This window comes from Rhizobium sp. 01N424 (assembly GCF_056399485.1).
This window is the reverse complement of the sequence record NZ_JBFTRK010000004.1, coordinates 286352-343803: the sequence shown is the minus strand read 5'-3', so window position 1 is coordinate 343803 and position 57452 is coordinate 286352. Positions and strand designations below refer to the sequence as shown.

At 62.2% G+C, this 57452-nt stretch carries 53 protein-coding genes and 1 pseudogene (2 of these 54 running past the window's edge); 25 read left to right on the top strand and 29 right to left on the bottom strand.

Annotation, left to right across the window (positions count from 1 at the left end):
* The 3 genes in view from amaB to ydiJ are tightly spaced (at most 33 nt apart) and all read left to right on the top strand, a layout consistent with a single transcriptional unit that may run on beyond the window.
* On the top strand, positions 1 to 636 hold the end of the coding sequence (amaB, locus tag AC1DNK_RS14290; RefSeq protein WP_477941720.1) for an L-piperidine-6-carboxylate dehydrogenase. The gene continues 897 nt to the left of window position 1, outside the view; only the last 636 of its 1533 coding nucleotides appear in the window; its start codon lies beyond the left edge, outside the window; its stop codon occupies positions 634 to 636.
* 12 nt (positions 637 to 648) lie between these two features.
* Positions 649 to 1884, top strand: coding sequence for a pyridoxal phosphate-dependent aminotransferase (locus AC1DNK_RS14285; protein ID WP_477941718.1), 1236 nt, complete (start codon positions 649 to 651; stop codon positions 1882 to 1884).
* A 33-nt stretch (positions 1885 to 1917) separates the two neighbouring features.
* Positions 1918 to 4947: a D-2-hydroxyglutarate dehydrogenase YdiJ gene (gene ydiJ / locus AC1DNK_RS14280; protein WP_477941717.1), complete on the top strand. Its 3030-nt coding sequence runs from the start codon at positions 1918 to 1920 to the stop codon at positions 4945 to 4947.
* A gap of 46 nt (positions 4948 to 4993) precedes the next feature.
* On the opposite strand, the gene AC1DNK_RS14275 is transcribed toward ydiJ, so the two are convergent.
* From AC1DNK_RS14275 to AC1DNK_RS14265, 3 genes are all read right to left on the bottom strand, one after another.
* Positions 4994 to 5728: an SDR family oxidoreductase gene (locus tag AC1DNK_RS14275; protein WP_112388547.1), complete on the bottom strand. Its 735-nt coding sequence runs from the start codon at positions 5726 to 5728 to the stop codon at positions 4994 to 4996.
* 51 nt (positions 5729 to 5779) lie between these two features.
* A complete protein-coding gene (locus tag AC1DNK_RS14270) occupies positions 5780 to 6550 on the bottom strand; it encodes a 2-keto-4-pentenoate hydratase (protein ID WP_477941715.1) in 771 nt (256 codons plus the stop codon).
* Positions 6551 to 6776: 226 nt separating this feature from the next.
* Positions 6777 to 7013: a hypothetical protein gene (locus tag AC1DNK_RS14265; protein ID WP_112388549.1), complete on the bottom strand. Its 237-nt coding sequence runs from the start codon at positions 7011 to 7013 to the stop codon at positions 6777 to 6779.
* Positions 7014 to 7389: 376 nt separating this feature from the next.
* Here AC1DNK_RS14265 and eglC point away from each other — a divergent pair, with 376 nt between their 5' ends.
* Positions 7390 to 8820: an endo-1,3-1,4-beta-glycanase EglC gene (gene eglC, locus AC1DNK_RS14260; protein WP_112389013.1), complete on the top strand. Its 1431-nt coding sequence runs from the start codon at positions 7390 to 7392 to the stop codon at positions 8818 to 8820.
* Positions 8821 to 8822: 2 nt separating this feature from the next.
* Here eglC and AC1DNK_RS14255 read toward each other — a convergent pair whose 3' ends face one another.
* The 5 genes from AC1DNK_RS14255 to AC1DNK_RS14235 form a co-directional block, all read right to left on the bottom strand.
* Positions 8823 to 9584, bottom strand: a complete 762-nt coding sequence (locus AC1DNK_RS14255; RefSeq protein ID WP_112388550.1) for an SDR family NAD(P)-dependent oxidoreductase — start codon at positions 9582 to 9584, stop codon at positions 8823 to 8825.
* Positions 9585 to 9597: 13 nt separating this feature from the next.
* On the bottom strand, positions 9598 to 10410 hold the full coding sequence (locus AC1DNK_RS14250; protein WP_112388551.1) for an ABC transporter permease: 813 nt from the start codon (positions 10408 to 10410) through the stop codon (positions 9598 to 9600).
* Positions 10410 to 11276, bottom strand: coding sequence for an ABC transporter permease (locus tag AC1DNK_RS14245; protein ID WP_112388552.1), 867 nt, complete (start codon positions 11274 to 11276; stop codon positions 10410 to 10412). Before AC1DNK_RS14245 ends, AC1DNK_RS14250 begins: the two co-directional genes overlap by 1 nt.
* Before the next feature lie 86 nt (positions 11277 to 11362).
* On the bottom strand, positions 11363 to 12526 hold the full coding sequence (locus tag AC1DNK_RS14240; protein WP_112388553.1) for a polyamine ABC transporter substrate-binding protein: 1164 nt from the start codon (positions 12524 to 12526) through the stop codon (positions 11363 to 11365).
* A gap of 22 nt (positions 12527 to 12548) precedes the next feature.
* Entirely contained in the window at positions 12549 to 13640 is a 1092-nt protein-coding gene (locus AC1DNK_RS14235) for an ABC transporter ATP-binding protein (protein WP_112597003.1), read from the bottom strand.
* Between the two features lie 192 nt (positions 13641 to 13832).
* Between AC1DNK_RS14235 and AC1DNK_RS14230 the strand changes: the two genes are divergently transcribed.
* From AC1DNK_RS14230 to AC1DNK_RS14220, 3 genes are all read left to right on the top strand, one after another.
* Positions 13833 to 14654: a helix-turn-helix domain-containing protein gene (locus tag AC1DNK_RS14230; RefSeq protein ID WP_477941713.1), complete on the top strand. Its 822-nt coding sequence runs from the start codon at positions 13833 to 13835 to the stop codon at positions 14652 to 14654.
* A gap of 150 nt (positions 14655 to 14804) precedes the next feature.
* Entirely contained in the window at positions 14805 to 15977 is a 1173-nt protein-coding gene (locus AC1DNK_RS14225) for an MFS transporter (RefSeq protein ID WP_477941711.1), read from the top strand.
* A 176-nt stretch (positions 15978 to 16153) separates the two neighbouring features.
* Positions 16154 to 18244, top strand: coding sequence for a putative bifunctional diguanylate cyclase/phosphodiesterase (locus AC1DNK_RS14220; protein WP_477941709.1), 2091 nt, complete (start codon positions 16154 to 16156; stop codon positions 18242 to 18244).
* A 10-nt stretch (positions 18245 to 18254) separates the two neighbouring features.
* Here AC1DNK_RS14220 and AC1DNK_RS14215 read toward each other — a convergent pair whose 3' ends face one another.
* On the bottom strand, positions 18255 to 19043 hold the full coding sequence (locus AC1DNK_RS14215; RefSeq protein ID WP_477941708.1) for a phosphodiester glycosidase family protein: 789 nt from the start codon (positions 19041 to 19043) through the stop codon (positions 18255 to 18257).
* A gap of 272 nt (positions 19044 to 19315) precedes the next feature.
* On the bottom strand, positions 19316 to 20239 hold the full coding sequence (locus tag AC1DNK_RS14210) for an MYG1 family protein (RefSeq protein ID WP_477941707.1): 924 nt from the start codon (positions 20237 to 20239) through the stop codon (positions 19316 to 19318).
* A gap of 160 nt (positions 20240 to 20399) precedes the next feature.
* Between AC1DNK_RS14210 and AC1DNK_RS14205 the strand changes: the two genes are divergently transcribed.
* Complete coding sequence (locus tag AC1DNK_RS14205; protein ID WP_477941706.1) at positions 20400 to 20750, top strand: hypothetical protein; 351 nt, start codon at positions 20400 to 20402, stop codon at positions 20748 to 20750.
* 11 nt (positions 20751 to 20761) lie between these two features.
* Here AC1DNK_RS14205 and hydA read toward each other — a convergent pair whose 3' ends face one another.
* The 5 genes from hydA to AC1DNK_RS14180 form a co-directional block, all read right to left on the bottom strand.
* Positions 20762 to 22156 (bottom strand): dihydropyrimidinase, encoded by a 1395-nt coding sequence (hydA, locus tag AC1DNK_RS14200; protein WP_477941705.1) that lies wholly within the window; start codon positions 22154 to 22156, stop codon positions 20762 to 20764.
* Complete coding sequence (locus AC1DNK_RS14195) at positions 22157 to 23428, bottom strand: cysteine desulfurase-like protein (RefSeq protein ID WP_477941703.1); 1272 nt, start codon at positions 23426 to 23428, stop codon at positions 22157 to 22159.
* Between the two features lie 28 nt (positions 23429 to 23456).
* Complete coding sequence (locus tag AC1DNK_RS14190; protein WP_477941702.1) at positions 23457 to 24194, bottom strand: amino acid ABC transporter ATP-binding protein; 738 nt, start codon at positions 24192 to 24194, stop codon at positions 23457 to 23459.
* Positions 24191 to 24865: an amino acid ABC transporter permease gene (locus tag AC1DNK_RS14185; protein WP_477941701.1), complete on the bottom strand. Its 675-nt coding sequence runs from the start codon at positions 24863 to 24865 to the stop codon at positions 24191 to 24193. The genes AC1DNK_RS14190 and AC1DNK_RS14185 overlap by 4 nt, the downstream gene beginning before the upstream one ends.
* Before the next feature lie 71 nt (positions 24866 to 24936).
* Positions 24937 to 25731, bottom strand: a complete 795-nt coding sequence (locus AC1DNK_RS14180; RefSeq protein WP_477941699.1) for a transporter substrate-binding domain-containing protein — start codon at positions 25729 to 25731, stop codon at positions 24937 to 24939.
* 164 nt (positions 25732 to 25895) lie between these two features.
* Here AC1DNK_RS14180 and AC1DNK_RS14175 point away from each other — a divergent pair, with 164 nt between their 5' ends.
* From AC1DNK_RS14175 to AC1DNK_RS14125, 11 genes are all read left to right on the top strand, one after another.
* Positions 25896 to 26585, top strand: a complete 690-nt coding sequence (locus AC1DNK_RS14175) for a FadR/GntR family transcriptional regulator (RefSeq protein ID WP_477941697.1) — start codon at positions 25896 to 25898, stop codon at positions 26583 to 26585.
* A 98-nt stretch (positions 26586 to 26683) separates the two neighbouring features.
* Positions 26684 to 28354, top strand: a complete 1671-nt coding sequence (locus AC1DNK_RS14170) for an amidohydrolase (RefSeq protein WP_477941696.1) — start codon at positions 26684 to 26686, stop codon at positions 28352 to 28354.
* 109 nt (positions 28355 to 28463) lie between these two features.
* Positions 28464 to 29573 carry an ABC transporter ATP-binding protein gene (locus AC1DNK_RS14165; RefSeq protein ID WP_477941817.1) on the top strand — a complete coding sequence of 370 codons (1110 nt, stop codon included), beginning with the start codon at positions 28464 to 28466 and terminating at the stop codon, positions 29571 to 29573.
* A gap of 1 nt (position 29574) precedes the next feature.
* On the top strand, positions 29575 to 30495 hold the full coding sequence (locus tag AC1DNK_RS14160; RefSeq protein WP_112514628.1) for an ABC transporter permease: 921 nt from the start codon (positions 29575 to 29577) through the stop codon (positions 30493 to 30495).
* Positions 30488 to 31285, top strand: coding sequence for an ABC transporter permease (locus tag AC1DNK_RS14155; protein ID WP_112388568.1), 798 nt, complete (start codon positions 30488 to 30490; stop codon positions 31283 to 31285). Before AC1DNK_RS14160 ends, AC1DNK_RS14155 begins: the two co-directional genes overlap by 8 nt.
* Before the next feature lie 23 nt (positions 31286 to 31308).
* Positions 31309 to 32343 (top strand): ABC transporter substrate-binding protein, encoded by a 1035-nt coding sequence (locus tag AC1DNK_RS14150; protein WP_112388569.1) that lies wholly within the window; start codon positions 31309 to 31311, stop codon positions 32341 to 32343.
* 72 nt (positions 32344 to 32415) lie between these two features.
* Entirely contained in the window at positions 32416 to 33447 is a 1032-nt protein-coding gene (locus tag AC1DNK_RS14145; protein ID WP_477941694.1) for a histone deacetylase family protein, read from the top strand.
* Between the two features lie 2 nt (positions 33448 to 33449).
* Positions 33450 to 34337, top strand: a complete 888-nt coding sequence (aguB, locus tag AC1DNK_RS14140; RefSeq protein WP_477941693.1) for an N-carbamoylputrescine amidase — start codon at positions 33450 to 33452, stop codon at positions 34335 to 34337.
* The gene (locus tag AC1DNK_RS14135; protein ID WP_477941692.1) at positions 34334 to 35482 is read left to right on the top strand and encodes a serine hydrolase domain-containing protein; all 1149 of its coding nucleotides are present in this window, start codon (positions 34334 to 34336) and stop codon (positions 35480 to 35482) included. The genes aguB and AC1DNK_RS14135 overlap by 4 nt, the downstream gene beginning before the upstream one ends.
* A gap of 249 nt (positions 35483 to 35731) precedes the next feature.
* The gene (locus AC1DNK_RS14130; protein WP_477941691.1) at positions 35732 to 35944 is read left to right on the top strand and encodes a hypothetical protein; all 213 of its coding nucleotides are present in this window, start codon (positions 35732 to 35734) and stop codon (positions 35942 to 35944) included.
* A gap of 190 nt (positions 35945 to 36134) precedes the next feature.
* Positions 36135 to 37277 (top strand): M24 family metallopeptidase, encoded by a 1143-nt coding sequence (locus AC1DNK_RS14125; RefSeq protein WP_477941690.1) that lies wholly within the window; start codon positions 36135 to 36137, stop codon positions 37275 to 37277.
* A 72-nt stretch (positions 37278 to 37349) separates the two neighbouring features.
* Here the strand turns inward: AC1DNK_RS14125 and AC1DNK_RS14120 are convergent, their stop codons facing one another.
* The 12 genes from AC1DNK_RS14120 to AC1DNK_RS14065 all read right to left on the bottom strand — a co-directional run bounded on the left by AC1DNK_RS14120 (position 37350) and on the right by AC1DNK_RS14065 (position 47359).
* Positions 37350 to 37742, bottom strand: coding sequence for a DUF983 domain-containing protein (locus AC1DNK_RS14120; protein WP_477941689.1), 393 nt, complete (start codon positions 37740 to 37742; stop codon positions 37350 to 37352).
* Between the two features lie 190 nt (positions 37743 to 37932).
* The gene (locus tag AC1DNK_RS14115; RefSeq protein WP_477941688.1) at positions 37933 to 39336 is read right to left on the bottom strand and encodes an aminotransferase-like domain-containing protein; all 1404 of its coding nucleotides are present in this window, start codon (positions 39334 to 39336) and stop codon (positions 37933 to 37935) included.
* A 160-nt stretch (positions 39337 to 39496) separates the two neighbouring features.
* Positions 39497 to 40519: an LLM class flavin-dependent oxidoreductase gene (locus tag AC1DNK_RS14110; protein WP_112514603.1), complete on the bottom strand. Its 1023-nt coding sequence runs from the start codon at positions 40517 to 40519 to the stop codon at positions 39497 to 39499.
* Between the two features lie 245 nt (positions 40520 to 40764).
* Positions 40765 to 40911, bottom strand: a complete 147-nt coding sequence (locus AC1DNK_RS14105; protein WP_112514601.1) for a DUF1127 domain-containing protein — start codon at positions 40909 to 40911, stop codon at positions 40765 to 40767.
* Positions 40912 to 41069: 158 nt separating this feature from the next.
* Entirely contained in the window at positions 41070 to 41264 is a 195-nt protein-coding gene (locus AC1DNK_RS14100; protein ID WP_112388587.1) for a hypothetical protein, read from the bottom strand.
* 53 nt (positions 41265 to 41317) lie between these two features.
* Complete coding sequence (gene rpsU / locus AC1DNK_RS14095) at positions 41318 to 41554, bottom strand: 30S ribosomal protein S21 (RefSeq protein WP_112444127.1); 237 nt, start codon at positions 41552 to 41554, stop codon at positions 41318 to 41320.
* A 28-nt stretch (positions 41555 to 41582) separates the two neighbouring features.
* The gene (locus AC1DNK_RS14090) at positions 41583 to 41735 is read right to left on the bottom strand and encodes a hypothetical protein (RefSeq protein ID WP_477941686.1); all 153 of its coding nucleotides are present in this window, start codon (positions 41733 to 41735) and stop codon (positions 41583 to 41585) included.
* Positions 41736 to 41963: 228 nt separating this feature from the next.
* Positions 41964 to 42806, bottom strand: coding sequence for an alpha/beta fold hydrolase (locus AC1DNK_RS14085; protein ID WP_477941684.1), 843 nt, complete (start codon positions 42804 to 42806; stop codon positions 41964 to 41966).
* A gap of 220 nt (positions 42807 to 43026) precedes the next feature.
* Entirely contained in the window at positions 43027 to 43884 is an 858-nt protein-coding gene (gene nadC, locus AC1DNK_RS14080; protein WP_477941683.1) for a carboxylating nicotinate-nucleotide diphosphorylase, read from the bottom strand.
* Between the two features lies 1 nt (position 43885).
* Entirely contained in the window at positions 43886 to 45424 is a 1539-nt protein-coding gene (locus AC1DNK_RS14075; RefSeq protein WP_477941682.1) for an L-aspartate oxidase, read from the bottom strand.
* Complete coding sequence (nadA, locus tag AC1DNK_RS14070) at positions 45421 to 46392, bottom strand: quinolinate synthase NadA (RefSeq protein WP_477941681.1); 972 nt, start codon at positions 46390 to 46392, stop codon at positions 45421 to 45423. Before nadA ends, AC1DNK_RS14075 begins: the two co-directional genes overlap by 4 nt.
* A gap of 67 nt (positions 46393 to 46459) precedes the next feature.
* Positions 46460 to 47359: an NUDIX hydrolase gene (locus AC1DNK_RS14065; protein WP_477941679.1), complete on the bottom strand. Its 900-nt coding sequence runs from the start codon at positions 47357 to 47359 to the stop codon at positions 46460 to 46462.
* A 145-nt stretch (positions 47360 to 47504) separates the two neighbouring features.
* Here AC1DNK_RS14065 and AC1DNK_RS14060 point away from each other — a divergent pair, with 145 nt between their 5' ends.
* The gene (locus AC1DNK_RS14060) at positions 47505 to 48098 is read left to right on the top strand and encodes an IMPACT family protein (protein ID WP_477941678.1); all 594 of its coding nucleotides are present in this window, start codon (positions 47505 to 47507) and stop codon (positions 48096 to 48098) included.
* Positions 48099 to 48122: 24 nt separating this feature from the next.
* On the opposite strand, the pseudogene AC1DNK_RS14055 reads toward AC1DNK_RS14060, so the two are convergent.
* Together AC1DNK_RS14055 and AC1DNK_RS14050 are read right to left on the bottom strand one after the other, a co-directional pair.
* Positions 48123 to 49249 (bottom strand): annotated as a pseudogene (locus AC1DNK_RS14055) (acyl-CoA dehydrogenase family protein).
* 11 nt (positions 49250 to 49260) lie between these two features.
* A complete protein-coding gene (locus tag AC1DNK_RS14050) occupies positions 49261 to 50448 on the bottom strand; it encodes an acetyl-CoA C-acyltransferase (RefSeq protein ID WP_477941677.1) in 1188 nt (395 codons plus the stop codon).
* A gap of 248 nt (positions 50449 to 50696) precedes the next feature.
* Here AC1DNK_RS14050 and AC1DNK_RS14045 point away from each other — a divergent pair, with 248 nt between their 5' ends.
* From AC1DNK_RS14045 to AC1DNK_RS14025, 5 genes are all read left to right on the top strand, one after another.
* A complete protein-coding gene (locus AC1DNK_RS14045) occupies positions 50697 to 53258 on the top strand; it encodes a GcvT family protein (RefSeq protein WP_477941676.1) in 2562 nt (853 codons plus the stop codon).
* Positions 53259 to 53403: 145 nt separating this feature from the next.
* Positions 53404 to 54102: a GntR family transcriptional regulator gene (locus tag AC1DNK_RS14040; protein WP_477941675.1), complete on the top strand. Its 699-nt coding sequence runs from the start codon at positions 53404 to 53406 to the stop codon at positions 54100 to 54102.
* Positions 54103 to 54283: 181 nt separating this feature from the next.
* Positions 54284 to 55483, top strand: coding sequence for an amidohydrolase family protein (locus tag AC1DNK_RS14035; protein WP_477941674.1), 1200 nt, complete (start codon positions 54284 to 54286; stop codon positions 55481 to 55483).
* Complete coding sequence (locus tag AC1DNK_RS14030; RefSeq protein WP_477941673.1) at positions 55483 to 57063, top strand: gamma-glutamyltransferase family protein; 1581 nt, start codon at positions 55483 to 55485, stop codon at positions 57061 to 57063. The genes AC1DNK_RS14035 and AC1DNK_RS14030 overlap by 1 nt, the downstream gene beginning before the upstream one ends.
* Before the next feature lie 2 nt (positions 57064 to 57065).
* On the top strand, positions 57066 to 57452 hold the 5' end (the start) of the coding sequence (locus AC1DNK_RS14025) for an amidohydrolase family protein (protein WP_477941671.1). 852 nt of this gene lie beyond the right edge of the window; only the first 387 of its 1239 coding nucleotides appear in the window; it begins with the start codon at positions 57066 to 57068; its stop codon lies beyond the right edge, outside the window.

Below are 57452 nucleotides of genomic sequence, written 5' to 3'. Positions count from 1 at the left end.
ACACTGCGCCGCCTCTTCGTCCACGACAGCGTCTACGATCAGCTCGTGCCGCGCCTGAAGAAGGCCTATGCGAGCGTCTCGGTCGGCAACCCGCTGGATGGCGCAGCCCTTGTCGGCCCGCTGGTCGACAAGGCAGCCTTCGACGGCATGCAGAGGGCGCTCGGCGAAGCTGCCAAGCATGGTGGCGCGGTTCATGGCGGACAGCGCGTCGATACCGGCAGCGAGAACGCCTATTACGTGAAGCCGGCGCTGGTCGAAATGCCGAAGCATGAGGGACCGGTCCTCGAGGAAACCTTCGCGCCGATCCTCTACGTAATGAAATACAGCGATCTCGACGCCGTCATCGCCGATCACAACGCTGTGGGCGCAGGTCTTTCCTCGTCGATCTTCACGCTTGACATGCGCGAGGCAGAGCGTTTCCTTTCGGTCGAAGGCTCCGATTGCGGCATCGCCAACGTCAACATCGGCACATCTGGTGCGGAAATCGGCGGCGCGTTCGGCGGCGAGAAGGAAACCGGCGGCGGGCGCGAGTCCGGGTCCGATGCCTGGAGAGCCTATATGCGCCGCGCCACCAACACGGTGAACTACTCGAAGGCCCTGCCGCTGGCACAGGGCGTCTCCTTCGACATCGAATAGGGCTCTGAGACCATGACCGTCACCACCGAGATCAAGGAGGCTGGGTTCCGCCCAGCCTCGCGCATCGCCACCGTTGGCGTTTCGAAGATCCTGCAGATCGGCGCCGAGGCGGCGGCGATGAAACGCGACGGCCTGCCGGTCATCATTCTCGGCGCCGGCGAGCCGGATTTCGACACGCCAGATAACGTCAAGCAGGCGGCCAAGGCCGCGATCGATGCAGGCGATACGAAGTACACTGCGCTCGACGGCACGCCGGCCCTAAAAAAGGCCGTCGCCGAGAAATTTCGCCGCGAAAACGGCGTCGATTACGCCATCGACGAAGTAACGGTGGCCACCGGCGCCAAGCAAATTCTCTTCAATGCCTTCATGGCGACACTCGATCCCGGTGACGAGGTCATCATCCCGACGCCCTACTGGACCTCGTATTCGGATATCGTCGAAGTCTGCGGCGGCGTGCCGGTTCTGGTTCCCTGCGATGCGGCGGCCGGATTCCGCCTTCAGGCGGCGCAGCTGGAAGCAGCGATCACGGCGAAGACCCGCTGGGTGCTTCTGAACTCCCCCTCCAACCCATCGGGCGCGGCCTATGCCGCAGCCGACTATCGGCCGCTGATCGACGTTCTGTTGCGCCATCCGCATGTCTGGTTGATGGTCGACGACATGTACGAACACATCGTCTATGACGGTTTCGACTTCGTCACCCCCGTTGCCCTTGAGCCGCGCCTCAAGGAACGGACGCTGACGATCAACGGTGTGTCGAAAGCCTATGCCATGACCGGCTGGCGCATCGGCTATGCCGGCGGCCCGAAGCCGCTGATCAAGGCCATGGCCGTGATCCAGAGCCAGGCGACCTCCTGCCCGAGCTCCGTCAGCCAGGCAGCCGCCGTCGAGGCCCTGAACGGCCCGCAGACATTTCTGAAAGAACGCCAGGAAAGCTTCCAGCGCCGCCGCGATCTGGTCGTCGGCCGGCTGAACACGATCGATGGCCCGGAATGCCGCACACCGGAAGGCGCCTTCTACACCTTCTCGGGATGTGCAGGCATCCTCGGCAGGACGACGCCGAAAGGCAAGCGCATCGAAGCCGATCACGACTTCACCGACTATCTGCTCGAGGAAGCGCATGTCGCGGTCGTGCCGCGTTCGGCCTTCGGTCTGTCGCCGTTCTTCCGGATTTCCTATGCGACATCGGAAGCCGAGCTTGCCGAGGCACTCGACCGCATCGAACGGGCATGCGCGGCTTTGAAGCCCTGATGGAAGCGGTCTAGCGACCTTGGACCGGCACGCATGATCCCGCGCCTCACATCGCACCTTGCTCCGGCATCTCCAGCCGGCTTCTTCGAGCGTCTCGTCGAGGCCGGTTTCAATGGTGATGCCGAGGGCCGGTCGGGCGCCCGCACCGTCTATGCGACCGACAATTCTATCTACCAGCTGGAACCGGCGGGCATCCTGTGTCCGAGGGGTGCCGATGACCTGAAGATCCTGGCGAGGGTACTTAGCGAACCGGCTTTCAGCGGCATGACCATTACCGCACGCGGCGGCGGCACCGGCACAAATGGTCAGTCGCTGACCTCGGGCCTCGTGGTCGATTGCTCGCGGCACATGAACAAGATCCTGGAGATCGACCCGGTCAGGCGCATCGCACGTGTCCAGTCCGGTGTCGTCAAGGACCAGCTGAACCGCGCCCTGAAGCCTTACGGCCTGTTCTTTGCCCCGGAACTCTCGACCTCCAACCGGGCAACGATCGGCGGCATGGTTTCCACCGATGCCTGCGGACAGGGCTCCTGCCTCTATGGCAAGACCTCCAACCACGTTGTCGGCCTGCGCATCGTGCTGGCCGACGGTTCCGAATGGTGGTCGCGCGCGCTCAGCGAAACGGCGCTTGCCGAGATTCTTCAACGCCAGGACAGGATCGGCGAGATCCACCGGACCGTCGATGGCATCGCGCGGGAAAAGCGCGAGCGGATCGAGGCGGTCTTTCCGAAGCTCAACCGCTACATGACCGGCTACGATCTGGCGCATATCCGCCAGCCGGATGGCCGCTTCGATCTGAATGCCATCCTCTGCGGGTCCGAAGGCACGCTGGCGATGATTGCCGAGGCGGAGCTCAATCTGCTGCCGCTCCCGGCCCATGCCGCATTGATCAATATCCGCTACAACGATTTCAATGCGGCGCTGGAAGATGCCCGGACGCTGACGGCGCTGAAGGTCGCGTCCGTCGAAACCGTCGACGAGAAGGTGCTCGGGCTCGCGAAGACGGATATCGTCTGGAACGACATGGGCCAGTTCTTTCCCGATGACGCGGCCTCCCCTGCCAACGGTATCAACATCGTCGAGATCCTGGCGGATGACGAAACCGAACTGGAGCGGAAGCTTGGCGAGGTGACCGCCGCGTTCGGCAACGCCAACCCGGATCGCCTCGGCCACACGATCGCACGCCAGCATCGCGACATCGAGGCAATCTGGACGATGCGTAAACGCGCCGTCGGCCTGCTCGGCAATGTTGACGGGCCGGTGCGCCCGGTTCCGTTCGTCGAAGACACCGCCGTTCCGCCGGAGAATCTGGCCGCCTATATCCGCGAATTTCGCGCGCTGCTTGATAGCGCCGGGCTGTCCTACGGGATGTTCGGCCATGTCGATGCAGGCGTTCTGCATGTACGCCCGGCGCTCGACCTCACACGCGATGATCACACCCCGCTCGTCCGGGAGATCAGCGATGCCGTCGTCGCCCTGACGAAGAAATATGGCGGCGTTCTCTGGGGCGAGCACGGCAAGGGCGTGCGGTCGGAATATGTTCCCGAATTCTTCGGCGATCTCTATCCTTGCCTGCAGCAAATCAAGCGGGCCTTCGATCCTCAGAACAAGCTGAATCCCGGCAAGATCGCCGCGCCGTCAGTCGAGCCCCTCCTGAAGATCGACGGCGTGCCCCTGCGCGGCGGCGTCGATCGTGCCATTGGCAACGAGATCAGAGCCGCCTTCGACAATGCCGCCTATTGCAACGGGAACGGCGCCTGTTTCGATTTCGACGAAACGAGCCCCATGTGCCCCTCCTACAAGGCGACGCGTGACCGGCGTTTTTCGCCGAAGGGCCGGGCGGCGCTGATGCGCGAGTGGCTGAGGCTGCTGGCGGACAAGAGCATCGACCCGCGCGCCGAGGCAAAACGTCTGCGCCGCGGCAGTTCGCTCGCAACCCTGCCGAAGCGGATCTTCAACTCGCTCGATCCGCGCAACCGCGACGACTTTTCGCACGAAGTCCGCGAAGCCATGGATACCTGCCTCGCCTGCAAGGCCTGCACCGGGCAGTGTCCGGTCAAGGTCAGCGTGCCGGCCTTCCGCTCGAAATTCCTCGAACTCTACTACAGCAGGTATGCGCGCCCGCTGAAGGACCTGCTTGTGGCCGCGATCGAGACGTCACTGCCCTGGATGGCGCAGGCGCGGCCGCTCTACAATCTGATGGCAGGCACCGAAGCAGGCAGACACGTGATGCGGCTTTCCGGTTTGACGGCGCTGCCGCTGCTGCCGCCCCGGCCGCTCAAAGCCGAAGCCCGAAGGCTCGGCGTAGCCGTTGCCACGCAAGAGCTGATCGAAGGCCTGCCGGAGCAGGAGAAGAAGCGCGCCGTGGTCTTCGTCGCCGACGCATTCACAGCCCATTTCGATCCGGGCGTTGCGCTTTCGGCAATCAGTCTGGCGCGAAAAATGGGGCTGATCCCCTATCTCGCCGAAGGCAAGCAGAACGGCAAGGCGATTCATGTCCACGGATATCTCGGCCGCTTCGAGGCGAATGCAACAAAGACAGCCCGATATCTGCAAGACCTCGCTGCCGCCGGCGCCACACTGGTGGGCCTCGACCCGTCGATGACGCTTGTCTATCGCAGCGAATACAAGGGATTATGGGGCAACGGCGTGGAGGCAACGGTACTGCTGCCGCAGGAATGGTTAGCTGCCAATCTCGACAGGCTCTCAGCCCAACCCCAAAAATCGGCCTCACCCGTCTACAGCCTGCTCCCCCACTGCACCGAGCGCAGCAATGCACCGTCGGCGACGGCTCAGTGGAAGACTGTCTTCAAGGCGCTTGGCATCCCCCTTGAAATTGCCAGTACCGGCTGCTGCGGCATGGCCGGCACATTCGGCCACGAGGTCCGCAACCGTGCCACGTCCGAAGCGCTCTATGCCATGAGCTGGAGCAGCCACATTGCCGGCACGTCTTCCGAAACGGTGCCGATGGCGACCGGATATTCCTGCCGCTCCCAGGTCAAAGCCATCGACACCAAGTCGATCCCCCATCCGCTGGCGATTATCGACGCTCTCACCGGCTGAACGGCAGAAGGCCGCAATCGCAGGATTGCGGCCTTCTGCATTTCATTCAGATCGACCAGAGAGCGCCACCGTCGCAGGCAACCGCCTGGCCGGTGATGTAGCTTGCACGATCGGAGGCGAGGAAGGTCGCGAGGGCGGCGAATTCTTCCGGGCGGCCGATGCGGCCCATCGGGATCATCTTGCTGACCTTTTCAAGGTCGAGCTTCGCCTCGGCCAGCCGCTCCGTCATCGTGTAACCCGGCATCAGCGCATTGACGGTGATGCCGCTTGCGGCGAATTCACGGCTCAGCGTCTTCGTCAAACCATGCAACCCGGCGCGCAGCGCGTTCGAGATCGTGAAGTTGTTGATCGGCTCCTTGGCGGCGATCGATGTCACCAGAAGGATGCGGCCCCATTGGCGCTCGCGCATGCCCGGCATCGCCGCAGCGATGGCGTCGGTTGCGCTGACGAACAAGCCCTCGAAGGCGTTGCGCCAGTCGTCCGAACCGATGTTTTCGAAGGGCATGGTCGGCGGACCGCCGGTATTGACCACGAGAATATCGACCTTTCCGAGCTTGGCCGCAGCCTGCTCGACCACCTGCCGTCCGGCCGCGGGCTGCCGCAGATCGGCGGGCAGGGCGACGACCCCGAGACGCTCTGCTGCGTCATCCAGCCGGGCTGCATCGCGGGCGCAGATGGCAACCTTTGCACCTTCGGCAACGAGTTCCCTGGCAATCGCAAATCCGAGCCCTTTGGAAGCGCCCATGACGAGGGCAGACTTGCCGCTCAAACCAAAATCCATTTTACAGCCTTCCTATTACGTCATTCAAAATCGAAGCACGGTTGCCGGGGGTCACCTGCCGCTGACTTCGACGCTACCGATACCGGAAATGTCGAACCGGTAGCTGAATGGTCCCGACGGGAACCGCGTCGTGACGATGCTGCCGGTCATTACCAGATCACCCTTGCGCAAGATCCTGCCGCTGGCGGCAAGATGATTGGCGAGCCACGCCAAGGGCACATAGGGATGTCCGAGAACATCGGCACCCATGCCGCGGGCAATCTCTTCGCCGTTATGATAGGCGATGCCTTCTGCGCCATCGAGACCTTCAGGCGGCGGGGTGAATGTACCAACCACGATCCCGGCGTTCCAGGAATTGTCAGCGATCAGCGTTCCGCAATGCAGCACGCTATAATCGGCATGGCGGTCTTCCACCAGCTCGATCGCAGCCGCAACCGCATCGACAGCAGCGCCGGCGCTCTCGGGCGTGAACGGCGTGGCGCCCGGCAGCAAGTCCTGGCCGAGCCGTACGCAGATTTCGAACTCAAGGCCGAGATGGTGATAGTCGGAAAGCTTCAGCTGCGCTCCCGTCGATCTGACGCGGCTGGAGAAGATGGTGCCCTGGATCGGCTGATCGATACCGCACATCGCCTGCATGCGCTTCGATGTCAGGCCGATCTTGTAGCCCGCAGTCTCTTCGCCACCACGGATCGCCGCGATATAGGCGTCCTGCACCCGATAGGCATCTTCGAGGTCGTTTATCCCGTCGATCCTGTGAAACTTCGTGCTGCTGCGATGTTCGGCAACAAGCTGGCCGGCAATATCGGCGATCGTCTCTGTCAATAGTCATCCTCCCGTTATGAACGGACTGGCAATCACAATTTCCAAGGCAGTGCGCGCGCCTTCCGCGGCACACCGGAAGGAGACCGGCCCAGCTGTCCGTTTCGCTGCGCCGATTCGCCATGGCCCGCAAGCTTAGCGTGCCGGCTCTGATGGTGCCGAGTGAATTCTGAACATTCCTATGCATTCGCATCGCTGCCGGAGGCCGATGGGCCAAGCGATGCCGCCTCTATGCGATAAGCGGTTCAGCAGCCTCGTCAGCAGACAGGGCGCTGGCCGAAGCCAGCATCACGGCAGGGGCCGCACGGACAAACAGCGATGAGTGCGAATTGATGATCCGCCCGCTTTCAAGCTTCAGGAGCGGTCCGTCAATATCAACGACATTATCCGTGAAGCTGAGTTCGCCCCACCCGTCAGACGTCCCCTCGATCAGGACGAAGGAATACTTTTCACCAATATTGAACATCTACTCTCCCCAAAGCCGATATCGCTATATTTCCACTCTACTCTAATTGAGCATCAACTCATAATATCGGATTCAGACCGAATAATTCATCTGCACCCGGCTGCCCGTCTCGGAATGCTGCAGACGTTCCAGAGCAAGACTTCCTTTTCCGCAGCGATATTGAGAACCAGACATAGCCTGTCTGAGATCCTTACAGTCGGTTCCCGGCGCAATCATGCGGCGCCTCGCGGCTTAACGCCTTGCTGGTCAGTCAAAGCGGCCCTGATCTTGCCCGGCGATCTTCCGGTCGCGTCATCCGCGAAATTGCCGCATCTTCGATACCGAGATTGTGCTCGCGCTGATTGAACCATTCCTCCTCCAGTCGAAGGGAACCGACATGATAAACGCGATCAACAACGCCGTCGGCAGGCCGCTTGCTTACAGTGGTACCTCCACCGCATGGTTTTCCGCCACCAAGTCCGGTCCGGTGCAGACGGGGACTGCCGGAAACGACTCGATGTGGGGCGACAGCGCCGTCAACGTCACGATGAAGGGCGGAACCGGCGACGATGTCTACTATCTCTATTCGAACATCAATCGCGCCGCCGAGGGGGCAAATGCCGGCACCGACACCATCAACACCTGGATGGACTACACACTGCCGGATAATTTCGAGAACCTGACGGTCACCGGCAACGGCCGCTACGCCTTCGGCAACAATCAGGACAACATCATTTCAGGCGCGTCCGGCAGCCAGACGATCAACGGGGATGCCGGCAACGATGTGCTGATCGGCGGCGGCGGCGCCGACACGTTCGTCATCGATCGCGGCAATGGCAGCGATCTGATCACCGACTTCGGTTCCGACGATGTCGTCCGCCTGGACAGTTTCTCGTCGTTTGCCCAGCTGCTGTCGCACGCCACACAGGACGGCAGCAATGTCCGGCTCGACATCGGCGGCGGTGAGAGCCTGGTGTTCGCCAATACCCAGATGTCGGCACTGAAGGCGAACCAGTTCCAGCTGACCCTCGATCGATCACAACTCGCCCTCACCTTCGAGGACAATTTCGACACGCTGTCGCTGCGCAATGGCGATAAGGGAACCTGGGATGCGAAATTCTGGTGGGCGGCTGATCGCGGCAGTCCGCTGACCGGCAACGGCGAGCAGCAATGGTATGTCAACCCGTCCTACGGGCCGACGGCGTCAGCCAATCCGTTTTCGGTCAAGAATGGGGTTCTGACGATAACGGCCAAGCCGGCCCCGGCAGCGCTTCAGCAGCAGATCGACGGTTACGACTATACGTCGGGCCTGCTCAACACGCATTCGTCCTTCTCCCAGACCTACGGCTACTTCGAGATCCGCGCCGACATGCCGTCGGAGCAAGGGGCGTGGCCGGCATTCTGGCTTCTGCCCGAAGACGGCTCGTGGCCGCCCGAACTCGATGTCGTCGAGATGCGCGGACAGGATCCCAACACCGTCAATGTCACCGTCCACAGCGATCACGGCGGCTCCCACCTGATCGACACGACACCGGTGAAGGTCGCCAGCACGGAAGGTTTCCACACCTACGGCATGAAGTGGGACGAGGATCATATCACCTGGTATTTCGACGACGTTGCCGTTGCCCAGAAGGCAACGCCCGCCGATATGCACAGCCCGATGTACATGCTGACCAATCTTGCCATCGGCGGCGCCGCCGGTTCGCCCAAGGACGGCCTCAAGAACGGATCGCAGATGTCGATCGACTATATCAGAGCCTATCAGCTGGCCGACGCCTCGGCTCAGCCGGACAGCGATCAGGAACGGACGATCGACTGGACGCTGTAGCTCTAGACGACCGTCTCGCCGCCATCGACGACGAGGATCTGGCCGGTCATGTAGGATGACCGGTCGGAGACCAGAAAGAGGATCGGTTCGGCGATTTCGGAGACATCCGCCCAGCGGCCGAGCGGCACCTTGTCGGCGATGTAGCTTTCGATCGCGCCGCGGCCGCCCATCTGGGCGATGAAGGGCTCGTTGAAGGGCGTATCGACCCAGCCCGGGCAGAGCGCGTTGACACGAACGCCCGATCTGGCGTAGTCGCCCGCCATCTGCCGGGTCATGGCGATGACGGCGTGTTTCGTGGTTGTGTAGGCGATCATTTCGCGGTCGTAGAGCACGCCCGATGAGGACGAGGTGTTGAGGATCACGCCTTTACCCGCCTGTTTCATGACGGGCATCACAAAACGCGCTGCCATGAAATGCGCCCGGACATTGAGGCTCCAGGATTTGTCGAAGCCCTCGACAGCAACCTCTTCCAGATCGCCCGCCACCTGCGCGCCGGCATGATTGTGGAGAATGTCGATCCGCCCGTGACGGGCGGCGATCGCCGAGATGCCGGTTTCCAGCGCCCGGTCGTCGGTAACGTCGACAACCAGGCTTTCCGCGCTTCCACCGGCGTCAGCGATCTGGGTGACGGTCTCTTCGGCATTGATGAAATCGATGTCGGCGACGACGACATGGGCGCCCTCGCGCGCCATGATCAGCGCTCCCGCCCGGCCGATGCCGGAGCCCGCGCCGGTGACGATTGCAACGCGATCCTTGAGTATCATGACATTTCCCCGGTCAGTTTGTTGTTGCCTTTTCGCGCATCAGGAAGCGCGCGATCAGGATGAGAATGAGCGAGGCGATCAACACAATCGTCGCGATCGCATTGATTTCAGGCGTCACGCCACGGCGGATCGAGGCGAAGACATAGATCGGCAGCGTCGTGTTCGAGCCGGCGACGAAGAAGGCGATGATGAAATCGTCGAAGGAGAAGGTGAAGGCGAGCAGGAAACCTGCCAGCACCGACGGCATGATCTGTGGCAGCACGATCTGCCGGAAGGTCGTCAGCGGCGTTGCGTAGAGATCGCTCGATGCCTCGACAATGTCGCGGCCAAGGCTGGCGATGCGCGCCTTCACGATCATCGTCACCAGCGCCATGGTGAAAAGCCCATGTGCGGCGATGATCGAGCCGTAGCCGAGTGCCAGCTTCGGCGGCTGAGCGCCCGGCCAGATTGCCGCGATCACCGGATTGATGAAGCCGAAGACCTCGACCAGTGCGACCAGCGTGGCAATGCCGATGACGACGCCGGGAACGACGATCGCCGCGGCGAACAGGCCGTCGAAGACAGCGCGCGCCCGCGGCCCGAGCCGCTCCATGCCCATTGCCGCCATCGTCCCGAAAATCGCCGCCAGCGCAGCGCTGGTGAAGGCGATGATCAGGCTGTTTTGCAACGCTTCCATCAGGAAGGTGTTGGAGAGCGCCCGGCCATACCACTCGGTCGAGAAGCCGACGAACTCGCTGGCATTGCGGCCGGAGTTGAAGGAGAACAGCACGACCAGCGCGATCGGCGTGTAGAGAAACAGGTAAACGAAAGTGACGAGCGCGCGCATCAGACGAGATCCACCTGACGGGTGCCGGCGACACGCCAGGCGATGCGCATGGCGACCAGCAGAATGACGACGACGACGGCGACCAGCGTCACGGCGATCGCCGAGCCGAACGGCCAGTTGCGCGATTGCAGGAAGAGATCGACAAGCGCATTGCCGATGAAGAACACCTTGCCGCCGCCGAGAAGCTGGGGGATCAGGTATTCGCCAAGCAGCAGGATCGTTACCAGCGCGACACCGGTCATCACACCCGGAAGAGACAGCGGCAGGGTAATGCCGAAGAAGGTCGAGACCGGCTTGGCGCCCAGATCGGCGGAGGCTTCGAGAAGCCGCCGGTCGAGCTTTTCGAGGCTGACATAGATCGGCATGATCATCAGCGGCAGATAGCCATAGACGATACCGAGCAGCACAGCGCCGGGGGTGTTGATCAGCCTGACATTCTCGATGCCGAAGATTTCGAGCAAATGCGGAATACCGCGGGCACCCAGCAGATACATCCAAGCATAGGTGCGCACCAGCAGGCTCGTCCAGAAGGGAACGACGACGAGCGAAACCAGCAGCAGCCGGCGTTTCGGGCTGGCCTTCACGGCGAGATAATAGGCGACCGGATAGGCAACCAGCAGGCAGGCCGCCGCACCAATCGGCGCCAGGATCAGCGTGTTGACGAAGGCCGCCGATCGCGAGCCCAAATTGGCGAACTGCGCGAAGGTGAACGCCGCCTGATAGCCGCCTTCGGGTGCCCGCTCGCCGAAGGCGAAGACGATGATGGCGATGAAGGGCAGCACCAGAAACACGAACAGCCAGATGCTGGCCGGCCCGACAAGGGCGGCAGTGACGAGGCGCCGTTTTGTGGCAAGGGTCAGGGGCATCGAAACGTTCTTTATCCGGCGGTTCTGAGCACTAGACCGGTCCCTGACTGCCGAGGCAGCCGGGACCGGAATTGCATGACGGCAGGTTAGGCAGACTTGAAGCGTGCCATCAGCTCGGCACGGCCCGGATCGGTCAGCGTCACGGCGGCGCCGAATTCGAGCGGTGTCAGTGCGGCTTCATCCGGATAGACGATCTTGTTCGAGGTGACTTCCTTCGGCAGCAGCGCGATAACGCGGCTGTCGGTGGTCGGCGCGCCGTTGGCGATATGCTCCTTCACCGCATTCTGCGGATCCATCAGGTAGTTGAGCAGCGCGTAGCCGGCAGCCTTGTTCGGCGCATCCTTCGGGATCGCGTAATAGTCGGTCCAGATCTCGCCGCCATCGGTGCCGAGCACATAGGCAAGCTCCGGCATATCGCGGTTCAGCTGCGCGCCGTCATTCGTCCAGCACATCGTCAGCCACGCATCGGTGGAGCGCATCGACGGCTGGTAGTCGGAATTGATGGCGAAGAGATGCGGCTTGACCTTGATCAGCAGTTCCTCGGCCTTGGCAAGTTCATCGGGCTTGATCGAATTGAAGCCGTAGCCGAGCGAGACGAGCGCGCTGCCGATCGTCGTCAGCTGGTAGTCGTGCACCATGGTGCGGCCGTCGCCTTCGGTCTGGGCGATCTCGAAGAAATCCTTCCAGCTCGAGAGCTTCGTCTTGATCTTCGAGGTGTTCACCGAGAAGCCGGTCGTGCCCCAGTTCTTCGGCACAGCATATGTCTTGCCGTCGATCTGGCCTTCCTTGGTGAAGCGCGGGCTTTCAGTCGCCTGGCTGAAATTCGGGATCTTCGAGAGATCCAGCTCGTCGATCAGGCCGAGCTTGTGATGGGTCGAGATCGTATAATTGGTCGGCACGAACAGCGACCAGCCGGAAGCGCCGGCCTGCAGCTTGGCGAGCATCTCTTCGTTCGAGCCGAAGACGTTGACTTCGACGGCGACGCCGGTCGCGGCCTTGAAGTTTTCGAAGGTCGCAGGATCATGGTAGTTCGGCCAAGTGGCGATCGACATCTGCGTGCCCAGATCCTCGGCGGCATAGGCGGGCGTCGACAGCGCGCCCGGGAAGCGCGACATCACCGCCGTTGCCAGACCGAGGCCGGTGATGCCGAGGAAATGGCGGCGGCTGACGGAGCCGCGCTTCAGGCGCATGAATTCGTCCATGAAGCCTTCGGCGGAGATGGGGAGATTGTCCTTGTAATCCTTGCTCATGATGCTGTTCCCTTGTTTTGGTTTATGCATTCGATGCTGGAAAGACATGTATTGCTGACGGGTCGAAGCAGAGGAAAACCGCTTCGCCAGGCTCGACCAGATCACTCTCGCTCATGCTGCGGCGGTCGGCGGTGATCAGGAAATCGCCGAGGCCCGGCACGTTCACCGCATATTCCGCCGACGAGCCCAGGAAGATGCGATGCGTGACCGTGCCCTTGAACGATGAACCCGAAGCCGGCTGGCTGCGTGTCATGCGGATCGCTTCCGGGCGCAGGGCGGCAATCACCTCTCCCGGCGACAGCCGCTTGCTCGACGAAACGGCGGAACCATCCGCGAGGCGGAGCGTCGCACCATCGGCTTCCATGGTCGCCGCAATCCGGTTCGTCTTGCCGACGAAATCGGCGACGAAGAGATCGGCCGGGCGGTCATAGACCTCCTGCGGCGTTCCGAGCTGGCGGATACGCCCGGCACTCATGACGCAGACGGCATCGGCCATCGACAGCGCCTCTTCCTGGTCATGGGTGACGAGCACGAAGGTGATGCCGAGTTCGCGCTGCAGCGTCTGCAACTCGATCTGCATGGCAGAGCGCAATTTCTTGTCGAGCGCCGCCAGCGGCTCATCCAGCAGCAGGACGGACGGGCGGTTGACGATGGCGCGCGCCAGCGCCACGCGTTGTTGCTGGCCGCCTGACATTTCATGGATCCGCCGCTTGGCGAAACCATCCAGACGAACCATTTCCAGCGCCTCGGCGGCCCGCCGGTTGATTTCTGCAGCGCCGATTTTCGGGCGCATCTGCCGCAGGCCATAGGCGACGTTCTGCTCGACGTTGAAATGCGGAAACAGCGCGTAGTGCTGGAACACCATGTTGACGGGGCGGCGATAGGCGGGAACGCCGTTCATCTCGCACCCGTCGATCAGCACCGTGCCCTCGCTCGGCTGCTCGAAGCCGCCGATCATGCGCAGGCATGTGGTCTTGCCACAGCCCGAAGGGCCGAGCAGCGCCAGAAACGCGCCCTTGGGCACATTGAGATTGATGTCCGTCACGGCGGTCACCGCGCCATAATTCTTGGTGACCGAACGGAATTCGATATCGTTCGTCGAAGCGGATGCCACGTCTGTTCCCTGCGGTTGGTTTGGAATTGGCAGTCTATCGCCGCCTTATTGCCACCGTCGTTAAGGAAAGAGTAAGCCTGAGCTTCCCGCACGGTATATACCCCGAGAGAGGTATTTTAGCGCACGATGCTTCGTGGAAGGTGTATATAGGGCCACGCGGAATGGCGTGGGGCGGAAGAGGGAGCCCGTCAGATGACCACCGACCTGGAAGCGCTGTTTGGTGCATTCAACGCCACGATCGGCTGTCCGAAGATGACTGATGCCGAATTCGGCGAGACCTTCCGTCAGATGATGGCGGCGCTGGTGCGCTTCGACTACGTGGTCGTTTTCGGCTATCGCGGCAAGGAACGGCCGATCGACCTCTACAGCACCTTCGACCCGGAAGAGAACGTCGTCTTCGTCACTCTCTACCAGGCGGGACCATACCTGCTCGACCCGTTCTATCATACCGCCCGCGAGCGCCGCGAAGGCGTGCTCCGAATGCGGGAACTGGCGCCCGACCGGTTCTTCTCCAGCGAATATTACCGCACCTACTACGTTCAGACCGGGCTTGCGGAAGAGGTGGGCTTTTTCATCAACACCGATGAAGAGATCACCGTCGTTCTTTCGCTGATGCGGCGGGAAAAGACCGGACCGTTTCCAGCGGCCGAATTCGCCACGTTGAAGAAGGTCGAGCCGCTGGTGGCCAGCATGGTCCGCCACTATTGGGCCGGGCTGGCGCCGCGTTTCGATGCACAATTGACCGCCGGCAGCAAAAGCCGCCGGAAGCAGGGCCAGAGCGGCAATCTTCCCGCCGCCGACACTGTCTGGCGGGACCTCAACCTGACGGGCCGCGAAACCGCGATCGTCGATCTTGTGCTGCAGGGCCATTCGTCCGAGTCGATCGGGCTGAAGCTCAACATTTCGACCGGCACAGTGAAGGTCCACCGCCGCAACGTCTACCGCAAGCTCGGCATCTCCTCGCAGACGCAGCTTTTGTCGATCTATTTCAACAACCTGCTATCATCAGGATAGCGGGCCGCCGTGGCTGATTAGAGACACCGGATGGGATTGAAGCCGCGCCAGGGCCATCCGGGAACAACGGCTCCTTGCTATCGCCCGCCGGGTCGTGCAACCAACCGAGCCGAACGCATGAGACAAGCAGATGAGGTCAGGGGATCAGAGATGCGCATAGAGCCGCAGCAGCGCATTTACATATGCTTCTTTCTATTTGCGGTATCGATGGGCGCGCTGCTGTCGCGGCTTCCCGATCTGCAGGTGTCGCTCGGGATCAACAAATCCGAGCTTGGGCTGACCTTGATCGGCGCAGCCGTCGGCGCCCTGATCTCGCTGACCTTCTCGTCGCCGCTGATCATGAAGCTCGGCGCCCGCAACACGGCCTTCGCTACCGTTCTCGGAACCTCACTCATGATCGCGCTCGTTCCCTGGCTCGGTTATGCGCCGCTGGTGTTCTGCGTGCTTTTTTGCGAGGGACTGCTCGCCGGTGCGCTTGAGATCAACCTGAATGTCGAGATCGACCGTATCGAGGCGCAGCTCGGCCGCGGCGTGATGAATCGCGCCCATGGCTTCTGGAGCCTCGGCTTTTTCGTCACGGCGCTGGCATCGTCATTCATCCGGCAGGCGGGCATCTCAATCCAACTGCATCTGGCCATAACCTTCGCCATCGTCGTCGTGGCCGGAACGATCGCCATCAGGGGAATGCAGAACGCTTCGGCGCCCGCGCCCTCTCAAGCGGAAGGCGCCCATATGGCGTTGCCGACATTGGGGATGCTGCCGCTTTGCGTCATCGGCGTCGGCGCCTTCCTCGTCGAAGGTGCCGGAATCGACTGGTCGGCGATCTATATGCGCGACGTCTTTGCGGTCGAGCCTTTCGTCGGCGGAATGGGTCTCACGCTCTTTGCATTCTTCATGGCGCTGGTCCGGCTTTTCGCCGACCGCTTCGTCGACCGCTATGGCTCGCGGATCGTGGCGCTGGTCTCGCTTGCTCTTGCGGCGATCGGCATCGCCTGCGTCTGGCTCGCACCCGTCCCGGAGATCGCGCTCGCCGGCTTTGCCATGATGGGCGCAGGGTGCAGCGCAGTCTATCCGCTGGCGGTTTCCGCCGCGGCGCAACGTGATGACCGCAGTGCGCATGTCAACGTGGCCGCCCTCGCCCAGATGTCTTTCGTCGTCTTCTTCCTGGCGCCGCCGCTGCTTGGCTTCGTCGCAGAACATGCGGGTATCCGCATGTCCTATCTCGTCTGCCTGCCGATCATCCTTGCTGCTCTCTTCTCCACCAGGGCGCTTGCTCCGAGACGCCTCGACGTGGAAGCGGAAAAGCAAAAGGCGGCGGAATAAGACAGCCTTGCAGACGCCGCTTATCCCCATATTGACCTGACGCCTCGACCACCGGCGGCAATCACAAATAGGCTTTGCACGCGGAGCGTTCATGCGCGTGAAAAAGGCCATTTTTCCTTCATGGTTGCATAAGAGGTTGCAGATATTGTTCCCGCAAAATGAGCGAGAACACGGCAATGACAGAGCAAGCGGCCCCCTCTCCGGCAGAGATTGTCATCCCCTCCGATGATGCACGCGACCTTCAACACATGATCGATCTTCTGCGCGTCCAGCACGCCAATCTCGCCGAGCGCTACGAGTGGCTGGAGGCGATGATCAATCATGTGCCCGATTTCATCTACGCGAAGGATCTGCAGGGCCGCTTTCTGTTCGCCAACCGGGCGGTGGTCGCCAACAACGGTTTTGCCAAGGTCGACGACCTGATCGGCCTGACGGATGGCGAGATCCATCTCGAAGCCGACGCGCATGGCATCGACGAAACGGAACAGCGGGTCATGGAAACCGGCCGGCCCGATCTCGGCGTCGAGGAGCCTCGTTTGAAGGGCGAAGGCTGGCTGATGATGTCACGCGTCGCGTTGCGCGACCGGACCGGCGCGGTGATCGGCGTCGTCGGCGCCTCACGCGACATCACCGCGCGCAAGCGTGCAGAAGAGCTGATGGCAGCGCAGACGAAACTGCTCCACGATGTCGCCCGCGGCGTCGAACTCAACTCGCTTCTAAAGGATGCCGGGCAAATCCTCGAACGGCTTCTGCCGGGCCGCGCCACCGGCTTCGACCTGGACGGCACGGCGCAAAGTCATGTTGAAGCGCCGCGGAAGGACTTTCCGATCAACTGCCGCGACGGCAGCCGGCAGGGCGCGCTTGCCGTGTCGCTGCAGCCGGGCGAGATCGATGCCGGGCTTGCCGAATTCCTGACAGGCGTGGCGCAGACCATCGGCATCGCGATCGACCGGAACCGCGACATCGCCCGGATCGCCTATCTGGCCGAACACGACGCGCTGACCGGCCTTCCAAACCGGACGCTGCTCGACCGCAAACTCGGCACGCTATTGGCTGGCAGGACCCGCGCGGTGGCGGTTGCCTTTCTCGACCTCGATCATTTCAAGCTCGTCAATGACAGCCTCGGCCATGCCGCCGGCGACGAGCTTCTCAAGGTCGTGGCTTCGCGCATCCTCAGTGAAATCGGCGAAAGCGGCATTGTCTCGCGGATCGGCGGCGATGAGTTCATCATCGTGCTCGAGGCCGGGATCAACGACGCGCTGAACCGTCTGCAGGCAATCTCGGCGCATATCGCCCGCCCCTGCAACATCGACGGCGTCTATATGCAGGTGACCTGCAGCGTCGGTGTTGCCTCCTCGCAGGCCCATGGTTCGATCGCCGGAGAACTGATCGCCAATGCCGACATGGCGCTCTATCGCGTCAAGGCAGCCGGCCGCAACGGCATACAGATGTTTACCCCGTCGATGGCCGAGGAAGCCCGCCACAAGCTGCTGCGGATCGAGGAGCTTCGCCGCGCGCTGGCACAGGACGAATTCGTGCTGCATTTCCAGCCGCAGAAGGACATCGCAACCGGAAGAATTTCGGGCGTCGAGGCTCTGGTCCGATGGCAGCATCCGCAAGCGGGCCTGCTTGCACCGGCGGACTTCATCCCGCTTGCCGAAGAAACCGGGCTCATCGTCGAACTCGGCGAAGTGGTGCTCGGCAAAGCCTGCAGGCAGATGCGCGCCTGGCTCGATCAGGGCATTCCGGCCATTCGTGTTGCGGTGAATGTCTCGGCGCGGCAGTTCCGCGAGCCGTCGCTCTGTGACAAGGTTTCAGCTGCCCTCTCGGCTGCGGGGCTCGACCCCGCGCTGCTTGAGCTTGAGGTCACCGAGAGCCTGATCATGGAGGATGTCGAAGGCGCGATATCGCGCATGCTGGAGCTGAAGGCACTCGGCGTCAGTCTGTCCATCGACGATTTTGGCACCGGCTATTCCAGCCTCAGCACGCTGAAACTATTCCCTTTGTCCCGGCTGAAGATCGACCGGTCTTTCATCGCCGATATTCCCGGCCAGTCGGGCGATATGGCGATCACTGCGGCGATCGTCGCGCTCGGGCAGACGCTCGATCTGGAAGTGATTGCCGAGGGCGTCGAGACCGAAGAGCAGGCGCGCTTCCTGGCGGAGACGGGCTGCGAGATGTTCCAGGGCTACCTTTTCGCCAAGCCGCTACCGGCAGCCGAGATCGCCAGCATGCTGAAAGCCAACAGCCTCTCTGCATCAGCATAGGGACGTGGCATCATTCACCGCTCTGCACGAGGCCCACGATCGGGCCAAACCCGCCGTGCCAGGAGAAGTCGTTCATCCCGAGAGCCATTTGATAGATGCCGGTGCCATGACCGCCATCCAGGAACAATGCGTTCGGGCACCCCAACTCGTCGCGGAACAGACGGGCGAAATCGTGGAAATTGACGTCGCCGTCACTGATGACGAAGCGAACGATCCCGCTGCCGCAGACCCCCACCCCGCTCCGCCGCGTCCGGTCCGTCGATCCGGGGATCAATGCAGGATGCAGCTTGCCTTCGATGACCAGCATCGGTCCGGATTGCGTCGCGAATGCCGCCTTGGGGCGACGTTTCAGGAATTCGTCGGTGGTCAGAATCTCAGCGCCATTATCGCCAAGCAGGAAGACACCGTTGGGCTTCTTGTAGAAATTCGGAACGTTGCCCGGAGGGCCCTTGATCTCGGTGGTGTCGGCAGGACGGAGTTCCGCGCCGTGCTCGATATAAAGACCAATCGGCGTGAAATCGTCTCGGTACATGCCGGCATTCATCGCGAAGACAAGGACCTGCCCGTCCTTCTTCAGCGCATCCGCCAGATTCGAGAATGTGCGAAACGGCTGCCCGTCGGCGCCCCTCCAGAAAAGCCTGAGGTCATCTTTTCCCGGCGTGACAGAGCAGACGATATAGCCTGAATTTTCAAAGATCTGCCGCTCGCAAACTTGTGCAGGCGCAGGCTGCGCCGCGGCACTTCCCGCGGCAGAAACCAATGCGGCCCAGAGCAATGCGGCCAAACGATCGACTTTCAAAGCAGCTCCGTGACGTCATAGAGGAGGGGTAGACCTCCATAGCACACCGTTCCACGATCACCGCATTCAGCAAGAGAATATACCTCGTCTCGCCACTCGATTGGGCTGAAAGCATTTTCAATAATTGCGCGATCGGGCGATTATGGTGGTGCCGATGAACATGAAGGCCAGTCCTCCCGGTCTTTCGTCGGCGGTTCCCCTCTGGAGGTTTTTGAACTCTCCAAATTTGGGCCATCGGTTGATGGCCCATTTTTTTGGCCCCAGCTCGGGCGCTATTGCGCTTCCGCCTTGGCTACGGCGATCCGCGCCAGTTCCAGCGCTGCGTCGCGGGTTGCGGCAGCGGCGATGAAACGGCCCTTGTGGCAGAAGCTTGCGCCCGCCACACCGGAGGCGCCCTCCAGATCGGCCCCGCTCAAGCCCGCCCATTCCAGCGGCAGATCGGCCCGCAGTTCAAATCCTTCATCGCCTCGGCGAATGCCCGTAACGCACCAGTCATTGTCGCGCGGATGGACGACGAACAGCAGATGCTCGGCCTTCGCCTTCACGATCGCCGGGCGGAACGGCATGCCCATCGGCAGTTCCAGCACCTTGTTGTCACCTGCCGCAGCAATCGCCTCAAGAACCATGGTCTCGGCCCGCAGCTTGGCATCCTGCACGGCGATGCCCGCCTCGACGAAGCGGCGGGCAATCGCCAGCGCCGAATGGAACGCCTGATCGGTGGCATCGGCACCCTTCGCGTCGAACGGCGGCTTCAGCGTTTCCAGCAGTGCCGGAAGCGTTAGCCCGGCTAGCTCTCCGGCAACGGACGGGTCGAGCGCGCCGTTATCGACCAGATCGACAGGCAGCACGAACCTCTTGTCGAAGGCCGCATGCACCCGGGCGACATGCGCCTCCGGCACACCGGCCGCCGCCAGATAATCGACGCCGTAGTGCTTCCAGATCAGTCCGAAAGAGCTGTAGGGCCGCCCGTCTTCACGCACCGGCGCGCCGCGCTGGTGATGGTCGAAGATGGTGTTTTCGGGTTCGTAGCGTCCACCGACGTCATAGATGATGCGGCCCGCAGCCGGCGCTATCCATTCGGCATCCCGCGTCCGGATCAGCTTGGCAGCGGGAAACAGCTGCGTCAGCACCACGCTCGACAGCAGCTCATCGGCATGGAAGCCGCCGGAATGGGTCACCAGAAATTCAGTTTTCACTTCAAGGTCTTTCTAGACGGGGAGATCGCGATCGAGCGAATAGCCGCGATTGATGAATATCTCAAGACGCAAGCGCCGATGCGTCGCGGACTATGGCTTTGTGGGCCGCGCTTTCCTACATATTCGAGAGCTGCATTCGTCGGCAGCAAGGAGCGGCAGCGTGGTCGACAAGATTTCCAGGGTTTCAGCAACGGCAGCGACCGCGGCAACGCAGGTCCAGCACAGCACCTCCGTCGCGGAGCCCGATGTCGCCTGGGCCGCCGATCGCCAGGCGACAATCGACGAGGCGCTGCATCGCCGCCATGGATCCGGCGGCCACCGGCCCTCGCCCGCCGAAGACACGGAAGAGGATGGCGGCAACGCCAGCCGCCACCTGGATCTTCACGCGACAGAGCAAAGCGCCACAGGTGATGAGTCCGATGAGGAACGTCTTTCCGGCGAGAGCGAGCGCATCGGCACCGGCAACCTCGACGAGGACGTGCCTTTCGGCGATCACGCGGGCTATATCTAGGACAGCCGCGGTCAGAGCAGCGACTTGCGCCTGAGATAATTGCCCTGGCCCATTTCACCTGTTGTTGCGGCGCCATCGACGATGGTCTTTCCGCGCAGCAGAACGCGCACCGGCCAGCCGGTGACATCAAGCCCCTCATAGGGCGTGTAGTCGGCCCCATGATGCAGGATGTCGTTGGTGATCGTCATCTTCTTCTGCGGATCCCAGAGCGCGATATCGGCGTCCGAACCGATGGCGATCGTCCCCTTTTGCGGATAGAGCCCATATTGCTTGGCGTGATTGGTGGATGACAGCGCGACGAAGCGGTTGATGTCGATCCTGTTCTTGCTGACACCTTCGGAAAACAGGATCGGAAGCCGCGTCTCGACGCCGGGGATCCCGTTCGGGATCCAGCGAAAATTCCGCTTTCCCTTCTCGTTCAGCTTGCCGCTATCGTCATCATAGCGGAATGGGCAGTGGTCGGACGAGAACAGCTCGAACGTGCCGTTCTGCAAGCCTTCCCAACAGGCAATCTGGCTCTCCTTATCCCTTGGCGGCGGCGAGCAGACGAATTTTGCGCCCTCAAGTTCGGCGGCATCGAGATCGTCGGCTGTCAGTAGCAGGTATTGCGGGCAGGTTTCGCCCGCCACCTTGCTGCCGCGCTTGCGGGCGCGCTCGATCTCTTCCATCGCCTGACGGTTCGAAACGTGGACGATGACGACTGGCGTATCGGTGATTTCGGCAAGCGACAGCGCCCGATGCGTCGCTTCCCGCTCGGCAGCGACCGGCCTGCTCAGCGCGTGGAATTTCGGCGCAAGCTCGCCTTTCTCCTCATGCCTGCCGATCAGATAACGGATCGCGTCTTCATTTTCGCAGTGGACCATGACGATCGCGCCCGAACGCCGGGCACTGTCTAGCGTATCGAGAATCTGGTCGTCGCGAAGACGCAGGTTCTCGTAGGTCATGAAGACCTTGATCGACGTGTAACCGTCCTCGACCAGCGCCGGCAGTTCCTGGCCGAGCACGCAGGAGGTCGGGTCGGTGACCACCAGATGGAAGGACACGTCGACATAGCACTCGCCGTCGGCCTTCGCATGGTAGTCCTTCAGGGATTCGCGCAGCGTCGTTCCCTTCTCCTGCATGCAGAAGGTCAGCACGGTCGTGTTGCCGCCAAAGGCTGCCGACAGCGTGCCGCTGGCGAAATCGTCGGCCATGACGATACCGTCGCCGGACGGCTGGGCGAGATGGACATGGCTGTCGATACCGCCGGGCATGACATAGAGGCCGGTGGCATCGATGATCTCGCCAGCGTCACCAAGATCGTCAGCCAGCGCCGCAATCTTTCCGTTGCGGATCCCGACGTCGCTTCGAAACGTGTCGCTGGCCGTGACGACCGTGCCGTTCTTGATGATCGTGTCGAACTGCATCTAGGCGGCACCCCTGTTTTGAAGTGCACCGTTGCTGCCGAGTATCTCGTCGAGCGCAGCGGTCAGGCGATCGACTTCCTCGATCGTGTTGTAATGGACCATCGAGACGCGGACGGCGCCGTTATATTGCGGCAGGCCGACATGATCACCCAGCCGGCGCGCATGGAAATCGCCGAAGCGGATGGCGATCTTGTAGGCGTCCATCGCCTTGCAGACATCCTCCGAATTCTGCCCCTCGAAGACAAAGCTGATCGTTGGAATACGGCGCCCGTTACGGTTCGCCGTCTCGCCGATGATGCGGCAATCGTTGCGGCTGCGCAGATAGGAAAGCAGCCGTTCGGTCAGGGCATTTTCCTGGATGGTGATCGCCTCGAAGGCCGCAAGGATCAGCTCGCGCGGCGAACCCGATCCGCCCGACTTCGTGCCCAGTTCGCAGAGGTAATCGACGATCCCGGTCACCGAATAGGCGAGTTCGTAGTTCGGATTGCCGGGCTCCAGCTTTCCCGGAACCTTATCGCGGCCATAGAAGAAATGATAAAGCGGGTCGAGTTCCAGAAGATGATCGTATTTACCGTACATCATCGCGTAATGCGGGCCGTAGGTCTTGTAGAAGCTGAAGACGTAGTAATCGACATCCATGGCCCGAACATCGACGGCACGGTGCGGCGCATAAGCGACGGCATCGACACAGATGCGCGCGCCATGCGCATGCACGACATCGGCGATCTCGGCGATCGGATTGATGGCGCCCAAAATATTCGACACATGGGTGACGCAGACAAGCTTAGTCTTCTCCGTCAGAAGCGGCTTCAGCTCGGCGATATCGAGTTCATAGGTCGTCTTGTCCAGCGGCCAGAACTTGATGACGATACCCATGTCGCGCAGACCGTCCCAAGGGCCTATATTCGACTCGTGATCCGATATCGTCACGATGATCTCGTCGCCCGCCGATAACTGGCTACGCATGGCGCGGGCAAGGTTCTGCAGCAGAACGGTCGTCGAGCTGCCGAAAATGATCTCTTCCGGCCGCGCCGCATTGACGAGATGCGTCGCCGCAATGCGGCTGTCCATCAGCGCCTTGGCCGCCTGTTGCGAGACATCATAGCTGCCGCCGATCTGCACGTTCTTGTCGTAGAGGAACGTGGTGATCCGATCGACCGCGCGCGTCAGGATCTGCGAGCCGCCGGCATTATCGAAAAACACCCAGCCGTGATCCAGCCCCGGGAATTGGCTCCGGACGAAATCGATGTCGAGTTGGCGTTGCGTTTCCATGGGGTCCTCCGGAACCTTGTCTTTCTTGTCAGTGATTGAGAACGGCGCGCAGGAAGCTCCTGGTGCGTTCTTCCTGCGGGTTGTCGAAAATCTCGGCCGGCGTTCCGGCTTCGACGATGCGGCCGCTGTCCATGAAGATGACGCGGTCGGCGACCTGGCGGGCAAAGCCCATCTCATGGGTGACGACGATCATCGTCACGCCGGTGCCGGCGAGCTTGCGCATGACATCCAGAACCTCGCCGACCATCTCCGGGTCGAGCGCCGATGTCGGCTCGTCGAAGAGCAGCACGCGCGGTTCCATGGCCAGTGCCCGGGCGATCGCCACGCGCTGCTGCTGTCCGCCGGACAGCTGCTCGGGATATTTTTCGGCCTGTTCCGTGATGCCGACACGGGCAAGCAATTCCTTCGCCTTGCGGGCAGCCTCGTTCTGCGGCGTGCCGCGCACCCGCATCGGCGCGATCATGATGTTCTTCAGCACGCTCAGATGCGGAAACAGATTGAACGACTGGAAGACCATGCCGACTTCGGCCCGCACCTGCGCGAGGTTCCTGCCGCGCTCGACCTTGATGCCATCCACTTCGATACGGCTTTCGCTGGCGAAGCTCTCGAGGTGATTGATGCAGCGGATCAGCGTGGATTTGCCGGAGCCGGACGGGCCGATGACGCAGACCACTTCGCCTTCGGCGATCGCCAGATCGATGCCGTGCAGCACCTGGAAGTCGCCATAGGACTTGTTGAGATTCTGAATACTGACAATGGTTTTCATCTGCGCCTCCCCGCACTGAAGCGTTTTTCGAGACGGGCAACGATGACGACCATCGGCCACAGGAAGGCGACGTAGATGATGGCGGCGCCAATCAGCGGCGACGGGTTGGCGGTCAGCGCCTGGGCCTGCGTTGCCTGTTTGAGTAGATCGGGCATCGCCACGACGGATGCGAGCGCCGTGTCTTTCATGACGTTGATGCAATTGTTGGTGAGCGGCGGAATGACGATCTTGATCGCCTGCGGCAGGATGATCTCCGCCATCATGTGCCGGTAGGAGAGGCCAAGTGCTTCCGAAGCCTCGAACTGCCCGCGCGGAATGGCCTCGATCCCGGCACGAAAGATCTCGGCCGTATAGGCGGTCGAGACCAGCGTCAGCGCGCTGACCGCCGAAAGGAACGGCGAAAGCCGGATGCCGACGAACGGCAGGGCATAGTAGATGACGATCAAGAGAACGAGCAGCGGGATCGAGCGGAAGATGTCGATATAGATCTTGGCAATCGCCTGCACCACCGGATGGCCGTAGAGCCGTAGCAGCGCAAGGACGAGGCCGCCGATCAGGCCGCCGACGATGCTGACGATGCCGAGTTCCAGCGTGATCCAGAGGCCTGACAGCAGAAGCGGAAAAGAGCGCTCCAGCACCGCCAGATTAAAGAAGGTCGTGAATATATCCATTGAGGCACCGGTCAGTCGTTACGGGGCGGATGACGGGCGAACCCGCCATCCGTAACCTGGACCATCCGGCCTTATTTTGCGGCAGGCATGTCGGCGACCTTCACGGTCGAGGTCGTGTCCTCGGCCTTGGCGCCGAACCATGTCTCATGCAGCTTGGCGATGAAGCCTTCGCCCTTCAGCGTGGTGATCACGTCGTTGACCTGCTTGGCAAGCGGATCACCCTTGTTGAACATGATCGAGTATTTTTCGCCGGTCGGGATGCGCTCGACGACTTTGATCTCCGGCTTGTCCTTGACGTAATACTGCAGCGCCGGGATGTCGCTGATATAGCCGTCGATGCGGCCTGCAGCCAGATCGAGCATGGCAGGCTGCAGGCCCTCGAAGCGGCGGATTTCGCCGAGACCGTATTTGGCCGTGTTGTTGGTGGCCCACATGTCGCCAGTCGAGCCGGTATCGACGCCGACGATCTTGCTGCTCATGCCCTTCAGATCCTTGATGCCGCTTGCGGCCATCACGGTCAGCGACTGGTCGCTGTCATAATAGGGCTGAGCGAAGCTCACCGATTCCAAGCGCTTTTCGGTGATAGTGATCGACGAGACGGCCATGTTGATGCGGCCGGACTGCACGGCCGAAAACAGGCCGTTGAACGGGATATTGACGAATTCGACCGACTTGTTGAGGCGCTTTGCAACCTCGGTGACGAGATCAACCTCGAAACCGACTGTCTTGCCGGTCTCGTCCTGGAACTCCCACGGGACGTTGCCGATATTGGCACCGACGGCGAGATCGGATGCATGGGCGGCCACTCCGGCGAATGCCAGAACGCCCGAGAGCAAGGCTGTCTTCAGAATTGAAAAACGACGCATTTAGGTTCCCCTTGTTTTATGGTGCGCATTTTTGCTATTGGTCTAACCGGTCTGACCAGTCAGGCCAAATCAAGCATGGTCTCTTGTCATTTGCAAGCGGCTGATGGATTTAAATGTTACGGGCAATGTGAGCGCCGAACCGGCGCGCCAAGAGAATGGAAAGAATGCTGAACAGGACCTTGGTACCGCAATCCGCCGCGCGCCTGATACAGGACATGATCCAGAGCGGCGAGCTTGCCGCCGGCCAGAAAATTCCGTCTCAACGCGACTTCTCGACGAAACTCGGCATCAGCCGTGCCTCGCTGCGCGAGGCCCTGCTGACCCTGGAGACGCTGGGCCTCATCAAGACCGAGGCAGGGCGCGGCACCTTCGTCGCCGAGCGCGGCAGCGCCGCAAATACCGGCATGGCCCCGTGGCGCTATTCTGACAGCTACTCGGTGTTCGACGTCTTCCAGACGCGCATCATGCTTGAGGGCAATATTGCAGGTCTGGCCGCCGGACGACTGACGGGTAACCAGCTGCAGGCAATGGAAGCGGCGACCAAGCAGATGGAGGATTGCTGGGCAAAGCAGGATCTTCTCGCCAATGTCGAGGCCGATCTCGAATTCCACGGCATCATCGCATCCGCCTGCAGCAACACGATGATGCGGGCGCTCTATCAGGTCGTGCGCGAACAGCTGACCGAGACCCAGCGCCAGCCGATCCCGATCACTGAACCGGCCCGCATGAAAGTTTCGATTTCAGAACATCGCCGCATCATCGCCGCCCTTCGCGACAACGATGCAGCCCGCGCCCGGCAGGAAATGGAAAACCACGTGCTGAACACCGCGCGCTGCGCGGGGCTCAATCCCTGACATCATCGGTGACGCGATCGGATCGCGTCTTACCGATTGAATTCGCTGCCCATACCGGCCTACGTTGCGCGCATCGAAGCGCAACCGGTGAGCATCAGATGACAGAGACGGCCGACATCATCATCAGCAACGGACGGGTTCTGACTTTGGACCCGGACGCTCCGCGGGCCGAGGCCGTGGCTCTCTCTGGTGGCAAGATCATCGCCGCCGGATCGAATGCTGACATCCAGCGCCTGCGCGGCCCTCATACTCGCGTGATCGACGCGAAGAACGGCTCCGTCCTGCCGGGGTTTTCCGAAAATCACATGCATCTCTTTTCGGGGGCTGCGGAACTGGACCATCTGCAGCTGACCGGCGTGAAGGGCCTTGCCGCCCTGACCGAGGCGGTTCGCACCTATGCTGCCAGCCGCAAGACGCAGAAAGTACTGTTCGGGCAAGGCACCGACTATGAGATCCTCGGCCATGGCGAGGGGCTGACCCGCCGGCATCTCGATGAGATCCTGCCCGATCAGCCCCTTGTCGTCTTCGCCCCGGATCATCACACCGCATGGGCCAACACCAGCGCGCTCGAGCTGGTCGGCATCCTGCACGGCGCGAACCTTGGCCCCGGCAACGAGGTGGTGATGGGCGCAGACGGGCTGGCGACCGGCGAGCTCAGGGAAATGGAAGCCTTCAGCCCGCTGCAGGCCGCCGGGGGCTTCGATCGCTATCGTCTCGGCCTTTCGACCGGCGGCGAACCCGATCCCTATCCCGATGCAGCGCAGTGGGCGCAGGACATCGCCGTCATGCGCCGCGGCCTCGCCTATTGCGCCAGCCATGGCATCACCACCGTCCAGAACATGGACGGGAATCTCTACCAGCTGCAACTGCTTCAAGCCATCGAACGGGAAGATGGTCACCTGCCCTGCCGCGTGCAGATCCCCTTCCATTTCAAGAACTTCATGCAGCTCGAGATGCTGGAAAAGGCCTCCAGCCTTGCCGCCAGGTTCAACAGCGACTGGCTGTCGTCGGGTATCGTCAAGCTCTTCTATGACGGCGTGATCGAGAGCGGCACGGCTGTTATGGTCGAGCCCTATGCCGACAAGCCGGGCGATCGCGGCGAAGGCCTGTTCACGCCCGAGAGCTTTCGCGCAGTCGCCGTCGAGGCAGACCGGCGCGGGCTGCAGATCGCGGTGCATGCAATCGGCGACGGCGCCGTGCGCGCCGTGCTCGACGGATACGAGGCGGCGCGGCGGGAGAATGGCGCCCGCGACAGCCGCCACCGCGTCGAACATATAGAAGTCGTGCATCCTGACGATATCGCCCGCTTTGCCGAACTCGGCGTCATCGCGTCGATGCAGCCACCGCATCCGCCGGGTTGCGCCGGTCTGCCGCTAGAGCCGACGATCTCGCGCATCGGCCGCGATCGCTGGCCGGTCAGCTATGCATGGCGCACGCTGAAGAATGCCGGCGCGCATATCTGCTTTGCTTCGGACTGGCCGGTCTCGCCAATCGATCCCCTGGTCGGCCTGAAGGCGGCGGTGACCCGCAAACGCTGGAGCGAAGGCGATCCCGACCAGTCCTTCTCACTGATCGAGGCGCTTTCGGCCTATTGCGTCGAGGGAGCCTACGCCGAGTTCAAGGAAGACAGGAAAGGCATGCTGAAAAGCGGCTATGTCGCCGACGTCGTCATCCTCGACCGCGATATCGAAACCGTCGATCCCGAGCATCTGGACAGCGTCAAGCCCATCACAACGATCTGCGGCGGACACATAAGTTTTTCCGTATGATAAATATTTTCCACTTCGGAAAGAGAAAGCGGTTGTCAACGCGCGGGCCGTGTGATCACCTTAACAAAAGCCTAAAAAGGCGGGGAACAGCAGCTTTGCAACGGTGAGTGTGCCGCATATGGCGGAATTGAACGCGATTGAAATTCGCAGTGTTTCCAAGGTATTCGGGTTTGGCGAGTTCGCCTTTTCCGCAGTCGACAACGCATCGGTTTCCATCCGGCAGAACGAATTCTTCACGCTTCTCGGTCCCTCGGGATGCGGAAAGACGACGCTGTTGCGGCTGATCGCCGGCTTCGAATTTCCAACCTCCGGCGAGATCATGCTGAACGGCGAAGACATCGCCGCGATGCCGCCCTTCAAGCGGCCGATCAATACTGTGTTCCAGAGCTACGCTCTCTTTCCGCACATGACCGTCGCCGAGAATATCGGCTTTGGCCTGACCATGCTCGGCAGACCCAAGCAGGAAATCAAGGACCGCGTGTCGGCGATGCTGAAGCTGGTGCGCATGGAGGCCTTGGCCGGCCGGCGGACGAGCCAGATATCCGGCGGCCAGCAGCAGCGTGTGGCGCTGGCGCGTGCATTGGCGCCGCAGCCGAAGGTGCTCCTGCTCGACGAGCCCCTTTCAGCACTCGATTACAAGCTGCGCAAGGACATGCAGATCGAGCTCAAGCGCCTGCAATCGGAAACCGGCATCACCTTCATCTTCGTCACCCATGACCAGGAAGAAGCCCTGACCATGTCCGACCGCATCGCCGTGATGTCGGCGGGCAAGATCTTGCAGGTCGGCGGCCCGCGCGAGATCTACGACGCGCCCGCCGATCGTTTCGTCGCCGACTTTATCGGCGAAACCAATTTCCTGAAGGGGCGGATCCGCTCGGTCAGCGCTGGAATAGCCGAGGTCGAGACACCCGCGGCCGGGCTTATCTCGGCAACGATGCCGAAGGATTTTAACGCCGAAGGCGATGTGACGCTGGTGCTCAGACCCGAGCACGCCATGCTCTGCGCGCCTGCCGAACGCCCGGACTGCCAGATGACGGGCACGCTGGAGAACGTCGTCTATTTCGGAACCGATACGCATTACCACGTGCGGCTCTCGGACCACGAGACCGTGTTCACCCTGCGCGAGCAGAACAAACCCTTGCAGGGCGCCAGGTTTGCCGAGGGTGACAGGGTGGGCATTGCGATCGAGCCCAACGCGGCCAGGATCTTGAGGAACTGATATGGCAGACGCGGTTGGAACGATCGAAGCGGAAAAGAGCCGGGACATCCGGAAACGCTGGCTTCTCTCGCTCCCAGCCCTGCTGATCATCCTGATCGCCGCCACCGGCCCGCTTCTCATCGTCGTCGTCTATTCCTTCCTGACACCCGGCCCTTACGGCGATGTCGTCTGGACGCCGTCCATCGATGGCTGGATCAATGTGGCGCTGCAGAAGGATATCTTCGACGACACCCTGTCGCTTGCCGATGCGCATATCTCGATCTTCCTGCGCTCCACCGTGCTGTCGCTCGTCACCACGGTCCTGACGCTGCTCGTCGGCTTTCCGACGGCCTATTTCATTGCCACACGGCCGCAGTCGACACGTGAACTCTGGCTGCTGCTGATCACCATTCCCTTCTGGACCAATCTTCTGATCCGCACCTTCGCCATCCTCGAAATCATTCGAAACGACGGCCTGATCAACGGCTTGCTGCTGAAATTCGACCTGATCGCCAAGCCGATCCAGATGCTGTTCACGGATGGGGCCATCCTGACCGGCATGGTCTATGTCTACCTGCCGCTGATGGTTTTGCCGCTCTATGCCAGCATGGAAAAGCTGGACTTCCGGCTGGTCGAGGCCGGCTACGATCTCTATGCGACGCCTTTCAAGGTTCTCCGCCGCATCATCATTCCTCTCGTCAAGCCCGGCATCATCGCCGGCTCGATCCTCGTCTTCATTCCGGCGCTCGGCGCCTATGTGACGCCGAGCATCCTCGGCGGCGGCAAGAACCTGATGCTCGGCAATCTCATCGAACTGCAATTCGGGCAGGGCCGGAACTGGCCGCTCGGCTCCGCCCTGTCGATCTCGCTGATGCTGATCGTCATGGTCGCCTTGCTGTTTTACGTCCGCAATGCAGGCTCGCAGGAGACGAGGCATGGCTAGCTTTTCCGTCCGCCGCCAGCGCGGCTTCACGACCATCGCGCTGCTTTGCTTCGCCGCGCTCTATCTGCCGATCGCGGTGCTGGTCTTCTATTCGTTCAACGCGGGTGAATCGCTCGCCTCCTTCGACGGCCTGTCGCTTCGCTGGTTTGCGAAAGCCTTCGAGAACCAGCAGGTCATTGATGCCTCGATACGCTCCCTGCAGATCGCCAGCGTTGCCGCAGTCGTCGCGACGATCGCCGCGACCATGGCGGCATTGGCGACCACGCGGACCGAACCCTATCGCGGCCTGACGGTGAAATACGCCTTCATCAACCAACCGCTGATGATTCCAGAAATCGTGACGGCCGTCGCGCTGCTGATCTTCTTTGCGCGCATCAAGATCTGGACCGGATATTCCGGGCTTGGCTACCTGATCGCCGCCCACACCGCCTTCTGCATTCCCTTCGCCTATCTGCCGATCCGCGCCAGGCTGGAGAACATGGATCTGACGCTGGAGAAAGCCGCGGCGGATCTGTATGCGACGCCCTGGAACGCTTTCAGATATGTGACGCTGCCGCTGCTCTGGCCGGGTATCCTCGCCGGTTTCATGCTGGCTTTCGTCATTTCTCTCGACGACGTGGTGATCACCGAATTCGTCAAATCGGCCGGCCAGGATACGCTGCCAACCTACATGCTCGGACAGATCCGCCGTTCCATCACCCCTGAAATGAACGCGATTTCGACGCTGTTTCTCGGCCTGTCGATCTGCGTCGTCACGGTGTTCTTCATCGTCAATCGAAATCGTGCCTGAACAACAAGAGAGGGAACATAAGCATGAAACGGATGACTGCGACCATTGCCATGACGGCAGCGCTTCTTGCGTCCACCGGCCTTGCCCGGGCGGAAGGCGTGCTGAACATCTACAATTGGGGCAACTATACCAGCCCCGAGATGATCAAGAAGTTCGAGGACAAGTACAAGGTCAAGGTGACCATCACCGACTACGATTCCAACGATACGGCGCTGGCCAAGGTTCGCCAGGGCGGCTCCGGTTTCGACATGGTCGTGCCGTCGCAGAACTACATCCCGATCTGGATCTCCGAAGGCCTCCTGCTGGAAACCGACCCTGGCAAGATGGAAAACTTCAAGAACGTCGCCAAGGAATGGGCCAATCCCGATTTCGACCCCGGCCGCAAATATACCGTGCCGTGGGCGATGGGCATCGTCGGCACAGTGGTCAACACCGATGTCTACAAGGGTGACATCAACACCTGGGGTATCATCTTCGACACGCCGGACGAGTTGAAAGGCAAGGTCAACGTCGTCCCGGAAATGACCGATGTCATCGACGCGGCCGTCCTCTACAACGGCGGCAAGAAATGCACCGGCGATCTGACGATCCTCAAGAAGGTGCGCGACACGCTGTTGAAGGCGAAGCCCAACTGGGTGGCGATGGAATACGGCACGATCGAGAAGATGGGCTCTGGCGACTTCGCCGCCTCCAGCGACTGGAACGGCTCCGCATTCCGCCAGCGCCTGAAGAACCCAGCCATCAAGTTCGGCTATCCGAAGGAAGGCTTCGTCAACTGGAGCGACAATCTCTCGGTGCTGAAAGACGCCAAGAATGTCGAGAACGCAAAGCTCTTCCAGAACTTCATGATGGATCCTGAAAACGCCGGCATGAACTCGGGCTTCCATCGCTATGCCAACGGCATCGCCGGTTCTGACAAATACATGCCTGCCGACATGAAGGGCGCGCCCGAAATCAACATTCCGGCCGAATTCGCCTCGGTCGGCGTGCCCTCGATGACCTGCCCGCCGGAGGTTCAGGCGCTCTACACCAAGATCTGGACCGAACTCCAGAAGTAGGCCCTCCCATCTCATCGCGCCCTGCCTGAAACGGCGGGGCGCTTTTGACCTTCCCGTTGATGGACGCTTTTCATGAAGACCGTTTTTTCGCCCCGCCATCGTGGGCATGCTGAGCAATTGGAACTTGTCGCAGGCGCCATCGTGACCGGCTTCGAGCTGACATCGCGCGCCGAATATGTGGCGGCGCGCATCAAGACCGTCGGACTAGGCGAGATCCTCGAGCCAACCGAACATGACCTCACGACAGCGGCCCGCATCCATCGCCAGGATTATCTGGATTTCCTGCCGACGATCTGGGACCGCTGGACCGCCGAAGGCCGCTCCGGCACGGCCTTGCCGTTCACCTGGCCGACCCGGGGGTTGCGCGGCGACGTCAGACCCGAATTCATCGACGGCCTGCTCGGCTATTATTCCTTCGATGCCGGCTGCGGCATCGTCGAGGGCTCCTGGGATGCGATCAAGTCTTCGCACGACACGGCGCTCACGGCCGCCGCGATGGTGCAAGGCGGCGCGCGCTCCGCCTTCGCGCTCTGCCGTCCGCCCGGCCATCACGCGGGCGCGGGCTTCATGGGCGGCTATTGCTACATCAACAACGCTGCTGTTGCGGCACAGTCACTGCGCGACGGCGGCGCAAGGCGCGTCTCCATCCTCGATGTCGATTATCACCATGGCAACGGTACGCAGGAGATCTTCTATTCCCGCGCCGACGTGCAGGTGATCAATCTGCATGCCGACCCGATGCAGGAATATCCCTATTTTCTCGGCCATGCCGACGAGCGTGGCGTGGGCGATGGCGAAGGTTTCAACCTCAATTATCCCATGCGTTTCGGAACGGCCTGGGACTCCTGGAGCCAATCGCTCGGCGACGCCTGCGCCAGGCTGCTCGCGTACGCGCCTGACGTGGTGGTGGTCTCGCTCGGCGTCGATACGTTCGAAAAGGACCCGATCAGCAAATTCAAACTGAAGACCGAAGACTTTCCGAAGATCGGCGAGAAGATCGCCGCACTCGGCCTGCCGACCTTGTTCGTCATGGAGGGCGGCTATGCTGTCGCTGAAATCGGCGTAAACGCCGTCAGCGTTCTCACCGGTTTCGAAGGCGCCTGATCATGATAGCGGCAGGATCGACCATCACGCTCGGCGTCGTCCAGTTCGCCTGCTCGGATGATGTTGCGGAGAATATCGCAACGGCCTCCCGGCTGATCCGGGAGGCAGCCGCCGGCGGCGCAAATATCGTGCTGGTGCAGGAGCTGTTCGAGGGCCTGTATTTCTGCCAGACGCAGGATCCGGTTCACTTCGCCCGCGCCCATCCTGTCGAGGAACACCCGGTTATCGGGCCGATGCGCGCGCTCGCCCGCGATCTCGGCATCGTCCTGCCCATCTCCTTCTTCGAGCGGAAGAACCAGACCTTTTACAACAGCATGGCGATGATCGACGATAACGGCGACATTCTCGGCGTCTATCGCAAATCGCACATTCCGGATGGTCCGGGCTATAGCGAGAAATTCTACTTCCGCCCCGGCGATACCGGCTTCAAGGTCTGGCAGACGCGCTTCGGAACCATCGGCGTCGGTATCTGCTGGGACCAATGGTTTCCCGAGGCCGCCCGCGCCATGGCCTTGATGGGCGCCGAGCTCATCCTTTATCCGACGGCAATCGGCTCGGAACCCGCCAATCCCGCTCTCGATACGATGGAACACTGGCGGATGGTCATGCGCGGGCACGCTGCCTCCAATATGGTCCCGGTTGCGGCGGCCAATCGCATCGGTTCGGAAGCAATCGCTGGGCTATCTCAATCCTACTACGGCTCCTCCTTCATCTCGGGACCCGACGGCCAGCTGGTTGCCAGCGCCTCACGAGATCAGGAACAAGTGCTGATCGCCAGCTTCGACCGCTCGGCCCTTGCCGCCAACCGCGCCGCCTGGGGTCTGTTCCGCGATCGGCGCCCGGACCTTTACGGCACACTTGCAACAGCCGACGGAACTCAACGCCCATGACCGAATTTTCCCGCGCCGACGTTTCGCTCTCCAACTGGCGGACCGCACCCTATAGCCGATGGTCGTTCCAGAATGTCAGCGAGATCGTCCCTTCTGCCGTCATTTCCGCCGGAGGCGGCAGGACACCACAGGATCGCAAGACCCTCGGCGCGTTCGCGACGCTCGACGTTACCGCTTCCGACGGGACACGGACGCCGCTCGAAAACTTTCTGACGGCGAGCCAGACCGACGAGCTGCTGGTGATGCGCGATGGGGAAATTCTCGCCGAATGGTCGGCGCCGCATTCCGATCCGGCACGCGCGCACATCATATTCTCCGTCTCCAAATCGCTCACCGCGCTGCTTGCCGGGATCCTGGCCGGTAAGGGTTTCCTTACGCTCGACAGACAGATCATTGACTATGTACCCGAGACTGCAGGCTCCGCTTATGCGGATGCGACAGTGCAGCAGCTGTTCGATATGGAGATCAGCGTTGCCTTCATCGAGGATTATCTCGACACGTCGGGTGGCTTCGAACGCTACAGGCGCGCCACCGGCTGGAATCCAGACAGGCCCGAGGCCCCGGCTCCCGATCTCAAGAGCTTCATCTGCAGCATCGCAAAAGGTGGGCAGGAGCACGGTGAACATCACGCGTACCGCTCGCCGAACACAGATCTCGCCGGCATCGTTCTGGAGCGGGCGGCCGGCGCACGTTTCGCATCGTTGATGAGCGACCATGTCTGGAAGCCGCTGGGCGCCAGTGCCAACGCGATGGTGACGGTTGACCGCATCGGTACGGCACGCGCCGCCGGCGGAATCTCGGCGACGGCGCGCGATCTTGCCCTCGTTGGCGAGGTTATCAGGACGCACGGCGCCGGTCTTGTCGCCCCGGAATTCGTGGCGGACCTCTGGTCCCGGAAGCGTCGTGCCGCCTGGGAGAGCGGAGACCAGCGGGAGCTGTTTCCACAAGGCAGCTACCGGAACTACTGGTACGAGTCTGGGCACGGGGAACTCGCAGCGATCGGCATCCACGGCCAGTGGATATGGATCCACCCTGAGACGAAAACCGTCGTCGTGAAACTGTCATCGCAAACGCTGCCCGTCGATCCGCCGCTCGACCAGGCGATCATCGGCGCGCTGCGCAGCATCTGCCGGGCGTCCGCGTAGCCAAGATCAAGAAACCGGTGTTCCTTGGATGGAACCGGTGAGGCGAAATGCGTCTGATCGATCATGACCGGGCGGTCATCTAACCGGAAGCCGCAGCGCTCGACGGTTCTATAATTTCATCGGTAGTTTTGGACGACGACAGAAGCGGAAATCCGGCATGGCCCCGTATATCGAGCACCGGACGGCTTTGATCGATTATGCCGCGCGGATTCTCGGTTCACGGGAGGCCCGGCCCACTGGCTGAAGACGGTGGCCGCCATTTTTCTGGTGGTCTCTGTCTCGACCGCCCTTGTCAGCCCGGCCGCCTTTCTCGGCCTGCCTGTCACGGCCTTTGCGGAGAAGATCGGCGGAAGCAGCAAGCACAAGCGCGCTGATCCCAACGGCCATATTGGTCGCCCCATCCTTCTCGTTGGCGGCCAGATCCTGTTGCAGCATGCCTGGGGCGGCGCGTCCGCCAGCTGATGCAGGCGCGTCTTCGGCTATGCGATGCCGGTACACGAGGCCGCAGGCATTCGGGTCGCGCTGCATTGTTGCCGGTAGCAGGCCCGGCAATGACGAAAATACCACTTTCCTTCGCCGCCGATCGGATGCATCTCTTCGCCCGCACCCGGCGATTTGCCGGCGGGATCTATGATGAAAAGTGGATATGAGCATGACGCAGCAGGCATGGAACCACCCGGTAGCCGCCATCACTGAAAACGAGCGGGCCGCCCGCCTGGACCGGCTTCGCCAGAGCATGCGGGAGCGCGGCATTGCCGCCACGCTTCTCGGCCCGGCGGAGAGCCTGCGCTATTTCACCGGCCTCGTCTGGCATCTGAGCGAGCGCCTGCTCGGCGCTGTCGTCACCGAGGACAGGCTCATCTATATTGTGCCGGGTTTCGAGCTTAGCCGCGTCGAGACGCTGCCGCATCTTCCGGGCGATCTGCTCATCTGGCAGGAGGAGGAAAGCCCGTCGGCCGTCGTCGCGCAGCTTGCAGGAGCTTCGGGCAAGCTGGCGCTCGACGACGCGCTGCCGCTCGCCTTCTACCATGCCTTCGCCGAAAAGATCGGCGCCGCAAGGCTCGTCGATGCCGGGCCGATGATCAATGCATTGCGCCTCACCAAGTCGCCAGCCGAGATCGCCATCATTCAATATGCGATGAACCTGACGCTCGGCATCCACGGCAAGGTCCGCGAGATGATCAAGCCCGGCACCGCCGCATCGGAAGTGGTCCGGTTCATCGATCAACAGCACCGTGCGGCAGGCGCCGATAACGGCTCGAGCTTCTGCATCGTCTCCTTCGGAAACGCGACAGCGCTGCCGCACGGCGCCGATGGCGAGCAGATCCTGCAGGATGGCGACGTCATTCTCGTCGATACCGGCTGCCGGATCGACGGTTACCATTCGGATCTGACCCGCACCTACATGCTTGAACCCACCAGCGAATTCGAGCGCGCCTGGTCGATCGAGCGCGAGGGACAGCTGGCGGTTTTCGGTGCGGCAACGCTTGGTGCGGCCTGCGAGACACTGGATGCCGCTGCGCGCAAGACTTTTGCCACCCATGGACTAGGACCGGATTATCAACTGCCGGGGCTGCCGCACCGCGCCGGCCACGGACTGGGGCTCGAAATCCACGAAGGACCGTTCATCGTCCGCGGCAACAAGACGCCTCTGGCGGCTGGAATGTGCTTTTCCAACGAGCCGATGATCGTCTTTCCCGGCCAGTTCGGGGTTCGCCTCGAAGACCACATCTACATGTCGGAGACCGGCGCCAACTGGTTTACCGAGCCGTCAAGCGGCCCGTCGTCGGTCTGACACGAAGCGCAAATGCAAAGCCCGGCCATCCTCCGAGAGGAGAATGGCCGGGCCATACGGTCAAAAAATCAATCAGCTTGCGGCACTGATCTCACGCCGCGCAAGTTTGCCTTCCTCGGCCTTGTAGAAATACTGGCTGGCGACGAGCCAGCCTTTCAGCGGCCTCAGCGGCGGAATACAGGTCGCCAGCATGAACGGGCCTGTCACCAGGAACTGTACCCAGAGCGGCGCCGAGAAGGCGACTTCCAGCCACACGCCGAGCAGCACGCTCGGGACGCAGGCAAAGCAGATGACGAAAAAGGCCGGGCCGTCGGCCGGATCGGCGAAGGAGTAATCCAGTCCGCAAGCCTCGCACTCCGTCCGAAGCGTCAAGAAGCCCTTGAACATGTGCCCCTGCCCGCATCGCGGACAACGGCCGCGAATGCCGGTCTGCATGGGAGGAAGAGGAGGATATTCGGTATCCACGGTTATCTCGCTTTTCAGGTTGCGAGGCATTTCTATATGCATTCAATGCCTCTGAATGTATGCATACAATATAATTACATTGAATGTGGATTGCCAGTCTACTGGGCACAATGCCGCAGCGATTTGATCGTAGAGTTAAGAAGCCATATCCAGCGTCGGCGCTCGCGCCTTCCGCCAAGACCGGAATGACTCAGAAAAATGACGCCGTCATCTCGGGCGAGCCTTCCAGGGCATGCGCCATGAAATCCAGCGCGCCCTGCAGACGCTCTCTGGTGATTGGCCCGCCGATGCAAACACGCACGGCTTCCGGCGCCTGGCCATCGACGGTGAATGCATCGCTTGCGACTACGCCGATACCCGAACTGCGCATATGGCTGCTGAAGGTCGATCGGGTCCAGCCATTCGTCAGCGGCAGCCAGATGTTGAAGCTGATCGGATCCGCCTTATAACTGCCGGCAGGCAGGATCTTTGCCACCATCTCTTGGCGGGCCGCTGCCTCGGTGCGGATAAAACGCAGGATGGCATCGGCTGTACCGTCTTCGATCCACTGGGTCGCCAGCGCCAGATTGAGCGGTGAGGCCATGACATTGCCCGTGCGCATGGCGCCGATAAACGGCCAGATCGCCTTGGCATCGGGCGCCACGGCGAAGGCGAGCCGCAGGCCGGCGCCGATGCATTTCGCCAGACCGCCGATATGCCAGGTGAGCTCCGGCGCAATCGCCGCCAGCGGCGGCGGGCCATCGGCAGGAATGAAGCCATAGGCATCGTCTTCGACGATAGGCAGATGATATTTGCGGGCGACCGCCGCGATCGCTTCGCGCCGGTGAAGCGGAATGGTCAGCGTCAGCGGGTTCTGCAGCGTCGGATTGAGATAGAGCGCCTTTGGCTTCAGCCTCTCGCAGGCATCGGCCAGCGCATCCGGGACAATACCCTCTTCATCCATCGGCAGCCCCGACAGATTGAGCCGCAGCTGGGCAGCGATCGAGCGCATGCCGGGATAGGTGATGTTTTCGGAGAGCACGGTATCGCCCGGCCGCGCCAGCATGCCGAAAATCGCCAGCAGCGCCGGATGCGCGCCGGGCGTGACGAAGATGCGCTCCTGCGACGGTGCCAGACCGCGGCGGCCAAGCCAGATGCCGGCCGCTTCCTTGTCCATCGCCGAACCGCCAAAGCCCTGATAGCGCAGCAGCGGGATCAGATTGGCGGCGACGGTCGCCATGCCATCACGCATGCGCTCCAGAAGCTCCGCATCATCGGGCTCGGGCGGAAGGTTCATCGAGAAATCGGCGACTGCCTCGCGCCGCGGATCGGCAGCGGCCTCAGCAATAAATCCACGGTGCTCTTTTTCCCGACCGCCCGTCACAAACGTGCCTCGGCCGACATGCGAACCGACAAGCCCGCGCTTGCGCGCTTCCACATAGCCGCGGGCGACCGTTGTAAAATCGATATTGAGCCGCTTGGCGAGCTCGCGCTGCGGCGGCAGCCGGTCACCGGCCGCAAGCAAGCCGCTGCGCAGATCCATCTCAATCAGGTCGGCGATGGCCATGTAGCGCGGGCTGGAAGAGCGGTTGAGATCTGGGTGCCAGTCTTTCATCTGTTATCCGTCGATACAGGGCCAATGCGGGAAGCAGATCGCTCCACATTGACTGTATATTGTTGCATCGAGTTTCTGTCACGAGGAAACATTGTCGCAACAGCGGATTCCAGAGAGGTCTTGGCGTACCCGCAAATACGGGGATGCCATTTTCGGGTGTTTACCGCCAGCCGAGCGCCGGGGCGACGTGCTTGAGGATGCTCTCGATCACATGCGCGTTATAGTCGACACCCAGCTGGTTCGGCACGGTGAGCAGCAGCGTGTCGGCCTCGGCGATCGCCTCGTCCTGCTTCAGCTGAGCAATCAGCCGGTCGGGTTCTGCTGCATAGGAGCGGCCGAAGATCGCCTGCGTCTGCGGATCGATGTTGCCGATCTGGTCCTGGCTGTTGCCGCTGGCGCCGAAATAGGCGCGGTCCATATCGTTCATCAGCGCGAAGATGCTGCGGCTGACGGAGACCCGCGGCTCGCGCGCATGCCCGGCTTCCTTCCAGGCCTCGCGATAGATGCGGATCTGTTCGGCCTGCTGGATATGGAACGGCTTGCCGCTCTCGTCGGTCTTCAGCGTCGAGCTCTGCAGGTTCATGCCGAGCTTTGCGGCCCAGATGGAGGTCGCATTGGAGCTCGATCCCCACCAGATACGCTCACGCAGGCCTTCGGAATGCGGTTCGAGGCGCAGCAGGCCCGGCGGGTTCGGAAACATCGGCCGCGGATTGGGCTCCGCAAAGCCCTCTCCGCGCAGCACGTCCAGAAACACCTCGGTGTGACGGCGGCCCATATCGGCATCGCTCTCACCCTCGGCCGGGGCGTAGCCGAAATAGCGGTAGCCATCGATCACCTGCTCCGGCGAACCACGGCTGATGCCGAGCTGCAGGCGGCCGCCGGAGATCAGGTCCGCCGCTCCGGCATCTTCGGCCATATAGAGCGGGTTTTCGTAGCGCATGTCGATGACCGCGGTACCGATCTCGATCCGCCTGGTCTTCGCGCCGACTGCCGCCAGAAGCGGAAATGGCGATGCCAGCTGGCGGGCAAAGTGGTGTACGCGGAAATAGGCGCCGTCGGCGCCGAGCTCCTCGGCGGCCACCGCCAGGTCGATCGACTGCAGCAACGTATCGCCCGCCGTGCGGGTTTGCGATTGCGGGGAGGGCGTCCAGTGCCCGAATGAGAGAAAACCGATCTTTTTCATGATGCTGTCATCCGCAAGGTTTCGTTGCCGCTGTCTTGCCACGCCGGCGCGCCGGAATATAGCCGCGCCCCATTGAACAGAGTGTCGCTTCCGGCGCGCCTCGCATCATGCCTCTGCCATGAACATTGGCGGCAATCGCAGACCTGCCATGCATGAGGCGGGACGCTGGAAAAACGGACAAGCAAAAACGCCGGCTCGAATGAACCGGCGTTTCTAATAGAAATTCTGAAGACTTCGCGGGCCGATTAGCGGCCGGCTGCAGAGCGTGCGACCGAGCGGATATCACCGCGGTCGATGCCGAGGTCGTGCAGTTCGCGGTTCGTCATGCGACCCAGTTCTGCAACGGTCTGACGGTACTTGCGCCAGTTATTGAAAGAGCGTGCTACGTTCATCTCGGTCCCCTTCCGTGGGCTTTGCGAACCCTGCTGCCCCAATCGGCGCTCCGTTCGCTTCGATGAGAAATATATAATCTAAGCCGGTCGGGATTTGCAGCGCTAAGACATCTGGACAGCATTGCGTATGATGCATAGCTTGCCCATCTGGCGGGCAATCAATGAACACTTGGTGTCCTGACCGCAAAGGCAAAATCTTCCGCCACGAGTTCGCTGATCGAAATCAGCACCTCTTCCGCCGTGAACCCCGAGGCGATCGCCGCGCGGATCAAATCCTGGAGATCCGGTTCGATCACATCGCGGCAATCCTCAAGCCTCTCGTCCGAAACATTCAAGCTGTAAAGTTCTTCCATCGCACAACCCTTTCATGTCCCATCCGCCGGACCGCAGTCCGGCGGCGCGATCGTTACCGTGCCGATACTTTGCGTTTTGCCGCAGGCAGGAGACCTTCGCGCTGCAGCTGCTTGCGGGCAGCCTTGCGGTGGCGGGACACGGCCTGCGCGTGCTCACGCACCCGCCGCTCCGACGGCTTTTCGTAGGCGCGGCGTTCCTTCATCTCGCGAAAGACGCCTTCCTTCTGCAATTTCTTCTTCAGCACACGAAGCGCCTGCTCGACATTGTTGTCTCTGACCAGAACCTGCATAGTCTTCTCCTTCTTCGTTTGTGATGTCTCAGCCCAGCTGCCTGGCGATGATCGCCTTCAGTTCCCGCCGCGTCAGCAGGCAGGGATCGGGCTTCCAATTCTTGGTGGGCCATTTCACGGCCTCTTCGCGCTTGCGCGGCGCTGCCGCGGCAGGCGCAATCGCGGTATTCGTCTTGTTCAAATGAAATCCTTTGCCGCCTCTTGGCGGCCGGCATAGTCCGGCAAAAACGCCGGGCGGCCGGCGTTCGAGCCGGTCATGCCGCGGTTTGTTATGTGAGTGATGACGGAGAGATAGGGTGAGAGGCGCCGCATTGCAAGGCGGGCCAGCGACCGGGCAGAGCATCGGCACCCACCGCGGAAAGACCGCTGCGGCACGAAAGCGGCCGCAGCGACGATGGTTTTTCAGCGATCAGCCTTTGACGAAGGCCAGCAGATCGGCATTCAGGATGTCGGCATGGGTTGTCAGCATGCCATGCGGAAAGCCCTTGTAAACCTTCAGGGTGCCGTTCTTCAGAAGCTTGATCGATTCATATGCGGATGCGCCGATCGGCACGATCTGGTCGTCGTCGCCATGCAGCACCAAAGTCGGCACCGAGATGCTTTTCAGGTCTTCGGTCTGGTCGGTTTCCGAGAAGGCCTTGATACCTTCGTAATGCGCCTTGGCGCTGCCCATCATGCCCTGACGCCACCAGTTGCGGATCACGCCATCCGAAACCGTTGCGCCCGGACGGTTGTAACCGTAGAACGGGCCAGCCGGAACGTCGAGGAAGAACTGCGCGCGATTGTCGGCAAGCGCCTTGCGCAAACCGTCGAATGCATCGATCGGAAGGCCGCCAGGATTGGCGTCCGTTTTCAGCATCAGCGGCGGTACGGCGCTGACAAGCACCGCTTTGGCAACGCGGCCCTGCGGCTCGCCGAATTTGGCGACATAGCGCGCGACCTGTCCGCCACCGGTGGAATGGCCAATATGAACAGAATTCTTCAGATCGAGATGTTCGACCACGGCGGATGCGTCGGCCGCGTAGTGGTCCATGTCGTGACCTTCGCTCACCTGCGCGGAGCGGCCGTGGCCGCGCCGGTCATGGGCGATGACGCGATAGCCGTGATGAAGGAAGAACAGCATCTGGTTGTCCCAGTCATCGGCCGAAAGCGGCCAGCCGTGATGGAACACGATCGGCTGGGCATCCTTCGGACCCCAGTCCTTGTAGAAAATCTGCACGCCGTCTTTGGTCGTGACGAAATGATTGGTCATGATCGGTCGTCCTCTGTCGTTCGGGGTTGATTGTCGAAAGGGCAAGCGAAATGGAATTATGGCAGCTGAAAATGTCGCGCAAACGAATGTCCCTACCCGCGCGCGGCGCCATCATCCCGGATGACTGCGAAGACATCAAGGTTGGATTTTGCGAACGCTAGCGAGCGCTGGCCGGGCAGCTCTCTGGGCGGGTCAATCGAGACGGGATGCGGCCTGGCGGTCAGTTCGCGCTTTTGAAATCGAGACCGATATCGAGGATCGGCGCGCTATGCGTTATCCAGCCGACGGAGATCAGATCGACGCCGGATGCAGCGATGTCAGGCACGGTCGTAGGCGTAATGCGCCCCGAGGCTTCGGTGATCGCCCGGCCGGCAACGATATCGACGGCCTGCCGCAGCATGGCCGGCCGCATGTTGTCGAGAAGCACGGCATCCACGCCCTCGTCCATCACCTCCCGGAGCTGATCGAGCGTATCCACCTCGATCTCGATCTTGACCATGTGCCCGGCAGCAGATTTGGCTCGGCGCAACGCCTCGCGGATGCTGCCTGCGATGGCGATATGGTTGTCCTTGATCAGCACCGCATCATAGAGCGCGAAGCGATGGTTCATGCCGCCGCCTGCCCTCACCGCATATTTTTCCAGCGCCCGGAGCCCCGGCGTCGTCTTGCGCGTGCAGGCAACCGAGGCCTTCGTTCCGGAGATCGCCTCGGCAATCGAAGCGGTTACCGTGGCGATCCCCGAGAGATGCGAGAGAAAATTCAGCGCCGTGCGCTCGCCGGCCAAAAGCCCCCGCGACGGACCTGATATCGTTGCGATCACGTCGCCGGACTTGACCGCCATGCCGTCATGCAGGTGCCGCTCCATGACAATCGCGGGATCGACGAGTTGGAAGGCGAGCTCGGCCGCATCCAGACCGGCAATGACACCCGGCTGCCGCGCAGCCATGACGACCGTGGAGCGGTGGTCCGCGGGAATGACGGCAGCAGAGGTGATGTCACCGGCAAGACCGAGATCTTCGGCAAGGGCGGCCCGGACCAGAGGTTCGATGACAAGGCGCGGCAGCGGAACAAGGCTCATCTCAGGCACTCCTTGCAAAATCTTGGGCGGCGGCGCCGCGGGCAATCTCCAGCACCTCGGCAAGCGTCATCATCCGCCTGCGTGCAACGCCCTGACGCAGCGGGAAATCGGTCCGCGCATGCGCCCCGCGTGATTCCTGGCGCTGGCTGGCAAAGACGGCAATCGCAAGAGCCACGATCGCGGGATCGGAGGCCGGACCTTCGCTTTCTGCCAGAGGCAATAGTGATGCGATCGCGCCATGGATGGCGCCTGCATTGCGCAGAACCCCGAGATGGCGCGAGACGATCGGCCGGACCAGGCTTGTTTCGGGGTCCGGCGGCAAGGCGGGAACCGCCCCGAGGCTCGCCTTGATTGCCGATGAAGCCATATCGCGGGCGGCACGCATGCCCATCACCGCCGCTTCGAGCAGCGAGTTGCTTGCCAGCCGGTTGGCGCCGTGAAGGCCTGTCGATGCAGCCTCGCCTGCCACCCAAAGTCCGGGCACGCTGGTGCGGCCGCCGCGATCCGTGGCAATGCCGCCCATATGATAATGAACCGCCGGGCGAACCGGGATCGGCGCGCTGCCCGGATCGATACCGGCTTCGTGGCAAAGGGCGGCGATCGCGGGAAAGCGCGCGCCGAACCGCGTTCCGAGCGTTCGGCGGGCATCAAGGAACACGCGTCCGCCGCGGGCGATCTCGGCGCTGATGGCGCGGGCCACGATATCGCGCGGCGCCAGTTCGGCGCCCGGCACGCTGGCCATGAACCGCTCACCGCGCTCATTGACAAGCTCGGCGCCTTCGCCCCGCACCGCTTCGCTGACGAGCGCCAGCGGACGACGGCGGCTATCGAGCGCCGTCGGATGGAACTGCACGAATTCCATATCGGCAAGAACCGCCCCGGCACGCGCCGCAAGCGCAACCCCCTGGCCAAAGTTTCCGGCCGGGTTGGTGGTCGCCTCGTAAAGCCCGCCGATCCCGCCGGTCGCCAGCAGGACGCGCGACGAGGGCAGAACAATGCCGCCAGCCGGTCCCGCACAGAGGAGGCCGCAGACAACGCCATCTTTTGTGAGAACCCGGCGCGCTTCGACGCCTTCGATCACCGTGATTGCCGGATCGGCGCAGACGGCAGCCGTGAGTGCGCGGATGATTGCCGCGCCCGATCCGTCGCCACCGGCATGGACGATGCGGCGGCGGGAATGGGCGGCCTCCAGGCCAAGGGAAAGCGTACCATCGCCGTTCCTGTCGAAGACGACGCCAAGGCGTTGCAAAACCCGGATGACCTCGGATGCTTCGCCGAGAATGTCCGCGGCGGCCTCGGCGTCGCACAGACCGTCACCGGCAGCCAGCGTATCGGCAAGATGCGGGCTCGGGCTGTCATCGGCGCCGACGCTGGCGGCAATGCCGCCCTGCGCCCAGGCGCTCGATGTTTCGGCCCCCAGCGTACTGCGGGTGACGAGAACGGAGGGCTCCGGCGACAGCGTCAAGGCGGCGATCAGCCCGGCAAGACCGCTGCCGACGATCACGGGACGGCCGGAGAGATGGTCGAGGATCTCGGTCATATCGCCAGCATCCTCTCCACCGCCCGCCGCGCCGCGACGGCAACGCCGGCATCCACGATCACCTCATGGCGGTTTTCTTCCAGCGCGGTGCGGATATTGGAGAGCGTGATCCGCTTCATATGCGGGCAGAGATTGCAGGGGCGGATGAATTCGACATCGGGATGATGCACCGCGACGTTGTCGCTCATCGAGCATTCGGTCAGCAGAACCACGCGCGCCGGCTTCCTTGCGCTGACATAGTCGGACATCACCGCCGTCGATCCCGCAAAATCCGCTTCCGCCACCACATCGGGCGGGCATTCGGGATGTGCAAGGACGGTGATGCCGGGATGATTTTCGCGCAACTGCCTGACGTCATCGGCCGAAAACAGCTCATGCACCTCGCAATGCCCATGCCAGGCGATGATCTCGACATCGGTTTCCCGGGCGACGTTGCGCGCCAGGTATTCGTCGGGGATCATCAGCACCCGGGGGACGCCGAGCGACTCCACGACCTGCTTGGCATTGCCGGACGTGCAGCAGATATCGGACGCCGCCTTCACCGCGGCTGAGGTGTTCACATAGGTGATAACGGGGACGCCGGGATGGGCCTGGCGCAACAGGGCGATGTCTTCGGGCGTGATCGAATCCGCCAGCGAACAGCCTGCCGCCATGTCGGGGATGAGCACGGTCTTTGCCGGGTTGAGCAGCTTTGCCGTCTCCGCCATGAAATGCACCCCGGCAAGAACGATGACGTCGGCATCGACATCGATGGCCTTGCGCGCCAGCGCCAGACTGTCGCCGACGATATCGGCAACGCCGTGAAAGATCTCCGGCGTCTGGTAATTATGCGCCAGGATGACGGCATTGCGCTTGCGCTTGAGTTCGAGGATGGCCTCGACATCGTCTTCGAACGACATCCATTCGGCTTTGGGAATGACGCGGCTGACGCGGTCATAGAGGGACGCTGCTGATACGGGACGGTTCATGGCGGTCTCCTTTATGCTCAATTTGAGCATTAACGGAGCAAATAGATATTCTCATGATGAGTATATGTCAATTGCGGGAGAGAGGCAGCTTCGTTCCCGAGAGAGCGCGCTCTTCGACCACCGTCGGACGGAAGCGGAAGAGCTTGGCCGGGCGTCCGCCGGTTTCGCTGGTCATTTCGCCGGTTTCCTCGACCAGTTCCTGCTGCTCGATCAACCGGCGGAAATTCTGTTTGTGGAGCCCTAGCCCGGCCAGCGCCTCGACGGTGCGCTGCAGTTGCAGCAGCGTGAAGCTTTCGGGCATCAGCTCGAAGACGACAGGCCGGTATTTGATCTTGGCGCGCAGCCGGGCAACGCCGGTCGCCAGAATCCGCCGGTGATCGGCAAACATCGGGCGCCCGAAATTCACCCCTTCGACACCGGACTCGGCTAGCAAGCCGGCTTCGTAGAGCAGTTCGTAGCGCTGCAGCGTCAGATCCTCGTTCCAGCCGCCGCCATCCAGCCCAAAGGTGAAATCGGCCCGCTTGTGGCGCTGATCGCGCCGGATCGGATCGGCATCGGCCCACAGCCGCAGCTTCTGCATCACCTCGGCCAGCACCTCCGGCCGCCCCTGGCGATGGTCCTCCCAGGGAAGATACTCGTACCATCCATGCCAGGCCGGACGACCGGCACCCGGCGCATCCTGTTCGCGCACCAGGCCGAGATAGCTGATCGAAATCGTCCGACCGCCAAGGATCTCGTTGTTCCGGTCACGATCCGCGAACGTATAAAGCTGCTCCAGATAGCCGATCGGGTGGCCGGTCTGCTCCTGTATCCATTCGCGCAGGCCGCTCTGCAGGGTACGGTGCCCGAGCTCGAAAGGGCCGGACGGCAGCGCTTCGCCGGCGCGCACGGTCATGACGCGCGGCTCGTCCTTTGTCACAGCCGCCACCACGGCCATGAGTTCGGCATGAGCGAGCCCGATCGTCACGTTGATTCCCCTGGATTATCAGCCACCGTCAGCCCTTGTGGCACAGCCGCGCCGCTTCGCCAACCGCAAGCTGCGCAACGCTGGAGGCGGCAACGCATTTGCGCTATGAGGCGTACTGTCCAACGCACCAGATCCGGCAGCCAGCATGTTCGTCCTGAAAGACCAGATCGCCGCCGAGCAGGTGATCAAGAAGAGCCGGTTTCGCGCCGTCGCCATTCCTGTCGATAGCGAAGCCGCCGTCAAGGCTGCACTCACCGAACATTCCGATCCCTCGGCAAACCACAATTGCTACGCCTGGCGGATCTGCAACGTCTATCGCTTCAGCGACGATGGCGAGCCTTCGGGCACCGCCGGAAAGCCGATCTTCCAGGTGATGGAAGGGCGCCAGCTCGACAGGACGCTTGTCATCGTCACCCGCTGGTTCGGCGGCGTACTGCTCGGCGCCGGCGGCCTGGTGCGCGCCTATGGCGGCACGGCCGCGGCCTGCCTCAGAGAAGCGGAGCTGGAAGAGACAATTCCTGCCGTCACCGGCACCGTGCACCTGAATTTCCAGGAACTCGAGATGGTTCGCTCGAAACTGACGTCGCAGGGCATGGCGCGGATTACCGGCGAGCAGTTCGATCACGAGGGATGCCTGCTGACGCTCGAAATCCCCGAGATACACGCAGACGAAGCCATCCTGCTGGTCACCAACCTGACCCGCGGCCGCGCAGTCCTGAAGCTCGGCGACGGCGGCTAGGCTTAGCTTGCGCGGCAGCAGCCGTCACAGGTTTCTGGCGATCACCATCTTCTGCACGTCGCTGGTCCCCTCGTAGATCTGGCAGATGCGGACATCGCGATAGATCCGCTCGACCGGATAGTCGGACATATAGCCATAGCCGCCATGGATCTGCAGCGCCGCGGAGCAGACGCTCTCAGCCATCTCGGATGCGAAGAGCTTGGCCATCGACGCTTCGGAGAGACATGGCTCGCCGGCTTCCTTGAGCGCTGCGGCATGCAGCACCAGCTGACGCGCCGCTTCGATCTTGGTCGCCATCTCCGCCAGCCGGAAGGCAATGGCCTGATGCTCGGCGATCGGCTTGCCGAAGGTGATGCGTTCGCGGGCATAGGCCTGCGCCGCTTCGAGTGCGGCGCGCGCCATGCCGACCGCCTGGGCGGCAATGCCGATCCGTCCGCCTTCGAGATTGGCAAGCGCGATCCGGTATCCTTCGCCTTCCTCACCCAGCCGCTGGTCCGCCGGTATTCGCATGCTGGTAAAGGCGATCTGGCAGGTATCGGAGGCATGCAGCCCGAGCTTGTCCTCGACCCGCACGACTTCGTATCCGGCGTATCGGTCGGCACGATGAAGGCGGTGATGCCCTTCTTGCCCGCCGAGGGATCGGTGACCGCAAAGACGATCATCAGGTTGCCATTCTTGCCTGACGTGATGAACTGCTTGGTGCCGTCCAGAACATAGAAGTCTCCATCGCGCACCGCCTTCGTTCGCAGGTTTGCGGCATCGGAGCCCGCCTGTGGCTCGGTCAGCGCGAATCCGCCGATCCATTCACCCGATGCGAGCTTCGGCAGGAAGGCACGCTTCTGCGCATCGCTGCCAAACCGCAGGATCGGCACGCAGCCGACCGAGCTGTGTACGCTTGTGATCGTCGAACAGGCGCCATCGGCGGCAGCGATTTCCTCGATCGCCAGCGCATAGGCCACCGCCCCGGTATCCGAACCGCCATAGTCCTCGGAAACCAGCATGCCCATCAGCCCGAGCTCGCCCATCTCGCGCAGCTCGTCACGCGGGAAGAGATGCTCCTTGTCTCGGCGGGCAGCACCCGGCGCCAGCCGCTCCTGCGCGAAGGCACGCGCCATGTCGCGGATCTGGATCTGTGTCTCGTCGAGCAGCATGGGCTTCTTCCTCAGATTCGCTCGAAAGCCATGGCTGTCGCCTCGCCACCGCCGAGACAGAGAGAGGCCATGCCGCGCTTCAAATCGTGGCGCTGCATCGCCGCCAGCAGGGTGACGATGATGCGCGCGCCGGAGGCGCCGATCGGATGGCCGAGCGCGCAGGCGCCGCCATGGATATTGACCTTCTCAGCCGGCAGGCCGAGATCGTGCATGGCCGCCATCGGCACGACGGCGAAGGCCTCGTTGATCTCGAAGAGATCGACGTCGCCAAGCACCCAACCGGTCCGCTGCGAGAGCTTGCGAAGCGCGCCGACAGGTGCGGTGGTGAACAAGCGCGGTGCCTGCGAATGCGTTGCGTGCCCCGCAATCACGGCAATCGGCGAAAGCCCGCGCCGTTCGGCTTCCGAGCGGCGCATCAGCAGCAGTGCTGCGGCGCCATCCGAGATCGAGGCGGAACTTGCCGCGGTCACCGTTCCGTCGTCGCGAAAAGCTGGCTTCAGCGAGGGAATACGCGCCGGATCGGCCTTACCCGGTTGTTCGTCGCGATGGACGTCGCGGCTCGCCTTTCCCGACTTCACCTCCACCGTCACCGTCTCGGCATCGAAGAGCCCGCCATCGACGGCCCGCTTCGCCTTGTCGAGAGAGGAAACGGCATAAGCGTCCTGCGCCGCGCGGGTGAATTGATAGGCTTCGGCACATTCCTCGGCAAAAGTGCCCATCGACCGGCCCTTGTCGTAGGCGTCCTCGAGCCCATCGAGAAACATATGATCGAGGATCGTGCCGTGCCCCATGCGATAGCCGCTTCTGGCGCGCTTCAGTAGATAGGGAGCATTGGTCATGCTCTCCATTCCGCCCGCGATGACAACGTTCTGGCTCCCGGAGACAATCTCGTCGTGACCGACCATCGCCGCCTTCATGCCCGAGCCGCAGACCTTGTTGACAGTCACCGCGCCGCAGGCATAGGGCAGACCGGCGCCAAGTGCGGCCTGGCGGGCCGGCGCCTGCCCCTGCCCGGCAGGTAGCACACAGCCCATCAGCGCCTCGCCGATATCGTCTGGCTGTACGCCGCCGCGCGCGATCGCGGCACGGATGGCCGCCGAGCCAAGCTCGCTGGCGCTGACATCCTTGAAGTCGCCCTGAAAGGCACCCATCGGCGTGCGCGCCATGCTGACGACGACGACCGGATCATCGGATTTCATGAGAAGGGCTCCTCCCTGCCTGAACTCATGCATAGCGCGCCGCCCGCCGGGCGGCGCTTCGTTCAACATATCGCTCTTCGAAACAAATGCCATTGCATCGTGCAGAGATGTCGCAAAAGAGCCAGCGGGTTCGCGTCTCGAATAGACAAGCCCCTTGGCGGATCGCTACATCTTATTGTCGTGGATCGACTGTAGTGCCGTTTCGGCCTGTACTAGATTCGGCGCACCAAGATTCAAGGGTTCAAGTGATGGCGGAATTTCCAAGCAAGGCTAAAGTCGTAATCATCGGTCTCGGCGGCATCGTCGGCGCCTCGATCGCTCATCACCTGATCGAGCGCGGCTGGGACGACATCGTCGGCATCGACAAGTCAGGCATCCCGACCGATATCGGATCGACGGCACACGCCTCCGACTTCTGTTACACCACCAGCCACGACTATCTCAGCGTCTGGACCACGCAATATTCGATCGATTTCTACGAGAAGATGGGCCACTACGCCCGTATCGGCGGTCTGGAAGTTGCCCGCACCGGCGACGACACCTGGATGGAAGAGATCAAGCGCAAGCTGAGCTCCGCCAAGGCCTTCGGCACCAACGCCCGCTACGTCTCGCCCGCCGAGATCAAGGAAATGTTCCCGCTGATCGAGGAAGATCAGGTTCAGGGCGGCATGTTCGATCCGGATGCCGGCCTCGTCATCCCGCGCTCGCAGACTGTTGCCGGCAAGCTGGTCGATGCGGCCGAAAAGTCCGGCAAGCTGAAGATGTTCGGCAATACGCCGGCGAAGTCGCTGATCGTTGAGGGCGGTCGCATCAAGGGCGTCGTCACCCATCGCGGCACGATCATGGCCGATCACGTCATCGTCTGCGCCGGCCTCTGGGGCCGCCTGATCGCTGAAATGGTCGGTGAAGACCTGCCGGTGATGCCGGTCGATCACCCGCTGACCTTTTTCGGCCCCTATAACGAATTCGAAGGCACCGGCAAGGAAATCGGCTTCCCGCTGCTGCGCGACCAGGGCAACTCCGCCTATATGCGCGACACCGGCGACCCCGCGACCACAGAAGGCGGCCAGATCGAGTGGGGCTATTACGAGACCACCAATCCGCGCATGTGCCATCCGCGCGACCTGCTCGAAAAGCACGAAGCGCGCCTGTCGCCGTCGCAACGCGACCTTGAGATGGCGCAGATCATCGAGCCGCTCGAGCGCGCCATGGAGCTGACGCCGATCCTGGGCGAGCTCGGCTACAACGAAGGCCACTCCTTCAATGGCCTGTTGCAGGTTTCGGCCGGCGGCGGCGCCTCCTGCGGCGAGAGCCAGAAGGTCCGCGGCCTCTGGTATTGCGTCGCTATCTGGGTCAAGGACGGCCCGGGCTACGGCAAGCTGATCGCCGACTGGATGACCGATGGCCGCACCGAGATCGACCACAACTCGATCGATTACGCCCGCTTCTATCCGCATCAACTGACGGAAGACTTCATCGAAGGCCGCTGCTACGAAGCCGCCCAGAAGATCTACTTCCCGGCCGTTCACACCCGCGAACCCTATGCCTCCGGCCGCAACGCCAAGCGCTCGCCCTTTTACGAGCGCGAAAAGGAACTCGGCGGCTACTTCATGGAGCTTGGCGGCTGGGAGCGTGCGCACGGCTACGCCGCCAATGAGCACCTTCTGGAAAAGTATGGCGACCGCATTCCGGTCCGCGAAAACGAATGGGACAGCCGCCATTTCTGGCGCGTCTCGAATGCCGAGCATCTGGCGATGAGCGAGGATTGCGGCATCGTCAATCTCAGCCATTTTCACATGGTCGATATCGAAGGGCCTGATCATGTCGAGCTTCTCGAATGGCTCTGCGCCGCCAAGATCGGTGGCGACGCCAATATCGGCAAGGGCATCTACACCCACTTCCTCGACGATGAAGGCATGGTTCGCGCCGACTTCACCGTCATCCGCATGGCCGATCGCTGCCGCCTGATCAACGGCGCCGATGCCGGCCCGCGCGACTTCCACTACATGAAGCGCGTCGCTCAGGACCGCGGCCTCGATGTCACCATCACCGACGTCGCGGAGAAGTACATCACCGTCGGCATCTGGGGCCCGAATGCCCGCGAGACGCTGAAGAAGGTGGTTGCCGATCCTTCGGGCCTCGATGCCGAAAACTTCGCCTTTGCCGCCATCAAGCCGATCGAAATCGCCGGCAAGACGGTGACGGCCTTCCGCATCTCCTATGTCGGCGAGCAGGGTTGGGAACTGCACATGAAATACGAGGACGGTCTTGCCGTCTGGGATGCCCTCCGCTCGACAGGCGTCATGGCCTTCGGCGTCGAAACCTATGCAAACTCGCGCCGCATGGAAAAGAGCCTGCGCCTGCAGAATGCCGACCTTCTGACCCAGTACAACCTGATCGAAAGCGATCTGGCGCGTCCGAAGGTCAAGGAAGCCGATTTCCGCGGCAAGGCCAAACACCTGGAATACAAGGCCCGCGAACACCAGCCGGCGATACTCTGCACGCTGGTGATGACCGAGAATACCGACAAGTCGGGCGTCAAGCGCTATCCGGTCGGCTCCATGCCGGTCATGGATCCGGACACCGGTGCCGTGCTGATCGACGAACTCGGCCGCCGCTCCTACACGACCTCGGTCGCCTTCGGCCCGACGATCGGCAAGAACATCGCGCTCGCCTACCTGCCCTGGGAATATTGCCAAGTCGGGCGCAAGCTGAATGTCGAATATTTCGCCGAAACCTATCCGGTCGAAGTGGCTGGCGTCGGATACAAGCCGCTCTATGACGCCGAGAACCTGAAGCCACGCAGCTAACAGCGGCGCATTTTCAGGCAGAAACCGAACCCGTCGCGTCTCAGCACGCGGCGGGTTTTGCGTTTCGGCATCGGCCCGTTCAGCCGATTGCCGTATGCCCATCCGCGCAGTAATGTATACAGGAATCCGCAACCAGCAGGCCCCTATGTCTTCCAATTCCGATCGCGTCGAAACCGCCACTCTTGCGCTGCGCCGGGCCATCGTCGAACAGGCGCTGAAAGCCGGGACGAAGCTGCCGGAAGATGAGATCGGCAGGCACTTCTCGATGAGCCGGACGCTGGTTCGCGCGGTGCTGGCGAAGCTGCAGACGCAGGGGCTTGTCGATACCTACCACAAGCGCACGGCGACCGTTGCCCAGCCGAGCCTCGAAGAGGCGCGCGATGTGTTTGCCGTGCGCCGGGCGCTCGAACGCGAGGCGATGAAGGCGGTCATCAAGCGCTGGTCGCCGGCCATCGAGAATGCACTCAGAAATCATGTGAGCGAAGAGGAAAAGGCGCATGCCAAGGGTGACGCCCGCCTTTCCACGCGGCTTGCCGGCGAGTTTCACCTGAAGCTCGCAACCCTTTCCGGCAACACCCTTCTCGAACGCTATCTGTTCGAACTCGTCTCGCGGTGTTCGCTGATCCTGGCGATGTACAGCCGCCCGCATTCCAGCGAATGCGCCATCAGTGAACATTCCGCCCTGATCGCCGCTTTGAAGACCGGCGATGCTGCAGCGGCCGAACGCCTGATGAACGAGCATCTGATCTCGGTCGAGACCCGGGCGCTGATTGTGGACGAGAGTGACGACCGTCCGGATCTCGGCAGCATTCTTGCGCGCTACAGCGGCGACATCAGCTCTTAAGCCGCTGCCGCTTCTGTAATCATGTATACATGATTTTGCCTTTTCTGTAGACATGTTGTAGAGGCTGCATCCAGACTTAATGCAGGCCATGCCCTGCGAAGCTGCGTCATTCGCGCGCGCACTGCATCTGGCACCCGGCTTGCAGGGAGTGGTGCGGCGCTCAAGATCAAGGAAGAACGCGATGGCTGATATCAAAACCGTCTTTACCAACGCCCGGCTGCCGGACGGTTCGCTGAAGAACATTGGCGTCGCCGCCGGCAGGATCGTCTCGCTGGAGCCTGCCGGAAAGGCGGCCAGACCGGTGGAGGCTGTCGATCTCGAAGGCGCCCTCGTCGTGCCCGGCTTTGTCGAAGGTCATATTCATCTCGATACCAGCTTCTATGGCGATGCCTGGATCCCGCATAAGCCCTGCACCAATGGCTTCGATGTCCACCAGCGTGTCGCCTTTCAGGCTGAGAACATGGCGCAGGCCGCGCCGATGGCGGAACGGGCGCGCAACCAGCTCGATCTCTGCATCGCCAATGGCGCGACGGCGATGCGCAGCCATGTCATGGTCGATGGCTCGGTCGGCCTAAGGTCGCTGGAGACCATTCTGAAGGTTCGCGAAGAGTACCGTGATCTGATCGATATCCAGCTCGTCGCCTTCCCGCAGAGCGGCATTTTGAAAAGCCCCGGCACTCCGGAGCTGCTCGATGCCGCCATCGGCCTCGGCGCCGACCTGATCGGCGGCCTCGATCCGGCAAGCTTCGACCGCGACGTCACCGCCCACCTCGCCGTCGTCTTCGGCATTGCCGAAAAGCGCGGCGTCGATATCGATATCCATCTGCATGACGCCGGCACACTCGGACTTTTCACCATCGAGGAAATCTGCGCCCGCACGAGGGCGCTCGGCATGGGCGGCCACGTGACGGTCAGCCACGCTTATGGGCTCGGCGACCTGCAGCAGGACGCGGCGAAGAAGGCTGCCGATCTGATTGTTGCAAGCGGCGTCTCGATCATGACCAATGCGCCGGGCAACCACAATTTTCCGCCGGTCGCGCTGCTGCGCAAGGCAGGCGTGACGGTTTTCAGTGGCAGCGACAACATCCGCGACAGCTGGTGGCCCTATGGCGATGGCGACATGCTGCGCCGTGCCGAGATCATCGGCTACCGCTCCGGCTTCCATACCGACGACGAACTCACCGCCGCCTTCGATGTCGTGACTGCAGCTGGCGCCAAGGCGCTCCGCCTTGAAGGCTACGGGCTTGAGATCGGCGCCAAAGCAGATTTCGTGACACTGGAGGCGCCACACATTCCGCAGGCCGTCGTTAGCGTGCCGAAGGACCGCAAGGTGTTCAAGGCGGGCCGGCTTGTTGCCCAGGGCGGGACGGTGATCCGCTGATGTCGGCCGCAGAACGCCGCCAGAGCCAGAGCGTCAACGCCACATCGCGGACGGCGATGGTGACGGCACCGCACTGGCTTGCGGCGGAGGCGGGAGAAAAGGTTCTGAGGCGCGGCGGCAACGCGATCGAGGCGATCATCGCTGCGGGCGCGGCGTTGTCCGTCGTCTATCCGCATTTCTGCGGCCTTGGCGGCGATGCGATCTGGATAATCGCCGACGCCTCGGGCAAGGCCACGACCTTTCTCGGCATCGGGCAGGCGGCCGAACATCTGCCGGCGCTGACCGATATGACGCTCCGCGGTCCGTTGTCGGCGCTGACCAGCGCCTGTCTGGTCGACAGCTGGGAACACCTGCTCGATCATTCGGGTACGGCATGGGGCGGGCGTGAAACGCTTGCCGCCCTTCTGGACGATGCCATCGCGCTTGCCGAGAACGGCTTTCCTGTCAGCGCTTCGCAGCGCTTCTGGCACCAATTCCGCAAGGGCGAACTGGCGTCGTGGCCCGGATTTTCGGCAATCTTTGCTGAGGACGGCATCCAGCGCCAGCCGGCCCTGGCGGCAACGCTGCGCACCATCGCCGGGAACGGTCCACGCGAATTCTATGAAGGCGCACTCGCCCGCCGTATTGCCTTGGGCCTCGCCGAAGCGGGGTCGCCGGTCAGAGCCAGCGATCTTGCGAGCACCCGGACGATCGCCGGGGAGCCTCTGTCTCTCCCCTACCGCGGCCTGACGCTTCTCGCCCCGCCGCCGCCGACGCAAGGTGTCACGACGCTCGGCATCATGGGCGTGCTTGGCGAGTTCGCGATGGCCGGCTTCGATTATCGGGAGGCCGGTTTCTATCATAATCTCGTCGAGGCGGTGAAACAGGCCTTTCTCGACCGGCCGTCGATCGCCGATCCGCTCTTCGCCGCCATCGACCCTCAGCGGCTGCTGGCGCCCGGGCGGCTGTCGGCAAAAGCCCGGACGATCGACCCCGGCCATGCGATGCCATGGCCGCACCCATACAAGCATGGCGACACGGCGTTCCTGGCTGCCGTCGATGCCGAAGGGCGCAGCGTTTCGATGCTGCAGAGTATCTATTTCGATTGGGGAAGCGGCGTGGTTGCCGGTGACACCGGAATTCTCTGGCAGAACCGCGGCGCGGCTTTCAGCCTCGATCCGGCAAGCCCGAACCATGTGAGACCCGGCAAGCGGCCATTCTATACGCTGAACCCCGGCATGGCGTTGAAAAATGGGCGCCCGCATCTGCTTTATGGCACGCAGGGCGCCGACGGTCAGCCGCAGACGCTGGCGCTGCTGCTGTCGCTGCTCATCGACCATGGGCTCGACCCGCTGGCTGCCCTGTCGCAACCGCGCTTCCTGCTCGGACGAACCTTCTCGGACGCCAGGGACAGTCTGAAGATCGAAGCCAATGCCGGCGCTTCGGTGCTGGAAGGCTTGGGGGCGCTCGGCCATGAGGTCAGCAGCATCGATGCCTTCAGCCAGCTCGGCGGCCAGGCCGGGATTATCCGCATCGGCGATGACAATGCGATCACCGGCGCGCACGATCCGCGCAGCGATGGCGGGGCGATCGGTTTTTGACGATGAACACGCCCGTTTTCGATCTGCTGATCCGCAATGCGCGCCTCGAGCGTTTCGATATGCCTGTCGATATCGGCATCGCCGGCGAGCGCATCGCCGCGATCGGTGCGAAACTCGTCTGCGAGGCCATCGAGACGACGGATGCTCAGGGCGCCTTTGCCAGCCGTGGCTTTACCGATAGCCACGTTCATCTCGACAAGGCCTGCATCCTCGATCGTTGCAGCATATGCGAGGGAACACTGGCCGAGGCTATCAGTGAGACCGCGAAAGCCAAGGCCGGTTTCACCGAGCAGGACGTCTATGCCCGCGCGGCGCGCGTCGTCGAAAAGGCGATCGTCAACGGCACAATGCGCATGCGCACCTTCGCCGAGATCGATCCGCGCGCCGGC

Bases quoted from the DNA above. Each gene is read 5' to 3' on its own strand.
- AC1DNK_RS14285 (WP_477941718.1), top strand. From the start codon at position 649: ATGACCGTCACCACCGAGATCAAGGAGGCTGGGTTCCGCCCAGCCTCG.
- ydiJ (WP_477941717.1), top strand. From the start codon at position 1,918: ATGATCCCGCGCCTCACATCGCACCTTGCTCCGGCATCTCCAGCCGGC.
- AC1DNK_RS14275 (WP_112388547.1), bottom strand. From the start codon at position 5,728: ATGGATTTTGGTTTGAGCGGCAAGTCTGCCCTCGTCATGGGCGCTTCC.
- AC1DNK_RS14265 (WP_112388549.1), bottom strand. From the start codon at position 7,013: ATGTTCAATATTGGTGAAAAGTATTCCTTCGTCCTGATCGAGGGGACG.
- eglC (WP_112389013.1), top strand. From the start codon at position 7,390: ATGATAAACGCGATCAACAACGCCGTCGGCAGGCCGCTTGCTTACAGT.
- AC1DNK_RS14255 (WP_112388550.1), bottom strand. From the start codon at position 9,584: ATGATACTCAAGGATCGCGTTGCAATCGTCACCGGCGCGGGCTCCGGC.
- AC1DNK_RS14250 (WP_112388551.1), bottom strand. From the start codon at position 10,410: ATGCGCGCGCTCGTCACTTTCGTTTACCTGTTTCTCTACACGCCGATC.
- AC1DNK_RS14245 (WP_112388552.1), bottom strand. From the start codon at position 11,276: ATGCCCCTGACCCTTGCCACAAAACGGCGCCTCGTCACTGCCGCCCTT.
- AC1DNK_RS14240 (WP_112388553.1), bottom strand. From the start codon at position 12,526: ATGAGCAAGGATTACAAGGACAATCTCCCCATCTCCGCCGAAGGCTTC.
- AC1DNK_RS14230 (WP_477941713.1), top strand. From the start codon at position 13,833: ATGACCACCGACCTGGAAGCGCTGTTTGGTGCATTCAACGCCACGATC.
- AC1DNK_RS14225 (WP_477941711.1), top strand. From the start codon at position 14,805: ATGCGCATAGAGCCGCAGCAGCGCATTTACATATGCTTCTTTCTATTT.
- AC1DNK_RS14220 (WP_477941709.1), top strand. From the start codon at position 16,154: ATGACAGAGCAAGCGGCCCCCTCTCCGGCAGAGATTGTCATCCCCTCC.
- hydA (WP_477941705.1), bottom strand. From the start codon at position 22,156: ATGCAGTTCGACACGATCATCAAGAACGGCACGGTCGTCACGGCCAGC.
- AC1DNK_RS14195 (WP_477941703.1), bottom strand. From the start codon at position 23,428: ATGGAAACGCAACGCCAACTCGACATCGATTTCGTCCGGAGCCAATTC.
- AC1DNK_RS14190 (WP_477941702.1), bottom strand. From the start codon at position 24,194: ATGAAAACCATTGTCAGTATTCAGAATCTCAACAAGTCCTATGGCGAC.
- AC1DNK_RS14185 (WP_477941701.1), bottom strand. From the start codon at position 24,865: ATGGATATATTCACGACCTTCTTTAATCTGGCGGTGCTGGAGCGCTCT.
- AC1DNK_RS14180 (WP_477941699.1), bottom strand. From the start codon at position 25,731: ATGCGTCGTTTTTCAATTCTGAAGACAGCCTTGCTCTCGGGCGTTCTG.
- AC1DNK_RS14175 (WP_477941697.1), top strand. From the start codon at position 25,896: ATGCTGAACAGGACCTTGGTACCGCAATCCGCCGCGCGCCTGATACAG.
- AC1DNK_RS14170 (WP_477941696.1), top strand. From the start codon at position 26,684: ATGACAGAGACGGCCGACATCATCATCAGCAACGGACGGGTTCTGACT.
- AC1DNK_RS14160 (WP_112514628.1), top strand. From the start codon at position 29,575: ATGGCAGACGCGGTTGGAACGATCGAAGCGGAAAAGAGCCGGGACATC.
- AC1DNK_RS14155 (WP_112388568.1), top strand. From the start codon at position 30,488: ATGGCTAGCTTTTCCGTCCGCCGCCAGCGCGGCTTCACGACCATCGCG.
- AC1DNK_RS14150 (WP_112388569.1), top strand. From the start codon at position 31,309: ATGAAACGGATGACTGCGACCATTGCCATGACGGCAGCGCTTCTTGCG.
- AC1DNK_RS14145 (WP_477941694.1), top strand. From the start codon at position 32,416: ATGAAGACCGTTTTTTCGCCCCGCCATCGTGGGCATGCTGAGCAATTG.
- aguB (WP_477941693.1), top strand. From the start codon at position 33,450: ATGATAGCGGCAGGATCGACCATCACGCTCGGCGTCGTCCAGTTCGCC.
- AC1DNK_RS14135 (WP_477941692.1), top strand. From the start codon at position 34,334: ATGACCGAATTTTCCCGCGCCGACGTTTCGCTCTCCAACTGGCGGACC.
- AC1DNK_RS14125 (WP_477941690.1), top strand. From the start codon at position 36,135: ATGACGCAGCAGGCATGGAACCACCCGGTAGCCGCCATCACTGAAAAC.
- AC1DNK_RS14115 (WP_477941688.1), bottom strand. From the start codon at position 39,336: ATGAAAGACTGGCACCCAGATCTCAACCGCTCTTCCAGCCCGCGCTAC.
- AC1DNK_RS14110 (WP_112514603.1), bottom strand. From the start codon at position 40,519: ATGAAAAAGATCGGTTTTCTCTCATTCGGGCACTGGACGCCCTCCCCG.
- AC1DNK_RS14105 (WP_112514601.1), bottom strand. From the start codon at position 40,911: ATGAACGTAGCACGCTCTTTCAATAACTGGCGCAAGTACCGTCAGACC.
- AC1DNK_RS14100 (WP_112388587.1), bottom strand. From the start codon at position 41,264: ATGGAAGAACTTTACAGCTTGAATGTTTCGGACGAGAGGCTTGAGGAT.
- rpsU (WP_112444127.1), bottom strand. From the start codon at position 41,554: ATGCAGGTTCTGGTCAGAGACAACAATGTCGAGCAGGCGCTTCGTGTG.
- AC1DNK_RS14085 (WP_477941684.1), bottom strand. From the start codon at position 42,806: ATGACCAATCATTTCGTCACGACCAAAGACGGCGTGCAGATTTTCTAC.
- nadC (WP_477941683.1), bottom strand. From the start codon at position 43,884: ATGAGCCTTGTTCCGCTGCCGCGCCTTGTCATCGAACCTCTGGTCCGG.
- AC1DNK_RS14075 (WP_477941682.1), bottom strand. From the start codon at position 45,424: ATGACCGAGATCCTCGACCATCTCTCCGGCCGTCCCGTGATCGTCGGC.
- nadA (WP_477941681.1), bottom strand. From the start codon at position 46,392: ATGAACCGTCCCGTATCAGCAGCGTCCCTCTATGACCGCGTCAGCCGC.
- AC1DNK_RS14060 (WP_477941678.1), top strand. From the start codon at position 47,505: ATGTTCGTCCTGAAAGACCAGATCGCCGCCGAGCAGGTGATCAAGAAG.
- AC1DNK_RS14050 (WP_477941677.1), bottom strand. From the start codon at position 50,448: ATGAAATCCGATGATCCGGTCGTCGTCGTCAGCATGGCGCGCACGCCG.
- AC1DNK_RS14045 (WP_477941676.1), top strand. From the start codon at position 50,697: ATGGCGGAATTTCCAAGCAAGGCTAAAGTCGTAATCATCGGTCTCGGC.
- AC1DNK_RS14040 (WP_477941675.1), top strand. From the start codon at position 53,404: ATGTCTTCCAATTCCGATCGCGTCGAAACCGCCACTCTTGCGCTGCGC.
- AC1DNK_RS14035 (WP_477941674.1), top strand. From the start codon at position 54,284: ATGGCTGATATCAAAACCGTCTTTACCAACGCCCGGCTGCCGGACGGT.
- AC1DNK_RS14030 (WP_477941673.1), top strand. From the start codon at position 55,483: ATGTCGGCCGCAGAACGCCGCCAGAGCCAGAGCGTCAACGCCACATCG.